We start from the raw sequence: 56,476 nt of genomic DNA, 5'->3' as shown, positions 1-56,476 counted from the left end.
TGGAGCCGAACACCGGCCAGTACCGGTCCACTGGCATCCACCGCGGCCGGATGACGGTGGACGCCCCGTTCCCCGTCGATCTGGACCTCACCGCGATCGCCCCCAAGCGCAGGCGGTCCCGCGAGCAGTAGGTACATGCCGAAGGTCCGGCCTCTCCCCCGAGGAGACGCCGGACCTTCCCGGTGTGCGGGCCGTCCGTCAGCGCACGAACACGCCCGCCTGGCTCGCCAGGTCCAGGAAGTACTGGGGGGCGAGGCCGAGCACCAGCGTCACCGCGACGCCGACGCCGATGGTCGTCATCGTCAGCGGCGAGGGGACGGCGACCGTGGGGCCCTCCGGCTTCGGCTCGCTGAAGAACATCAGCACGATGACCCGGACGTAGAAGAACGCCGCGATGGCGGACGAGATCACACCCACCACGACCAGCGCCCCCGCGCCACCCTCCGCGGCCGCCTTGAAGACGGCGAACTTGCCGGAGAAACCGGAGGTCAGCGGAATACCGGCGAAGGCCAGCAAGAACACCGCGAAGACCGCCGCCACCAGCGGTGAACGCCGCCCGAGCCCCGCCCACTTGGACAGGTGCGTCGCCTCGCCGCCCGCGTCGCGCACCAGGGTGACGACGGCGAACGCGCCGATGGTCACGAAGGAGTAGGCGAGCAGGTAGAAGAGGACGGAGGAGATGCCCTCGGGTGTCGTGGCGATCACACCGGCGAGAATGAAGCCGGCGTGCGCGATCGAGGAGTACGCCAGCAGCCGCTTGATGTCGGTCTGGGTGATGGCGACGATCGCACCGCCCAGCATGGTGACGATCGCGACCGCCCACATGACCGGCCGCCAGTCCCAGGCGAGGCCCGGCAGCACCACGTACAGCAGCCGCAGCAGCGCGCCGAACGCGGCGACCTTGGTGGCCGCGGCCATGAAGCCGGTGAGCGGGGTCGGCGCACCCTGGTAGACGTCCGGAGTCCACATGTGGAACGGCACCGCGCCGACCTTGAACAGCAGGCCCATGAGGATCAGCGCGCCGCCGATCAGCAGCAGTGCGTCGTTGCCCATGGTGTCGGCGAGCGCCGGGTCGATGGTGCGGACGCTGCCCTCGACGACCTCGGCGATCCGGGCGTACGAGACGGAGCCCGCGTAGCCGTACATCAGGGCGATGCCGAAGAGCAGGAACGCGGAGGAGAACGCGCCCAGGAGGAAGTACTTCACCGCGGCCTCCTGCGAAAGGAGCCGCTTGCGGCGGGCCAGCGCGCACAGGAGGTAGAGCGGGAGGGAGAAGACCTCGAGCGCGATGAACAGCGTCAACAGGTCGTTGGCCGCCGGGAAGACCAGCATGCCGGCGATCGCGAAGAGAAGGAGCGGGAACACCTCCGTGGTGGTGAACCCGGCCTTGACCGCGGCCTTCTCGTGCTCGCTGCCGGGCACGGCGGCGGCCTCCGCGGCGAAGGAGTCGACGCGGTTGCCGTGTGCGGTCGGGTCCAGCCGGCGCTCGGCGAAGGTGAAGACCGCGACCAGCGAGGCCAGCAGGATGGTGCCCTGCAAGAACAGCGCCGGGCCGTCGACCGCGATGGCGCCCATCGCCGCGATCTGCTTCTCGGTCGTGGCGTACCCGTTGACGGCGAGCCCGACGATCGCCGCGAAGGCGGCCGCGAGCGCGACGACGGCGAGGAACACCTGCGTGTGGTAGCGGGCCCTGCGCGGGACCGTCGCCTCCACGAGGATGCCGATGACGGCCGCACCGACGACGATCAGCACGGGCGCCAGTTGTGCGTACTCGATGTGGGGCGCGGGGATCCGGACCAGCGGCTCGACATCCGCAGCGGTCGTCCACAGGCTGTGGACAGCTGTAGCGCTCACTTGGCCGCCTCCACATCGGGCCGGGGGTCCTGCTTCTGAACGTCGGACATCGTGTGCTCCACGGCCGGGTCGATGATCTCCGTCAGCGGCTTCGGGAAGACGCCGAGGAAGAGCAGCAGTGCGATCAGCGGGGTGACGACCGCCAGTTCACGTGCCCTGAGGTCCGGCATCTTGCGCACCTCGGGATTCACCGGCCCGGTCATCGTCCGCTGGTAGAGGACGAGGACGTAGAGCGCGGCGAGCACGATGCCGACGGTGGCGACGATCCCGACGACGGGATAGGCGGCGAACGTGCCCACCAGGACCAGGAATTCGCTGACGAAGGGCGCGAGCCCGGGCAGCGAGAGCGTGGCCAGACCGCCGATCAGGAAGGTGCCGGCGAGCACCGGGGCGACCTTCTGCACCCCGCCGTAGTCGGCGATGAGCCGTGAACCGCGCCGCGAGATCAGGAAGCCGGCCACCAGCATCAGCGCCGCCGTGGACAGTCCGTGGTTGACCATGTAGAGCGTCGCGCCGGACTGGCCCTGGCTGGTCATCGCGAAGATGCCCATGATGATGAAGCCGAAGTGGGAGACCGACGCGTAGGCGATCAGGCGCTTGATGTCGCGCTGGCCGACGGCGAGCAGCGCGCCGTAGACGATGCTGACCAGCGCCAGCACCAGGATCGCCGGGGTGGCCCACTTCGACGCCTCCGGGAAGAGCTGGAGGCAGAAGCGCAGCATCGCGAACGTACCCACCTTGTCGACCACCGCCGTGATCAGCACCGCGACCGGGGCGGTCGCCTCGCCCATGGCGTTGGGCAGCCAGGTGTGCAGCGGCCACAGCGGCGCCTTGATCGCGAAGGCGAAGAAGAAGCCGAGGAACAGCAGCCGCTCGGTGTTGGTGGCCATCTCCAGTTCGCCGCTCGCCCGCGCCTGGGCGATCTCGGAGAGCGAGAAGCTGCCCGCGACCACGTACAGACCGATGACGGCGGCCAGCATGATCAGTCCGCCGGCCAGGTTGTAGAGCAGGAACTTCACGGCCGCGTAGGACCGCTGGGCCGCCGCGTTCTCGTCGGTGCCCGCGTGGGCGCGGTCGCCGAAGCCGCCGATGAGGAAGTACATCGGGATCAGCATGGCTTCGAACAGGATGTAGAAGAGGAAGACGTCGGTGGCCTCGAAGGAGAGGATCACCATCGCCTCGACCATCAGGATCAGGGCGAAGAAGCCCTGGGTCGGCCGCCAGCGCGACGACTTCGTCTCGAGGGGGTCGGCGTCGTGCCAGCCGGCGAGGATGACGAACGGGATCAGCAGCGCGGTCAGCGCCACCATCACGACCCCGATGCCGTCCACACCGAGTTCGTAGCGGACGCCGAAGTCGGCGATCCAGGCGTGGGACTCGGTGAGCTGGTACCGGTCACCGCCCGGCTCGAACCGTACGAGCACGATCGCGGCGAGCACCAGCGTGCCCAGCGAGACCAGCAGCGCCAGCCACTTGGACGCGTTCCGCTTGCCGGCCGGTACGGCGGCGGTGGCGATGGCCCCGAGGGCCGGGAGCACCGCCGTGGCCGTCAGAATCGGAAAGGACATTGTCAGACCGCCCTCATCAGCAGGGTGGCGGCGATCAGGATCGCCGTACCGCCGAACATCGAGACCGCATAGCTGCGGGCGTAGCCGTTCTGCAGCTTGCGCAGTCGGCCGGAGAGCCCGCCGAACGTGGCGGCCGTCCCGTTCACCACGCCGTCGACCAGGCTGTGGTCCACGTAGACCAGGGACCTTGTGAGGTGCTCGCCGCCTCGGACCAGGACCACGTGGTTGAAGTCGTCCTGGAGGAGGTCGCGGCGGGCGGCCCGGGTGAGCAGCGAGCCGCGCGGTGCGGTGACCGGCACCGGCCGGCGCCCGTACATCCAATAGGCGATCACGGCGCCGGTCAGCAGGACCACCATCGTGGCGGTGGTGATGGCCGGGACGCTGATCACCGGGTGCGGGTGCTCGAACCGGGTGACCGGGGCGAGCCAGTTGACGAACCGGTCGCCGATCGAGAAGAACGCTCCCGCGAAGACGGATCCGAAGGCGAGCACGATCATCGGGATGGTCATCGACTTCGGCGACTCGTGCGGGTGCGGCATCTCGCCGGGCGTCACATCGACACCCGGTTCGACGCTCGCGGCCTTGTCCGGGTCGGGCGCGGGCTGCCAGCGCTTCTCGCCGAAGAAAGTCATGATCATCACGCGCGTCATGTAGAACGCGGTGATCCCGGCGCCGAGCAGGGCCACGCCGCCGAAGATCCAGCCGCGGACGCCGTCGTCGTAGGCGAACGCCGCCTCGATGATCTTGTCCTTGGACCAGAAGCCGGACAGGCCCGGGAAGCCGATGATGGCCAGATAGCCGAGGCCGAAGGTGACGAAGGTGACCGGCATGTACGTGCGCAGGCCCCCGTACTTCCTCATGTCCACCTCGTCGTTCATGCCGTGCATGACCGAACCGGCGCCGAGGAAGAGCCCGGCCTTGAAGAAGCCGTGCGTTACCAGGTGCATGATCGCGAAGGCGTATCCGATCGGACCGAGGCCGGCCGCGAGGATCATGTAGCCGATCTGCGACATCGTCGAACCGGCCAGTGCCTTCTTGATGTCGTCCTTCGCGCAACCGACGATCGCACCGAAGAGGAGCGTGACGGCGCCGACGATGACGACCGCGAGCTGCGCGTCCGGAGCGGCGTTGAAGATCGCGCCGGAACGGACGATGAGGTAGACACCCGCGGTGACCATGGTGGCGGCGTGGATGAGGGCGGAGACCGGGGTCGGGCCCTCCATCGCGTCACCGAGCCAGGACTGCAGCGGCACCTGGGCGGACTTGCCGCAGGCGGCGAGCAGCAGCATCAGGCCGATGGCCGTCAGCATGCCCTCCGAGGTCTCACCCGTGGCCTCCAGCACCGGCCCGAAGGCGAAGGTGCCGAAGGTGGTGAACATCAGCATGATCGCGATCGACAGGCCCACGTCGCCGACCCGGTTGACGAGGAACGCCTTCTTCGCCGCCGTCGCCGCGCTGGGCTTGTGCTGCCAGAAACCGATGAGCAGGTAGGACGCGAGACCGACGCCCTCCCAGCCCATGTACAGCAGCAGGTAGTTGTCGGCGAGGACCAGCAGGAGCATCGCCGCGAGGAAGAGGTTCAGGTAGCCGAAGAAGCGGCGGCGCCGCTCGTCGTGCTCCATGTAGCCGATCGAATAGATGTGGATCAGGGTGCCCACACCGGTGATCAGCAGGACGAAGGTCATCGACAGCTGGTCGAGCTGGAAGGCGATGTCCGCCTGGAAGCCCTCGACGGGGACCCAGCTGAACAGGCTCTGGTACAGGGCGCGTTCCTCCCCGCCCTTGCCGAGCATGTCCACGAACAGCACGGCACCGATGACGAACGAGGCCGCGGCGAGCAGCGTGCCCAGCCAGTGGCCCGTCTTGTCGAGGCGGCGTCCGCCGCAGAGCAGGACCGCCGCCCCGAGCAGTGGCGCCGCGACGAGCAGCGCAATCAGGTTCTCCACGATTCTTCCGACCCCTTACAGCTTCATCAGGCTGGCGTCGTCGACCGAGGCCGAGTGGCGGGAGCGGAACACCGACACGATGATCGCGAGACCCACCACGACCTCGGCGGCGGCGACGACCATCGTGAAGAACGCGATGATCTGGCCGTCGAGGTTGCCGTGCATACGGGAGAAGGCGACGAACGCGAGGTTGCAGGCGTTGAGCATCAGCTCGACGCACATGAACACCACGATCGCGTTCCGCCGGATCAGGACTCCTGCCGCACCGATGGTGAACAGCAGGGCGGCCAGATACAGGTAGTTGACCGGATTCACCGATTGGCCTCCTGTCCGTCCCGGTCGCGCTCGTCCCGGTCGCGCTCGCCCCGGTCGTGCTCGTCCCGGTCGTGCTCGTCCCGGTCGTCCGGGCTCCGGTCACGCCCCAGGCGCTCCTCCGAGCGCTGCTCCAGCGCCTTGAGGTCGTTCAGCGCCTCTGTGGAGACGTCCCGGATCTGACCGCGCTCGCGCAGCGTCCGGCTGACCGTCAGCTCGGACGTGGTGCCGTCCGGGAGCAGACCGGCGATGTCCACCGCGTTGTGCCGGGCGTAGACACCCGGGGCGGGCAGCGGCGGGAGGTGCTTGCCTTCACGTACGCGCTGCTCGGACAGCTCGCGCTGGGTCATGGCGCGCTCGGTGCGCTCCCGGTGGGTGAGCACCATCGCGCCGACGGCCGCGGTGATCAGCAGTGCGCCGGTGATCTCGAAGGCGAAGACGTACCTGGTGAAGATGAGCGCGGCGAGGCCCTCGACGTTCCCGCCGTGCGCCGAGTTGGCGGCGGCCAGGCCGTTGAAGTTCCGCAGTGACGCGTTGCCGATGCCGGCGATCAGCAGAATGCCGAAGCCGAGCCCGCAGGCCACCGCCAGCCAGCGCTGGCCCTTCAGCGTCTCCTTGAGGGAGTCGGCGGCGGTGACACCGACGAGCATGACGACGAAGAGGAACAGCATCATGATCGCGCCGGTGTAGACGATGATCTGGACGACACCGAGGAAGTACGCGCCGTTGGCCAGGTAGAACACCGCCAGGATGATCATGGTCCCGGCCAGGCAGAGGGCGCTGTGCACCGCCCGCTTCATCAGGATGGTGCACAGCGCCCCGACCACGGCGACGGTGCCGAGCACCCAGAACTGGACTGCCTCGCCGGTGGAGGTGACGGAGGCGGCGAACGTGTTCATGCCCCGATCACCTTCTTCGACGCGGGCTCGTCCTCGCCGAAGGTCGACTCGCCCTCCTGGACCTTCCCGTCCTTGGAGGCCGCGGTCTGGCGGACCGTGCCCGGGGCTGCCTCCGTGACCAGGCCCCGGTAGTAGTCCTGCTCGTCCATGCCGGGGTGGATCGCGTGCGGCGAGTCGACCATGCCCTCTTCCAGACCGGCGAGCAGCTGCTCCTTGGTGTAGATGAGGTTCTCCCGGCTGCTGTCGGCCAGTTCGAACTCGTTGGTCATCGTGAGCGCGCGCGTCGGGCACGCCTCGATGCACAGGCCGCACAGGATGCAGCGGGCGTAGTTGATCTGGTAGACGCGGCCGTACCGCTCACCCGGGGAGTACCGCTCCTCCTCGGTGTTGTCCGCGCCCTCCACATAGATCGCGTCCGCCGGGCAGGCCCAGGCGCACAGCTCGCAACCGACGCACTTCTCGAGCCCGTCCGGATGGCGGTTGAGCTGGTGCCGGCCGTGGAAGCGCGGCGCCGTGACCTTTTCCTGCTCCGGGTACTGCTCGGTCAGCCGCTTCTTGAACATGGCCTTGAAGGTCACGCCGAAGCCGGCAACCGGATTCAGGAACTTGCTCTCGGATTCCTGGCTCTGGGATTCCTCAGACACCGTCAGCCTCCTTTCCGTCCCGAGGATCATCACTGTCAGTATCGGGTCCACCACTGACAATCAGTGCGCGCTCCTGCCGGGACCGCCTGCGCGGGACCGGTGGCAACTCCTGTCCGGGCAGCGGCGGTACGGGGAAGCCGCCCGCCATCGGGTCGAAGGCGGGAGGCGCCGGCCTGGCGGCCTCATCGGCCTTCTCCTTCTTGCCGCGGAAGACGTCGGCGACGAACGAGAGGAGCAGCACCGCGATCACCGCGCCGCCGACGTACAGCACGATCTGCTGGAAGTCGTAGTTCTCGTTGCGCAGCGCCCGCACGGTCGCCACGAGCATCAGCCAGACCACGGAGACCGGGATGAGGACCTTCCAGCCGAGCTTCATCAGCTGGTCGTAGCGGACGCGGGGCAGGGTGCCGCGCAGCCAGATGAAGAAGAAGATCAGCACCTGGAGCTTGAGGAAGAACCACAGCAGCGGCCACCAGCCGTGGTTGGCGCCCTCCCAGAACGCGGAGACCGGGTAGGGGGCACGCCAGCCGCCGAGGAACAAGGTCACCGCGATCATCGAGACGGTGATCATGTGGATGTACTCGGCCAGCATGAACATCGCGAACTTGATGGAGCTGTACTCGGTGTTGAAGCCGCCGACCAGGTCGCCCTCGGACTCGGGCATGTCGAAGGGCGCCCGGCTCGACTCACCGATCATCGTCACCATGTAGATCAGGAACGACACCGGTAGCAGCACGACGAACCAGCGGTCCTGCTGCGCCCCGACGATCGCCGAGGTCGACATGGAGCCGGAGTAGAGGAAGACCGAGGCGAACGCGACGCCCATGGCGATCTCGTACGAGATGACCTGGGCGGAGGCGCGGACGCCGCCGAGGAGCGGGTACGTCGAGCCGGAGGACCAGCCGCCGAGGACGAAGCCGTACACGCCGAGCGAGCCGATCGCCAGGACGTACAGCATCGCCACCGGCAGGTCGGTGAGCTGCATCGTCGTCCGCGTGCCGAAGATCGAGACCTCGTTGCCCGCCGGGCCGAAGGGGATCACGGCGACCGCCAAGAAGGCGGGGATGGCGGCGAGGACCGGCGCGATGACGAACACGGCCTTGTCGGCCCGCTTGACGACGATGTCCTCCTTCAGCATCAGCTTGACGCCGTCGGCGAGCGACTGCAGCAGGCCCCACGGGCCGTGCCGGTTGGGTCCGATGCGCAACTGCATCCAGGCGACGACCTTGCGCTCCCACACGATGGAGAAGAGCACGGTCACCATCAGGAAGGCGAAGCAGAACACGGCCTTGATGACGACGAGCCACCACGGGTCGCGTCCGAACATCGACAGGTCCTCGAGCGCGAGAACGCTGCGCTGGGCTTCTGCGACATGTGCCAGCGTGGTCATGCGCGCACCTCCGATGCGGGGGCGGCCGGAACGGTGCCCGGCAGGCCGGCGGGGGTCGGGGACCCGGCCGGTGGCAGGGCGGCGCGCGAGCGCGCGGCCACCGGCCGGCCGGGGTCACGGGGGGTCATGACTGCACCTCCGGGGCGGCCGCTGCGGCGGGCGCGATACGGACGAGCTCGCCGGGGCGGGCGCCCGTGTCGGCGGTGACGCCGCCGCCCACCGAGTTCAGCGGCAGCCACACGACCCGGTCGGGCATCTCGCTGACCTGGAGCGGCAGCCGTACGGAGCCGGCCGGTCCGGTGACCTCCAGTTCGTCGCCGTCCTTGACGCCCGTCTCCGCCGCGGTGGCAGCCGAGAGCCGGGCGACCGCCGCGTGCCGGGTGCCGGCCAGCGCCTCGTCGCCCTGCTGGAGCACACCGTTGTCGAGCAGGAGCCGGTGACCGGCGAGGACCGCCTCGCCCTCACCGGCCCGGGGCAGCGGGTGCGCGCCCTCCAGCGGTTCGGTGGCCCGCGGGCCGTCCCAGCGGCCGAGCCGGTCCAGTTCGGTGCGTACGGACTTGAGGTCCGGGAGACCGAAGTGCACGTCGAGGGTGTCGGCGAGCATGTGCAGCACCCGTGCGTCCGTGGGAGCGAGGCGGCGGGTCATGTGGTCGGGCTTCAGCGCGGCCTCGAACATCCGGGCCCGTCCCTCCCAGTTGAGGAACGTCCCCGGCTTCTCCGCGACGGCCGCGACCGGGAAGACGACGTCCGCCCGGTCGGTGACCTCACTCGGCCGCAGTTCCAGGGAGACCAGGAAGCCGACCGCGTCGAGCGCCTCACGCGCCCGCGCCGGGTCGGGCAGGTCCGCGACCTCGACACCGGCGACGAGCAGCGCGCCCAGTTCCCCGGTGGCCGCCGCCTCGACGATCTGCCCGGTGTCGCGGCCGTAGCGGTGCGGGAGTTCGCGTACGCGCCACACCGCCGCGGTCTCCTCACGGGCCCGCGGGTCGGTGGCCGGCCGGCCGCCGGGCAGCAGCGACGGCAGCGCGCCGGCCTCCACGGCGCCGCGCTCACCGGCGCGGCGCGGGATCCACACCAGCCGGGCGCCGGTGGCGGTCGCCGCTCGTACGGCCGCGGTGAGGCCGCCGGGTACGGCGGCGAGCCGCTCCCCGACCACGATCACCGCCCCGTCGGCGCGCAGCGCCTGGGCCGCCCGCGCGCCGTCCCCGTCGAGGCCGGTGCCGGAGGCGAGGCCCTCTTGAGACAACGCAGTCAGCCACTCGGCCTCGGTGCCGGGCGCGGCGGGGAGCAGCGTGCCGCCGCACTTGGCGAGGCCGCGGGTGGCGTGCGTGGCGAGGGAGAAGGTGCGCTGGCCGTGCTTGCGGTGGGCCTTGCGCAGCCGCAGGAAGACGCCGGGGGCCTCCTCCTCGGACTCGAACCCGGCGAGCAGCACCGCCGGGGCCTTCTCCAGCGCCGCGTAGGTGACTCCGGTGCCGGACAGGTCCCTGCCCTGCCCCGCGACGCGCGCCGCGAGGAAGTCGGCCTCCTCCGCGGAGTGGATCCGGGCGCGGAAGTCGATGTCGTTGGTGTCGAGTGCGACGCGGGCGAACTTGGCGTACGCGTAGGCGTCCTCCACGGTCAGCCGGCCGCCGGTCAGGACACCGGTGCGGCCCTTGACGAGACCGCGAGCGGCTGCCTCCAGCGCCTCCGGCCAGCTCGCCGGCTCCAGCACACCCTGCTCGTTGCGGACCAGGGGCGTGGTGAGCCGGTCGCGCTGCTGGGAGTAGCGGAAGGCGAAGCGCCCCTTGTCGCACAGCCACTCCTCGTTGACCTCCGGGTCCTCCGCGGCCAGACGCCGCATGACCTTGCCGCGGCGGTGATCGGTCCGGGTCGCGCAGCCGCCCGCGCAGTGCTCGCAGACGGACGGTGAGGAGATGAGGTCGAACGGGCGGGAGCGGAACCGGTAGGCGGCGGAGGTCAGCGCCCCGACCGGGCAGATCTGGATGGTGTTGCCGGAGAAGTACGACTCGAACGGGTCGCCCTCGCCGGTGCCGACCTGCTGCAGCGCACCGCGCTCCAGCAGCTCGATCATCGGGTCGCCCGCGATCTGGTTGGAGAAGCGGGTGCAGCGCGCGCACAGCACGCACCGCTCGCGGTCGAGCAGCACCTGGGTGGAGACCGGGACCGGCTTCTCGAAGGTCCGCTTCTTGCCCTCGAAGCGGGAGTCGGCCTGGCCGTGGGAGACCGCCTGGTTCTGCAGCGGGCACTCACCGCCCTTGTCGCAGACCGGGCAGTCCAGCGGATGGTTGATCAGCAGCAGCTCCATCACGCCCTTCTGCGCCTTCTCGGCGACGGGCGAGGTGAGCTGCGACTTGACGACCATGCCGTCGGTGCAGGTGATGGTGCAGGAGGCCATCGGCTTGCGCTGCCCCTCCACCTCCACGATGCACTGGCGGCAGGCGCCGACCGGGTCGAGGAGCGGGTGGTCGCAGAAGCGCGGGATCTCGATCCCGAGCATCTCGGCGGCCCGGATGACCAGCGTCCCCTTGGGGACGGAGATCTCCACACCGTCGATCGTCAGCGAGACGAGATCCTCCGGCGGCACGGCGCCGCCGCCCGCGGCGGTGGAACCGGTCGTGGTGACGGTCATGCCCGCACCTCCCCGTGGTGCCGGGCGGTCTGCGCGGCTTCGTCCGCGCAGCGGCCTGCGGCGGGGCCGCGGCCGGGATTCGGCGCGTGCGCCACAGTCATGCGGACACCTCCGTGGTGTGTCGGTCGGCCCAGGCCGTCGACCGTGCGGGGTCGAAGGGGCAGCCCTTGCCGGTGATGTGCTGCTCGTACTCGTCGCGGAAGTACTTGAGCGAGGAGAAGATCGGCGACGCGGCGCCGTCGCCGAGGGCGCAGAAGGACTTGCCGTTGATGTTGTCGGCGATGTCGTTCAGCTTGTCCAGATCGGCAAGGGTGCCGGCCCCGTTTTCGATGGAGCGGAGCAACTGCACCAGCCAGTAGGTGCCTTCGCGGCACGGTGTGCACTTGCCGCAGGACTCGTGCGCGTAGAACTCGGTCCAGCGGGTGACGGCCCGCACCACGCACGTCGTCTCGTCGAAGCACTGGAGCGCCTTGGTGCCGAGCATCGAACCGGCCGCGCCGACGCCTTCGTAGTCCAGCGGGACGTCGAGGTGCTCTTCGGTGAACATCGGGGTCGAGGAGCCGCCGGGCGTCCAGAACTTCAGCCGGTGACCCGGGCGCATGCCGCCGCTCATGTCGAGCAGCTGGCGCAGGGTGATGCCGAGCGGCGCCTCGTACTGGCCGGGGCTCGCGACGTGGCCGCTGAGCGAGTACAGCGTGAAGCCCGGGGACTTCTCGCTGCCCATGGACCTGAACCAGTCCTTGCCCTTGTGGAGGATCGCGGGAACCGAGGCGATGGACTCGACGTTGTTCACCACGGTGGGGCAGGCGTAGAGGCCGGCGACCGCGGGGAAGGGGGGCCGCAGCCGGGGCTGGCCGCGGCGGCCCTCCAGGGAGTCCAGCAGCGCGGTCTCCTCACCGCAGATGTACGCGCCGGCGCCCGCGTGCACGATGAGTTCGAGGTCGAGTCCGCTGCCGAGGATGTCCTTGCCGAGGTAGCCCGCCGCGTACGCCTCGCGCACGGCCTCGTGCAGCCGCCGCAGTACGGGGACGACCTCACCGCGCAGGTAGATGAAGGCGTGACTGGAGCGGATCGCGTAGCAGGCGATCACGATTCCCTCGATGAGGGAGTGCGGATTGGCGAACAGAAGGGGGATGTCCTTGCAGGTGCCCGGCTCCGACTCGTCCGCGTTGACGACGAGGTAGTGCGGCTTGCCGTCGCCCTGCGGAATGAACTGCCACTTCATACCGGTGGGGAAGCCCGCGCCGCCGCGGCCGCGCAGACCGGCGTCCTTGACGTAGGCGATCAGGTCGTCCGGTGACATGGCGAGCGCCTTGCGCAGGCCCTCGTAGCCGTCGTGCCTGCGGTAGGTCTCGAGCGTCCATGACCGCGGTTCGTCCCAGAAGGCCGACAGGACCGGGGAGAGGAGCTTCTCCGGGCTGCCCTCCGACGTGATCTCCGGCCGCGAATCGCCGCCGTATTCGGTGGACACGGTCATCACTCCCCCTCCGCGGCCACAGGTCCGGCCGGGTTGTCCGGGTCGGACGCCGAAGTCCTCTGCGGTGCGTCGTGCGAGCTCAGGTGCTGGGAACCGGGCTGCGGTGGCTCGTGCGGCGCCTCGCCGCGCGGATGGACCACCCGCGCCGGTGCCGTCTCGCCCTTGGCGAGCCGCAGACCGATCAGCGACGCCGGGCCCGCGCCGCCGGTCGCCTCGACCGCGCCGGGGCGCTCGTCGGGGAAGCCGGCCAGGATGCGGGCGGTCTCCTTGTACGTGCACAGGGGCGCGCCGCGGGTGGGGCTGACCTGCTCGCCGGCGCGCAGGTCGTCGACGAGCCTCTTCGCCGACTCGGGGGTCTGGTTGTCGAAGAACTCCCAGTTGACCATCACCACGGGCGCGAAGTCGCAGGCGGCGTTGCACTCGATGTGCTCGAGGGTGACCTTGCCGTCCTCGGTCGTCTCGTTGTTCCCGACGCCGAGGTGCTCCTTGAGTTCCTCGAAGATCGCGTCGCCGCCCATCACCGCGCAGAGCGTGTTGGTGCAGACGCCGACCTGGTAGTCGCCGGACGGCTTGCGCCGGTACATGGAGTAGAAGGTGGCGACCGCGGTGACCTCCGCCGTGGTGAGGTCGAGCGTCTCGGCGCAGAACCGCATGCCCGTGCGGGTCACATGGCCCTCTTCCGACTGCACGAGGTGCAGCAGGGGCAGCAGGGCGGACCGGCTGCCGGGATAGCGGGCGATGATCTCCTTCGCGTCCGCCTCCAGCCTCGCGCGCACATCGGCCGGGTAGTCGGGCGCGGGCGGTTGCGGCATGCCCAGCGATACGTCCGTCATCGGTCGACGCCTCCCATCACGGGGTCGATGGACGCGACGGCGACGATGACGTCGGCGACCTGGCCGCCCTCGCACATGGCCGCCATGGCCTGCAGATTGGTGAACGACGGGTCGCGGAAGTGGACCCGGAAGGGCCGGGTGCCGCCGTCGGAGACGACGTGGACGCCGAGTTCGCCCTTGGGCGACTCGACCGCGGCGTACACCTGCCCGGCCGGGACCCGGAATCCCTCCGTGACCAGCTTGAAGTGGTGGATCAGGGCCTCCATGGAGGTGCCCATGATCTTCTTGATGTGGTCGAGGGAGTTGCCGAGGCCGTCGGGGCCGAGGGCCAGCTGCGCGGGCCAGGCGATCTTCTTGTCGTCGACCATCACCGGGCCCGGCTCCAGCCGGTCCAGGCACTGCTCGACGATCCGCAGCGACTGCCGCATCTCCTCGAGCCGGATGAGGAATCGGCCGTAGGAGTCGCAGGTGTCGGCGGTCGGGACGTCGAAGTCGTAGGTCTCGTAGCCGCAGTACGGGTCGGTCTTGCGCAGGTCGTGGGCGAGGCCCGTGGAGCGCAGGATCGGTCCGGTCGCGCCGAGCGCCATGCAGCCGGCCAGGTCCAGGTACCCGACGTCCTGAAGACGGGACTTGAAGATCGGGTTGCCGGTGGCGAGCTTGTCGTACTCCGGCAGGTTCTTCTTCAGGGCCTTCACGAGCTCGCGAAGCTGGTCGATCGCGCCGGGCGGCAGGTCCTGGGCGAGTCCGCCGGGCCTGATGTACGCGTGGTTCATGCGCAGCCCGGTGATCAGCTCGTAGACATCGAGAATGAGTTCACGATCACGGAATCCGTAGATCATGATCGTGGTGGCGCCCAGTTCCATACCGCCGGTGGCGATGGCGACCAGGTGCGAGGAGAGCCGGTTGAGCTCCATCAGCAGGACCCGTACGACCGACGCCCGGTCCGGGATCCGGTCATCGATGCCGAGCAGCCGCTCCACGCCCAGGCAGTACGCCGTCTCGTTGAAGAACGGCGTCAGGTAGTCCATGCGCGTGACGAAGGTGGTGCCCTGCGTCCAGGTCCGGTACTCGAGGTTCTTCTCGATGCCGGTGTGGAGGTAGCCGATGCCGCAGCGGGCCTCGGTGACGGTCTCGCCGTCGATCTCCAGGATCAGCCGGAGCACACCGTGCGTGGAGGGGTGCTGCGGCCCCATGTTGACGACGATCCGCTCGTCGTCGGTCCTGGCCGCGGACTGGACGACCTCGTCCCAGTCACCACCGGTGACCGTGTAGACCGGACCCTCGGTGGTTTCGCGTGCGCTTGCAGTGGTCATCGCAGCCTCCCGAAGGGAGTCGTTGAGGGGCGGTGGTCGGGTGACGGGTGAACAGTCACGAGTACGACCTCCGCTGGTCCGGAGCCGGGATCTGGGCGCCCTTGTACTCGACGGCGATGCCGCCGAGGGGATAGTCCTTGCGCTGCGGGAAGCCCTGCCAGTCGTCCGGCATCATGATCCGGGTGAGAGCGGGGTGGCCGTCGAAGACGAGCCCGAAGAAGTCGTAGGTCTCGCGCTCGTGCCAGTCGTTGGTGGGATAGACCGGCACCAGGGACGGGATGTGCGGGTCGCTGTCCGGGGCGGAGACCTCCAGCCGGAGGATCCGGCCGTGGGTGAGCGAGCGCAGGTGGTAGACGGCGTGCAGCTCGCGGCCCTTGTCCTCGAGGTAGTGCACCCCGCTCACGCCGGTGCAGAGCTCGAAGCGCAGTGCCGGGTCGTCCCGCAGGGTCCTCGCCACCCGCGGCAGGTGCTCGCGCGCGATGTGGAAGGTGAGTTCGCCGCGGTCGACGACGGTCTTCTCGATGGCGTTCTCGGGCACCAGGCCCTGCTCCTCGAGCGCGCCCTCGAGTTCGTCGGCGACCTCGTCGAAGTAGCCGCCGTACGGGCGGGAGGCCGGACCCGGCAGCCGTACGGAGCGTACGAGCCCTCCGTAACCGGACGTGTCGCCTCCGTCGTTGGCGCCGAACATGCCGCGCTGGACGCGGATCTCCTCGCCGTGCTCACCGCGTTGTCCCGGAAGGTTCTGCTCGGAGAGCTCCTTCTCCGGGTTCGGCTGGTCACTCATCGTGTCCCCCTCGTACTTCTCCGTCCGCACCGGGGGCCCCGCCCGCCGAAGGCAGGGGGAGTGGAGGCGCGGCTTTCGTGTCCGCCCGCGGCCCGGCGGCCGCCCCGCCGCGGCAGCGGCTGGTGTAACGGCCGTCGCTCACCGCAGCAGCCCCTTCATCTCGATCGTCGGGAGGGCCTTGAGGGCGGCCTCCTCCGCCTCGCGGGCGGCTTCCTCCGCGTTCACGCCGAGCTTGGAGCTCTGGATCTTCTGGTGGAGCTTGAGAATCGCGTCCAGCAGCATCTCGGGGCGGGGCGGGCAGCCCGGCAGATAGATGTCGACAGGGACCACATGATCAACGCCCTGCACAATCGCGTAATTATTGAACATTCCGCCAGAAGACGCGCAAACCCCCATGGAAATGACCCACTTGGGATTGGGCATCTGGTCGTACACCTGGCGCAGGACGGGCGCCATCTTCTGGCTCACCCGGCCGGCCACGATCATCAGGTCGGCCTGGCGCGGCGAACCGCGGAAGACCTCCATGCCGAAGCGGGCGAGGTCGTAACGGCCGGCGCCGGTCGTCATCATCTCGATGGCGCAGCAGGCCAGGCCGAAGGTCGCGGGGAAGACGGATGACTTGCGCACCCAGCCCGCGGCCTGTTCGACGGTGGTGAGCAGGAAACCGCTCGGCAGCTTCTCTTCGAGTCCCATGGTGTGCCCCTCAGCTCCTCAGTCCCATTCCAGGCCGCCGCGCCGCCATACATACGCGTAGGCGACGAAGACGGTGAGCACGAAGAGCAGCATCTCCACGAGCCCGAAGATCCCCAGGGCGTCGAAGCTGACGGCCCAGGGATAGAGGAAGACGATCTCGATGTCGAAAATGATGAAGAGCATCGCCGTCAGGTAGTACTTGATCGGGAAGCGACCACCTCCGGCAGGTGTGGGGGTGGGTTCGATGCCGCACTCGTACGCATCGAGCTTTGCCCGGTTGTACCGCTTGGGGCCGATAAGCGTGGCCATGACCACGGAGAAGATCGCAAACCCTGCCCCGAGGGCGCCGAGCACAAGGATGGGCACGTAGGCATTCACCCTCCTCGCTCCTTCCAGTCGTCCTTGACCGTTGGACCGCACCGGGCAACCGCCTCACCATCCCGCAGGTGACACCCACTTCCGAAGATCGCGACCGAGGGTCGCGCCGGAAGATCGTGCACATGTGAGGCAGTTCACAAGCCCGACTGCCTCGCATCCTATGCCCGTCGGTCTGTGATCTGCGACACGGGGTCGGTCACGGAGTTTGTGATCTCCACCACCCGACGAAGGATCATGAAGTCGGATGAGCGGCGATCTTCGCACATGAAGCGCCCGACCGATCACGAGCCGTGACATCGGAACTCGTCACCGCTGGTCGGGGCGGGGGTGACCTATCAAGCGGAGATGACCGCACGCAAATTGGAGATGGACCGCATCGGGTGATATTGGACGACGGGTCACCCGACAGGGGCATCGGACGGATCACGGTGGACGCGCCCGCCTCTTCACGAGTTCACGAGCAGCCTCGGCGTTGACCATTCTGTGACCTGCGCCACTCACTCAAGAGTTCAACAAAGGCGGGCTTGGCCATGGATGTAAAGCGGTGGTAAGCCACCGGCAATTCGGACCTTTTACGGAAAGCCCATGATCACAGCCCTGATCATGCTTGCCCGTTTTGCCCGTTACGGCGCCAATAAGGGTCCATGCAAAGCGGATTCAGAGGTTCCGGTCGTAACTGTGGCGCAACACACGTTTCTTGAAGGGAACCGGGAAGCCCTGATAGCGGTTGTACTCATGTCCCACACCGCTCACATACCCAGCCACCGGAAGCCCCGCCGCAGCGCCTCGAAAATGGCGATACGGGCCGGAGTTGCCGGTGGCTTCCTCAGCACCATCGCGATGGCCGGTGCCGCCGGGCCGGCGAACGCCGTGCCGGTGACCGAGACCATCGAGATGCCCCTTCTCACCGCGGACGCGGTCACCGCCGTGACCCAGGCCGCCGAAGCCACCGAGCAGGTCGCCCTGGACCTCGAACTCCAGGCGCAGCTGCAGGCCCAGGAGGACGCCGCCGCCGCCAAGGCCGCGAAGGCCGCGGAGACGGCCAAGGCCGAGGCGGACCGCAAGGCCGAGGCCGAGAAGAAGAAGGCGGAGGAGGAAGCGCGGAAGCGCGCGGAGGCCGCCGCCGAGGAGCGCGCGTCCCGCGACTCCGAGCGCACCTCCCTCTCCACCTACAGCTCCGCCGGCAGCTCCGCCGGCAGCACCGCCACGGGCACCGCCACGGGCAGCGCCGCGACAGTGGTCGCCTTCCTCAAGGCGCAGCTCGGCGACGCCTACATCATGGGCGCCACCGGCCCCAACGCCTGGGACTGCTCCAGCCTGGTCCAGGCCGCCTACCGCACGGTCGGCATCGACCTCCCGCGGGTCTCGCAGGACCAGTCCCTCGCCGGCACCCAGGTCGGCACGTCCAACCTGCAGATCGGCGACATCCTCTACTGGGGCGGCGCCGGCTCGGCGTACCACACGGGCGTCTACATCGGCGACGGCAAGTACCTGGACGCCGCGAACCCGAGCAAGGGCGTCGTCATCCAGGACCTGTCGGGCTACCCGGCGAGCGGCGCGGTCCGCGTCCTCTGACGTCCCCTCAGCACGTGGGGCGCCCGAAGTGCGCCCGCACACCGCGCGAAGTGTGAAGCGACAGGCGTGAAGCGTACGGAAGGCCGTCGCTCCCTCGGGGGAGCGGCGGCCTTCGCGCATCCGGCGGGCAGCCGGCCCGGATGCCCGGGGCATGGCCTCGCGGTGGAAGACGTACCTCGCCCCCGGACAGCCCGCCAGGACCGGCCCGACCCGCCGGACGAGAAGACGGCCCGCCGTGCCGACCCCCGTACCGGTCAGCGGTCCGCGCGTGGCGTCGACGACCGGCGTGAGGGGTCGGTACGCGGCGAGCCGGCGCGGCCCGGCCGACAGGTGCGGCCACTCGGCCCAGCCCGGGCGCAGGGGCGGTCGGCGACCGGCCGGCCTTCGCGCCCTGGCTCCCCGAAGATCCGCCGTGCCGCATCCGGGCCGCCCGTGCCGTCGATGGTTAGCATCCTCCAGGGGCGGCCCACCAACGGCACAGGAGGCGTCATGCAGCACGGACCCGGATCCCGGCTGTCGACGAACCGTTCACGGCTCGGCCACAAGGCGCGGTACGCGCTGCGGCATCCCGGGCGGGTGCTGCCCTATCTGCGCCGCGCGGGCCGGGACACGTGGCTGCGGCTGCGCCATCGCGGCGGGCACGTCGCGTACTACCGGGCGGTGATGGCGTCGGACACCGCGAGGAGCCCCGAGGCGGCGGTGGGCGGAGGGCCGTCCCGCGAGCGCTGGCTCGCCATCGGGCAGATGCAGTTCGACTACCTGAAGGAGCACGGGCTGCGGCCGCAGGACCGGCTGCTCGAGATCGGCTGCGGCAACCTGCGGGCCGGGTGGCGGTTCATCGACCATCTGGAGCCGGGCCACTACTACGGGATCGACATCTCGCCGGACATCCTCATCGAGGCCAAGAAGACCCTCGTCCGGTACGGCCTCCAGCACAAGATGCCGTATCTCACCCCCGTCGAGGACCTGAAGCTCGACTTCCTCCCCGACGCGTCGTTCACGGTCGTGCACGCGCACAGCGTCTTCTCGCACTCGCCGCTGGAGGTCATCGACGAATGCCTCGCCCACATCGGACGGGTGCTGGCACCCGGTGGCTTCTTCGACTTCACCTACGACCGCACCGAGGCGCATGAGCACCAGGTCCTGGGCGAGGACTTCTACTACCGCACGGAGACGCTGACCCGGCTGGCCGCGGGGCACGGTCTCGCCGCCCGCTTCATGGACGACTGGGAGCAACTGCCGCACGGGCAGTCGAAACTCCGCGTGACCCACACCGTCTGATCCGACCGGCGCCGAGCCGTGCCGGGGCGGGCCCGTCGACGGCGACCGGGCCGTCATTTGCGTGTCCTGACCGCGCGGTCAAGGGGTCACGCTTACGCGGTCACGCCGGTCCTCCGGTCACGTCCCGCGCTCCCGCAGCCAGTCCTGGAACGTCTGTGTGTCCCGCGGACCGGGCCGGTGGGGAGCTGGCCTCCGGACGCCATCGCGCGGGCCGCACGGCCGGGGATGCGGACGGGGGCCACGAAGCGGCGTTCACCACGCAGCGGGAGGACGCGGCGGATCATGTCGAGGAGCAGTTCCTCGCGCGGGCCGGCCAGTTCGGGAGCCAGGCCCAGGGGTGGGCCCTCCGTGGGGGCGCCTTCGTCGTTCTGCCACCACGGAAGACGCTCACCGCTCCTCATGGGTACCGTTCTTGAGAGAGCCCGAACGGATGGAGCCCCGCGCATGCTGGAAGAAGCCGAGGAGATCGGCCGCCGTGTTCGCCGCGCGCGCCTGCGCCTGGGCATGCCACAGGGGACCTCGCCGCCGCCCTGGGAAAGTCTCAGGGGTGGGTGTCCAAGATGGAACGCGGACGAATCGAGATCGACCGCGTCGGCCTGCTCAACGCCATCGCGGCCGAGCTGCACGTTCATCCCAACGACCTGATCGGGCGCCCATACACCAGCAGCCCGGCTGACAATCAGTGGCAGGTCGCCGCCGCGTCCATCTTGCGTGAACTACGCCGCTACGACCTCACGCCGGTGTTCGAGGGCACCCCCCGGCCGTCGAGCGAACTATCGCGTGACATGACCAGGCTGCACCGTCTACGAGACGCCGCCGCCAACGTGGCCGTCCTGCGTGTGCTGCCGGACCTGCTACGCGAGGCGCGGGCGCTCGCCGAGGTTTCCAGCGGCCACGAACGCGAAGAGGCGTACGCCATCTACGCCGTCGCCTGCAAGTTCGCCCACACGGCCGCCCACGCCCTCGGACACGCGGAACTGATCACCATGGCCGCCGAGCGTGCGGCCTGGTCCGCCCGCCTGTCCGGTGACCCCGTCATGCCCGCACTCGCCGACTGGATGCGCGTATGGGACATGTGGGCGACCGCCGATTGGGACGACGCCCTGTCACTGTCCGACAAGGCCCTCGGCAGCATCCAGGACGACTACGACCTCGGCGATCCCCTCGCCGTTCGGATGTGGGGATCTCTGCACCTCCGCGCCGCCGTGTCGGCCGCACGTGCGGGCCGGCCGTCGGAGTCCGAGGACCGCATCGCGCATGCCCGCGCCGCGGCAGAACGCATGACGAACCACCAGGGCCCACCGGTCTACGACCGCCATTCAGTGACGTTCTCACCGGGCAACGTGCAGATTCACGCGATCAGCGTGGCGCTGGAATCCGGCGACCAGACACGAGCGCTCGCGATAAACCGCCGCACGGACGCTGATCAGCACGGAACTCCGCGAGACCCTGGTCGACAACATGCGCGCCAAGTTCCCGCGGCTGACCGAGGAGAAGGCCGACCGTGGCGTCGGGCAGATGCTCGCCTTCCTCGCCGCGTGCGACTACAGCGACAAGCCGCTCAGCCCGTCGCCCCTCGTGGACGACTTCTGGCACGCCATCCTGCTCCACACCAAGGCGTATCGGGAGTTCTGCGAGGAGAAGTTCGGCCGGTTCCTGGACCACCAGCCCGGATACCTCGACCCGGAGGAGCACGGGGGCGGCAAGGCCCTCCGTGCCCGGACGGTCGACGCGATCACACTCGCCGGGTACGAGATCGACATGGAGTTCTGGCCCGAGCTGGACCTCGCCGAGTGCTCGCAGTGCCACGCGAACTGCTCGGACAGCCCGTTCCATCCCTGACGATGCCCCCGTCGGCCTCTGGTCTGTGCCACGCTGTGGCCAGACCGGGGGCCGGCCCCCTTTTGTCCGACCGATGCAGGGAGACCGGCGGTGGACCGCATCGAATGGCACGACCTACCAGCCGCAACCCAGGCCGCCGTCGAGCACCAGACGGGCCCGGTCGAGGAGGCCGCGACCGCACCGTACGGCGTCATGTCTCGACTCGCCTGCACCGTCGACACACGAGCGGGCCGAATGTTCGTCAAGGGCACCCGCCGCGACGACCCGCAGGCTTGGGTGTACCGCCACGAGGCACAAGTCACCCGGAACGCACTTCGTGCGCCCCACGTCCTTTGGAACGTCGACGCCGGCGGGTGGCTGCTGTACGGGTACGAGTACGTCGAGGGACGCTACCCGGACATGACACCGGAGTCCGACGATCTCGCCCGCCTTGTCCAGACGCTCAGCGTCGTGTCCGAGGCGCCATGGCCTGAGGCGCTGCGTAAGAAGCCGCTTCACACACGGTGGGCCGACTTCCTTCCCGATGATGTTCCCGCCGGGCTGCAAGGTCGAGGGCTCGCTCACACAGACATGTCGCCGCACAACATGCTGGTAACCCCTGTCGGCAAGCTGCTGCTGCTTGATTGGGCTCTAGCCTGCCCCGCCCCCGCATGGGCGGACACCGCGTTGACCATCCCGCGGCTCATCTCCGCCGGACACACCGCAGAGCAGGCCGAGGCAATCGCCCGGCAGGTGCCCGCGTACAGCGCCGCCGCCCCTGCCACAGTGACCACGTTCGCGCGCACCGTCTTCCGCGCGTGGGAAGACTGGGAGCGGACTCGACCACTGCCGCACCGTGCCGCCCTCACCGCCGCCGCACGAGAGTGGGCTGCCCATCGCGAGAGGGTGCCGTTTCCATAGATCGCCTTTCACCGGTGCACCGGACGGTTCTGTGCTAATCGGAAACTGTGCTGCGCACGGGACACCACGTGCGGACGATTTACGTATGACCAAACGAGAACACAACGTCACCAAGCCAGGCGGACATGGACAGAGCTCCCCATGGAGAAGATGTCCCGCCACCTACGGCTCGCCCGCCGATCCGGCTTCGTAGTGCTGGGAAGTCACGGCTTCAGCCACCTGGGTTCATGAGCATGCCAGGGCTCGGACGCGGCCTCGTACTGCGCGGTCGCAGCCTGGGTTACCCACATCTCGAATCGGCTAACCGGTCATGCCTACGGCGTGAACGGGCTCGCACCGTAGGCCACAACTGCCCCACGCCATCCGGCTTGGATGATCACGAACGCGGAGCGACCTTGGACAGGCCGTTGATGATGCGGTCCATCGCGTCACCGCCCGTCGGGTCGGTCAGGTTGGCCAGCATCTTCAGCGTGAACTTCATCAGCACGGGGTGCGTCAGGCCGCGTTGGGTCGCGATCTTCATGACCTTCGGGTTGCCGATGAGCTTCACGAAGGCGCGGCCCAGGGTGTAGTAGCCGCCGTAGGTGTCCTTGAGGACCTTCGGGTAGCGGTGCAGGGCCGTTTCACGCTGGGCCGGAGTCTGCCGGGCCTGGGCCTGGACGATGACGTCGGCCGCGATCTGGCCGGACTCCATCGCGTAGGCGATGCCCTCACCGTTGAACGGGTTGACCAGTCCGCCCGCGTCACCGACCAGCAGCAGACCGCGGGTGTAGTGCGGCTGGCGGTTGAAGGCCATCGGCAGGGCCGCCCCGCGAATTGGGCCGGTCATGTTCTCCTCGGTGTAGCCCCAGTCCTCCGGCATGGACGCACACCACGCCTTGAGGACCTCGCGCCAGTCCAGCTCCTTGAAGGACGCGGAGGTGTTGAGGACGCCGAGGCCGACGTTGGACGTGCCGTCGCCCATGCCGAAGATCCAGCCGTAGCCGGGCAGCAGCCGGTCCTCGCCCGGTCCGCGGCGGTCCCACAGCTCCAGCCAGGACTCGAGGTAGTCGTCCTCGTGGCGCGGTGAGGTGAAGTACGTGCGGACCGCGACGCCCATCGGGCGGTCCTCACGGCGGTGCAGGCCCATGGCGAGCGAGATCCGGGAGGAGTTGCCGTCGGCGGCGACGACGAGCGGGGCGCGGAAGGTGACCGGGGTCTTCTCCTCGCCGAGTTTGGCGTGCACACCGGTGATCCGGCCGGTGCGGTCGTCGATGAGCGGCGCACCGACGTTGCACCGTTCGTACAGCCGCGCGCCCGCCTTCTGCGCCTGCCGGGCCAGTTGCTCGTCGAAGTCGTCGCGCTTGCGGACCAGACCGTAGTCCGGGTACGAGGCGAGATCCGGCCAGTCGAGCTGGAGCCGCACACCGCCGCCGATGATCCGCAGGCCCTTGTTCCGGAGCCAGCCGGCCTCTTCCGAGATGTCGATGCCCATGGCGACCAGTTGTTTGGTCGCGCGCGGCGTGAGGCCGTCGCCGCAGACCTTCTCACGCGGGAAGGCGGTCTTCTCCAGCAGCAGCACGTCCAGTCCGGCCTTCGCCAGGTGGTACGCGGTCGTGGAGCCGGCCGGGCCCGCGCCGACGACGATCACATCGGCAGAGTGCTCGGTGAGGGCTTCGGTCACGGCGGCTTCTCCCGAAGATTCGATGGGGCTGTCGATATCGCGTACCGAACGGCACAGGACAGGTGCAGTCTTGTGCAGTCTAAGGTGGCGTACCGATCAACCGACCGAAGGGCTCCGTCCATGACCAGCAGGCCGCTCCCCGTCATACGGCTCCGGGTGCCCACGGACGAGGACGCCGTCGCCTGGCACCGTGTCTTCGACGACCCGGAGGTCATGGAGTTCCACGGCGGGAAGGCGGCCGGACTGTCCGTCTACGAGGAGCTCACCGCGCGGCAGCGCAGACACGACGCCGAGCGCGGATTCTGCCTCTGGACGATGCTCGACGAGAACGGCGAGGTCATCGGCTTCACCGGCGCCCAGCCGTGGCCGCACGAGGACTTCGGCCCCGTCGGCGAGATCGAGATCGGCTGGCGGCTGGCACGTGCCGCCTGGGGCAAGGGGTACGCGACCGTGGCCGCCCGCACCACGCTGGAGCGGGTACGGGCGGCGGGGGTGGAGCGGGTCGTGGCGATGGTCGACTCCCGCAACGAGCGTTCCATCGCCGTGACCCGGCGGCTCGGCATGGAACTCGTGGAGACGTTCACGGCTCCGGTGTCCCGGAAGCAGGGCTTCTGCTTCCGGCTGGAGCTGGCGGCCGCCCGGCCCTGAGTCCGGGACCGGCCGGCCTCCGGACTCAGCCGGCCTTGAACGTGTTGACCGCGGTGGAGAACACCGTGTCCGTGACCGGGTCCCAGGCGTCGGCGCGACCGGCGGCGAGGATCGCGTACTCGGTGCCGTCGGCGGCGACGAACGCCTGGTCGATCACGTGACGCCGCAAGGAGCTCTCGTCGGGCTCGGGGATGTGCGTGAACTCCCAGATCGCACCCGGCCGTCCTTGGTAGGTGTTCTCCTCCAGCCGGACCCGTTCGTACGCGCTCTCGGTGTTCGCCAGGTACTTGCGTTCCAGGCCGGTGAAGTTCTCGTGGCTGCTCATCGGGGTGTCCCTGACGATCCCGACCTGGATGTACGCGCCGCCGGTGGGGGCCTCGTAGAAGACCTGGCTGCCGGCCTGACGACGGGCCCAGCCCTCCATCACGCCGATGGTGAACCCGGCCGGGTCCCGCTTCAGGACGAATCCGGGCGGGAGCACGGAGTCGGCGCCGGGAGGGGATACGGACGCGCGGGGGGACGGCTCGGTGGACGGCGTGACGGAGGGCGCGGCGGACGACGCCGTGGGCGGCGGGGTGGGCGAGGGGGATGCGGACGCCTTGGCATCGGCACCGGGCGTCCCGACGGTCTCGACCGACGGGCCGGCCCGGTCGTCGCCCCGGTCCTGAAGCATCAGCACACCGGCTGTCGCGCCACCGCCGACGACGAACGCGGCGGTGAGCGTGGCCGTCCACACCATGACGCGCCGCTTGCGGCCCCCGTCGGCGGCGGGCTCGTCGTACGCCCCGGGGAGCAGCGGTGGCTGCGGCGCGTACGGCCCCGGTGTGTACGCCGCGGCGCCGCCGCCCACGGCGGTGGGCGTCGGTACGGGAGCGGCCGGGCCCTGCTCGGGCAGCGCACCGGCCACGGGGGCGGGCTCATCGACCGGGGCGGCCGGCGCGGTCCCGGCCGGGAAGGGCGCGGGCGAAGGCGGGGGCGCGGCCGGGAAAGGCGCGGGCGAAGACGGAGGCACGGCCGGGAAAGGCGCGGACAGGGGCGGGGCCACCGGCATCACGGCCGCCGGGCCGGACGGAATCGCGAAGGCGGGCGGAGCCACAGCCGGTGGCGATGGCACGGACGGCACGGACGGCACAGACGGCACTTCGGGCAGCCGCTCCTTCCCGCATTCCATGCAGAAGCGCGCCTCATCCGGGGACGGGGTGCCGCAGTGCTGGCAGTACGACGCCATGGGGAGACTCCGAAACAGCAGGCGGGTACGGGGAGATGAGGCTCAGGAGGGGAGTGGAGAAGGGAGCGGGCGGACAAGTACGGTCTTTGCAGTCGTAGACCACTGACTCATCTTCACCACCGGCCGGTTCCCGTCAGCTCGGCGCCGGGGCAACGGAAATGGCCGGCCTGCTCAGAACACGGAGAGGCCGGTCAGCGTCGTGAAGCGGTCCAGTGCCGCCATGCCCGCCACCGAGTTGCCGCGCGCGTCCAGTCCGGGACTCCAGACGCACAGGGTGCACCGCCCCGGTACGACCGCCACGATCCCGCCGCCCACCCCGCTCTTGCCGGGCAGCCCGACCCGGTACGCGAACTCGCCCGCCGCGTCGTACGTCCCGCAGGTCAGCATCACGGCGTTGATCTGCTTGGCCTCGCTGCGGGTCAGCAGCCGCGAGCCGTCGGCGCGCAGCCCGTGGCGGGCCAGGAAGCGTGCCGCCAGGGTCAGATCGGCGCAGCTCATCTCGATCGAGCACTGCCAGAAGTAGTGGTCGAGCAGCGTCGGTACCGGGTTCGCGATGTTGCCGTACGCGGCCATGAAGTGGGCGAGCGCGGCATTGCGGTCGCCGTGCGCGGACTCCGACTCGGCGACCTCGGGGTCGAAGGCCAGGTCCGGGTTGCCGCTCTCCTGGCGCAGGAACTCCAGCAGTTCGCTGCTCGCGTCACCGGTGAGCGTCTGCAGCCGGTCGGTGACGACGAGGGCGCCCGCGTTGATGAACGGATTGCGCGGGACACCGTTCTCGTACTCCAGCTGCACCAGCGAGTTGAACGGGTTGCCGGAGGGCTCACGGCCGACCCGCTCCCACAGGGTGTCGTCACCCTCGGCCAGGGCGAGCGCGAGGGCGAACACCTTGGTGATCGACTGCGCGGAGAAGGGTCGCTCCCAGTCCCCCACCCCGTACACCTTGCCGCTCACGTCGGCGACGGCCATGCCGAAGCACCGCGGGTCGACACCCGCGAGTGCGGGAATGTACTCGGCGGGGGTGCCGCTGCCGACCAGCGGGGCGACGTCCTCGGCGATCTGCTCCAGGACCGCCTGGTAGTCCACGGCGATTCCGTGAAGCTCCATGCCCGCTGCCTACTGGGGCTTGGCGCCGCGGTGCAGCGCCACGATGCCACCGGACAGGTTGCGCCAAGCGACCTTGGACCAGCCGGCCTGCTGGAGGCGGCGCGCCAGGGCGGGCTGGTCGGGCCAGCTCCGGATCGACTCGGCGAGATAGACGTACGCGTCCGGGTTCGAGGAGACCGCGCGGGCCACGGGCGGCAGGGCCCGCATCAGGTACTCCTCGTAGACGGTCCGCAGCGGCGCCCACGTCGGGTGCGAGAACTCGCAGATCACCACGCGTCCACCCGGCTTGGTGACCCGGTGCAGCTCACGCAGGGCCGCGTCCGTGTCCTGGACGTTGCGCAGCCCGAAGGAGATCGTCACGGCGTCGAAGACGTCGTCGGCGAACGGCAGTTTCGTCGCGTCGCCCGCGGTGAGCGGCAGCCACGGATTACGCCGCTTGCCCTCGCGCAGCATGCCGAGGGAGAAGTCGCAGGGCACGACATACGCGCCGGTGGCGGTGAAGGGCAGAGACGAGGTCCCGGTGCCCGCGGCCAGGTCGAGGACCTTCTCCGCGGGACGGGCGTCGACAGCCTTCGCCACCTCCCTGCGCCAGCGGCGGTCCTGTCCGAGCGAGAGCACGTCGTTGGTGAGGTCGTAGTTCGCCGCCACGTCGTCGAACATCGAGGCGACTTCGTGCGGCTGCTTTTCCAGGGAGGCTCGGGTCACGGACCCATTGTGCAACCCGCCCCGTCCCCGCACGGACCAGGGTGCGGCCGCGCGCTCCGGAATCCGTACTCGCCCGCCGCCGCCGATTCCGGACGGCTGCGGTGGCAGAGGCCCGAACGGGCGGGGTGGCTGAGACCGGACGGGCGCGACTGAGCCGGGACGGGGCCGCTGAGGCCGGGAGGGCACGGCTATCTGCGCCGGTGGACCAGGCGGCCGCCGATGACGGTGGCCACGCAGGTCGAGGCCCCGGACCGGACCAGTGCGGCCCGGTCCGGCACGTCGAACACGGCGAACCGGGCGGGGCCGCCCGGAACCGGGCCGGGCAGCAGGACGAGGGGCACCGGCGAGAACGACGGCGGTCCCGGCAGTCTCGGAGGACGCCCGCCCACGACGAGCCCGGCGCGGCGCACGGCGTCCAGGGCGGGCCGGCTGCGCAGTTCGCCCGCGATCGCGACCGTCCCGTGCGCCAGCATCCGCTGGACCCCGCGCCGCGCGCTCGCGCCCCGGCGTGACTCGTCGGCACGGAAGACGGCCTGCGCGCGCTCGCCGGTGATCGGCTCGGTGCCCAGCTCGTCGGCCTCGCGCGGGTCCGGATGGTAGGTGGCCTCCAGCAGCTCGGGCCCGTACGGGTTGAGCAGCCCCGGGGTGAGGATGCCGGGCCACCGCCGTACCCGCGCCTGCGGACGGACGGCGGCCAGGTCCTCGTACGGGCCGACGGCGGCGATGTGCGCGCCGTCGACGAGAACGGCGAGTTCCGGCGACGCCTCGGCGACGTGGATCGTCAGCACGGCCGCGTCAGTTCGCGGGGAGCAGCTTCAGCTCCGGGTGGGCCGTGCCCCCCTCGATGGCGGTGGAGGAGATGTGCGAGACGACGCGCTCGTCGACCGGGTCGTCCGCCGGGTCCTCGTGCACCACGATGTGCTCGTACGTCGTGGTCCGCTGCGCGGGCACGCGGCCCGCCTTGCGGATCAGGTCGATGATCTCCATGCGGTTGGAGCGGTGCTTGGCACCGGCCGATGAGACGACGTTCTCCTCGAGCATGATCGAGCCGAGGTCGTCCGCGCCGTAGTGCAGCGACAGCTGGCCGACCTCCTTGCCGGTGGTGAGCCAGGAGCCCTGGATGTGGGCGATGTTGTCCATGAAGAGCCGCGCGATGGCGATCATGCGCAGGTACTCGAAGAGCGTGGCCTGCGTCCGGCCCTTGAGGTGGTTGTTCTCCGGCTGGTACGTGTACGGGATGAAGGCGCGGAAGCCGCCCGTGCGGTCCTGCACGTCGCGGATCATCCGCAGGTGCTCGATGCGCTCGGCGTTCGTCTCGCCCGTGCCCATCAGCATGGTGGAAGTGGACTCGACACCCAGGCCGTGCGCGATCTCCATGATCTCCAGCCACCGCTCGCCCGACTCCTTGAGCGGGGCGATCGCCTTGCGCGGCCGCGCGGGCAGCAGTTCGGCGCCCGCACCGGCGAAGGAGTCGAGACCGGCGGCGTGGATGCGGGAGATCGCCTCCTCCACGGACACCCCGGAGATCCGGGCCATGTGCTCCACCTCGGAGGCGCCGAGCGAGTGGATCACCAGCTCCGGGAACTCCTTCTTGATGGCCGCGAAGTGCTCCTCGTAGTACTCCACCCCGTAGTCGGGGTGGTGGCCGCCCTGGAACATGATCTGGGTGCCGCCGAGCTCGACGGTCTCCGCGCAGCGGCGCAGGATGTCGTCGAGGTCGCGGGTCCAGCCCTTGGCGGTGTCCTTCGGCGCTGCGTAGAAGGCGCAGAACTTGCACGCCGTGACACACACGTTGGTGTAGTTGATGTTGCGCTCGATGATGTACGTCGCGATGTGCTCGCTGCCCGCGTACCGCCGCCGGCGCACGGCGTCCGCCGCCGCGCCGAGGGCGTGCAGCGGAGCGGAGCGGTAGAGCTCGAGCGCTTCCTCTGCCGTGATCCGGCCGCCTTCGGCGGCACGGTCCAGGACGGGCTGAAGATCGGCCTTCTCGGTCACCGGGCGTCACCCTTCGGCGGTTTTCTGCTGGTTCCACGGACCGATCCAGGCTACGCCACCGCTCGGGCCGGGCCGTCGGCCGGTCTTCTTCGTGACCGTCGCGGTCAGGTGGCCCGCGGCCTCCTCGCGCGACCGGTCTCGCGGCGTCCCGTCACCGGTGATCGTCAGCTCCACAAGCGCGTCGCCTCCGGTGCACCGGCCCTGCGAGGGCCGTTCGGTGCCCGTGCGACCAGGCACCCTCAGCCGTCGGTCCTGGCGAGCGTTCCCCCGTGGCGTCCCGGTGCGGCGCCTTCCGGCTCGTAACGGAGGGTGCCGTCCTTCTGGAGCGTGAACCGCCACACGACGTTGCTCGTCTGGCACTGGCCGGGCGGGTTCGGTCGGTAGGGGTCGACACGCTCCTCGATGCGCACGGACGTGTCGGTGGCCGAGAGGAGTTCGCCGAGGGCGTGGCACTTGAATTCGGCGACATTCGTCAGGACGAGGTGGTCGGAGGCACGGGCGACCTCCTCGTTCTGCTTCCCGGCCGTGAACTCGACGGTGAGGACGTGCTCCGAATACGCGCTCGGCGCCTCCACGTCACCGGTCCAGGTGCCGATGAAGGCCGGCGGTACCGTGTCGGCCCGGTCGGCGGAGCCGGTCGGTGTCGCGGTGGCGTCGGTGCCGGACGCGGGCGGCTGCGCCTCGGAGCCGCCCTTCTCCTCGCCGCCCGACGGCGACCGCGCCACGTCGGAGCTGCCCCTGCCGCCGTCGCCCTTGTCCGGCCACCAGTCGAGGAGGAACCCGCCGGCCACCGTCACCGCGGCGACCGCGACGGCCACCGCCATCGCGGCGGTGCAGCTGATCTGGCGGCCGCGCCTGAGCGCGCCGGCCGGGGGCGATACGCCGTTCACCGGCGGACCGGCCGGAGCGAACGGACCGTGAGCGGCATACGAACCCGACGCCGGACCGTGAGCGGCATACGAACCCGACGCCGGACTGGCCGAGGCGCCGGGCCGCGGGTCGGGCGCCGCCGAGGGCCCCCACCCGGCGCCCGCGCCCGGCACGGCGCGCACGTGACCCGTGCCGTCCTGCGTGAACGCCCCCTCCGCCCCCGGGCCCCGCGGGTCCCCGGCGTACCCGGACTGTCCCGGGACGGACGCTCCCGCCCCTGCGGGCGGCCGGCCCGGCGGCTCATGGAGGGGAGTGCCCGGCGCGCCGGAGCTCTCGGACGGCGGCGGACCGAAGACGCCGACGGCGGAGCTGCCGAACGCCACAGGACCCGACGGTCCGGGAGCCGGTACGTCCACCGCGGGCGAGGACTCCAGGTGCAGCAGCTCGACGGCAGCCCGGCTGATCCGCTCGACCATGGGTGTCGGCAGCCATCCGTCACCGGTCTCCGCACCGGTCTGCAGCAGCGCCGATATCTCGGTGGGAGCAGGTCGCGCGGCCGGGTCCTTGGCCAGGCAGCCGGCCACCAGATCCCGCAGATCGCCGTCGAGCAGGCCCAGTTCCGGCTCGTCGTGCACGACCTTGTAGAGCAGCGCGGCGGAGGAGTCACCCGGGAACGGCGCCTCGCCGGTCGCGGCGTACGCCAGGGTCGCCCCGAGGGAGAAGACGTCCGCGGAACCGGTGACGCGCCTGCCGAGAATCTGCTCCGGCGCCATGTAGCCGGGAGAGCCGACCGACGCTCCGGTCGAGGTCAGGGAGGCGGTGCCGTCGGTGGCCCGTACGATGCCGAAGTCGATCAGCCGGGGCCCTTCGAGGGTCAGCAGCACGTTGGACGGCTTCACGTCCCGGTGCACGAGCCCCTCGGTGTGCACGGCCGTCAGCGCCTGTGCGAGCCCCCGGCCCAGCAGTCGTACCGAGCGGCCGGGCAGCGGGCCGTGCCCGGCGACCGCGTCGGCCAGTGAGGGCCCCGCGACATAACCGGTCGCGACCCATGGCTGCGAGGCGTCCGGATCGGCGTCCAGGACGGGTGCGGTCCACTCACCGCCGACCCGCCGCGCCGCCTCCACCTCGCGCCGGAACCGGGCCCGGAACTCGCCGTCGAGCGCGAAGTGCGGATGGACGACCTTGACCGCGACGGTCCGCCCACCCGCGCTGCGACCCAGATAGACCCGGCCCATGCCGCCGGCGCCGAGTCTGCCCAGCAGCCGGTACGCGCCGATGCTGCGCGGCTCGTCCGGTTCCAGTGCCTGCAAGTGGATCCCCCCGTTTCGGCCGTCCCACCGTCCGGCCCAAGACTAGGACGCCGAGGAGGCGTGGGGACCGAGAAGTTCGACTGTCACGTCCGCCGGGAAGCCGGTCGTCGGGCCGGTCCTGCGGGCGAACTCCTTCACACCCTCCAGCTGGTCCGGGCCGAAACGGAAGTCCAGCGTCGTGAAGTACCGTTCCAGCAGTTCCGCGTCGAACGCCTCCCAGCGCGCGGCCTGCTCCGCGACCTTGCCGACCTCCTCGAGGGACAGGTCCCGTGAGGCGAGGAACGCCTCGTGCACCGTGCGGACCATGGCCGGCTCGCGGGCCAGGTACTCCTTGCGTGCCGCCCACACGGCGAAGACGAACGGCAGCCCGGTCCACTCCTTCCACATCTGCCCGAGGTCGTGCACCCGCAGACCGAGCCGAGGGGCGTCGTGGAGGGACGCCCGGAGCGCGGCGTCGCCGATCAGGACGGCGGCGTCGGCCTCCTGCATCATCACACCGAGGTCGGGCGGACACGTGTAGTAGTCGGGGGCGACCTTGTACTGCTCGGCGAGCAGCAGCTGGGCCAGCCGTACGGAGGTGCGGGATGTGGAGCCGAGTGCGACGCGCGCCCCGTCGAGCTGCTCCAGCGGCAGCTGCGACACGATTACGCAGGACATGACCGGGCCGTCGCAGCCGACGGCAAGGTCGGGAAAGGCGACGAGTTCATCGGCGTTTCGCAGGAATTCCACCAGTGTGACGGGCGCGATGTCGAGTTCTCCGCGCACCAGCCGCTCGCTGAGCTTCTCCGGTGTGTCCTTCGTCAGTTCGAGATCGAGGAGAGTTCCGGTCCTGGCGAGCCCCCAGTAAAGGGGGAGGCAGTTCAGGAACTGGATGTGACCGACACGCGGCCGGCTGCGACGGAGGTCTGTTGCTGTGCTTTCTCCAGGACTGTCCACATCGTGAGGCTAGACCCGCGCCCGTCCCCCTCCGGCGCCGGGTGACCGCGACGCTCCGGCACGCCCCGTCCGAGCTGGGCTTCGTCAGCCCGGACGGGTGTGATCAAACGTTCGGGTGACGTGATCTTTCCCTCTACCGCTGCGCACACGCTGCGTGCTAGGCTCGACGCAAGTTGCAGTTTGGTTTCCCTTGCAGTACAGAGCCTGCGGAGCATGTAACCCGCAGGCTTTTGTAGTTTTCAGACTTCTTGCAGGTTCTGGAGCAGGGCAACCCTTTGGCCCATAGGAGGGCTCATGGCTACCGGAACCGTCAAGTGGTTCAACGCTGAAAAGGGCTTCGGCTTCATCGCCCAGGACGGCGGCGGCCCGGATGTCTTCGTCCACTACTCCGCGATCAACGCGTCCGGGTTCCGCTCCCTCGAGGAGAACCAGGTCGTGAACTTCGACGTCACCCAGGGCCCGAAGGGCCCGCAGGCGGAGAACGTCACCCCGGCCTAGTCAGCCAGGGTCGGCGATCGCGCACGACTGAGCAGTACCCAAGGAGCCCCGCCCCGTACGGCCGTACGGGGCGGGGCTTCTGCCTTTCGGGCACCCGCTCCCGCCGACGCCGGCACCCCCACCTCTCGGCACGCCCCCGCGACGCCGGGCACCCGCCCGTGCCCCCCGGCCGCGCTAGCCGCGCCGGCCGTCGTAGAGGGACTCGATCTCCGCCTCGAAGTCACGGGCGATCGCCGCACGCTTCAGTTTCAGCGAAGGCGTCAGATGGCCGCTCTCCTCGGTGAAGTCCGCCGCCAGCACCCGGAAGCGGCGGATGGACTCGGCCCGCGAGACCAGCCGGTTCGCCTCGTCCACCGCGCGCTGCAGCGCGTCGAGCAGTTCCTCGTCCCGCACCAGGTCGGCCAGGGGCAGATCCGCCTTCTTCTTCATCCGCCTCCAGTGGTCGAGCCCGTCCGCGTCGAGGGTGAGCAGAGCCGTGACGTACGAGCGGTTGTCGCCGACGACCATGCACTGGGCGACCAGCGGGTGGGCGCGCAGCCAGTCCTCCAGGGGCGCGGGGGTGACGTTCTTGCCGCCGGAGGTGATGATGAGGTCCTTCTTGCGGCCGGTGATCGTCAGGTAGCCGTCGTCGTCGAGCGCCCCCAGGTCACCGGTCGGCAGCCAGCCCTCCGCGTCCGTCAGCGGGACGGCCGAACCGCTCCCGGCGTCCCAGTAGCCGCCGCAGACCTGGCCGCCGCGCAGCATCACCTCGCCGTCGTCGGCGATCCGGACCGCGGTGCCCGGCATCGGCCAGCCGACGGTTCCCAGCCGGGGCCGCAGCGGCGGGGTGACCGTGGAGGCCGCGGTGGTCTCGGTGAGGCCGTAGCCCTCGAAGACCTGGATGCCCGCGCCCGCGTAGAAGGAGGCGAGCCGGCGGCCGAGTGGTGAGCCGCCGCAGATCGCGTACCGCACCTTGCCGCCGAGCGCCGCGCGGATCCGGCGGTAGACCAGCGGGTCGTACAGGGCACGGGCCGCCCTCAGACCGAGCGAAGGTCCCGGCCCGGTGCCGTGCTCCGCGGCCTCGACCGCCTGCCCGTACCGCTGCGCGATCTTCGCGGCGCGGTCGAAGGACGCGGCCCTGCCCATCTTCTCCGCGGTGGCCCGGCCGGTGTTGAAGACCTTCTCCAGTACGTACGGGATGGCCAGCAGGAACGTCGGCCGGAAGCCCGCCAGGTCCGCGAGCAGGTCCTCCGCCTGGATGGAGGGGGCGTGCCCGAGCCGGACCCGGGCCCGCAGGCAGCCGATCGCGACCATGCGCCCGAAGACGTGCGACAGCGGCAGGAAGAGGAGGGTGGAGGCGGGCTCCTTGCTGACCGACTTGAAGACGGGGTGCAGAAGTTCGATCGCGTTGTCGACCTCGGCGAAGAAGTTGGCGTGGGTGAGCACGCAGCCCTTGGGGCGGCCGGTGGTGCCCGAGGTGTAGATCAGCGTCGCGATCGAGTCGGGGGAGAGGGAGGCCCTGCGGGCGGTGACGACCGCGTCGGGGACACGGGCCTCCTCGCCGGCCTTGCGGAGCCGCGCGATGCCCCCGGTGTCGAATGCCCACAGATGGTCGAGGCCGGGCAGTTGCCTGCGTTCACGGCTGATCAGCCTGGCCTGTTCGGCGCTCTCGACGGCGCAGGCCACGGCGCCCGAGTTCTCGAGGATCCAGCGCGCCTGGAAGGCGGAGGACGTCGGATAGACGGGGACGGTGACCAGTCCGGCGGCCCATGCGGCGAAGTCGAGGAGCGTCCACTCGTACGTCGTACGGGACATGATCGCGATCCGGTCGCCCGCTTCGAGCCCCTCGGCGATCAGGCCCTTCGCGACGGCGAGGACCTCCGCCGCGAACTGCGCCGCGGTGACGTCCTGCCAGGCCCCGTCGGCGTCCTTGCGGCTGAGGACCGCGTCGCCGGGGGCCTCACGGGCGTTGCGGAAGGGGATGTCGGCGAGGGACCCGGTGGTGACGGGCGGCACCAGCGCCGGCACGGACACCTCCCGGACGACGCCGTTCACCTGCTTCTTGTGCGGCTCCACCGGCGCGGGCGCCCCGGCGGGGAGAACCAGATCGACTGACACGTGCGGCTCCTCGTGATGGGTCCGGTGCGGCGGGCCTGTGGTGCGGGGGCGCGCTCAGGCGTGTTCGAGGATCGCGATCCTCCGAGGCGCCGCCCGGCAACATCTCGACCAGCTCCTGACTCCTAAGTAACCTTACTGAGTAGTAAATCTACGACCGAGCAGGAGTCAGGACAATGGCCGATCGCTATCTGCACTTCACCGGCACGGCCCCCGGCCGTTTCCTCACCCGCCGGCTCGGTCTGCCCCGGCCCGCCCCGCTGCACCGCTGGAGCCCCGAACGCCCTGCCCTCGAGGGCCCCTTGCTCGTCCTGACCGCCGCCGGCTCCGGGCTCGACGGCCCGCTGCCCGGCATCGGCCTGAAAACGGTGACCGCGGCGGACCGCCCGGCCGGGGTCCTCCTCGACGCCACCGGCGTCGCCGGAGCCGCCGATCTGGCGTCGGTGCACGCCGCGCTGCACCCCGTCGTGCGCACCGTCGCCGACAGCGGCCGCGTCGTCGTGCTCGGCGCCCGGCCCTGTGCCGACGACCACCACCAGGCAGCCGCCCAGGAGGCGCTCGCGGGCCTCGTCCGCTCCCTCGGCAAGGAGATCGGCCGCGGTCGCACCGTCAACCTTGTCCGGCTGGCGGCCCCTTCTCCCACTGCGGCCGAGTCCACGCTGCGTTTCCTGTTCTCCCCCAAGTCCGCGTATGTCAGCGGCCAGGTCGTCGAGCTGACCGACACCGTCCCCCGGCAGCCGGCCGACCCCGCCCGTCCGCTCACCGGGCGCACCGCGCTCGTCACCGGCGCGGCCCGTGGCATCGGCGCGTCCGTCGCCGAGGTCCTCGCCCGCGACGGCGCCCACGTCATCTGCGTGGACGTGCCCCGGGCCCAGGCGGACCTGGTCCGCACCGCGGACCGGCTGGGGGCGACCGCGCTCCCGCTCGACATCACCGCGGACGACGCCGCCTACCGCATCGCCTCCACGCTCCCCGACAGCCATCTGGACGTCCTCGTCCACAACGCGGGCATCACCCGTGACCGCAGGCTCGCCAACATGCCGGCGGACCGGTGGAGCCAGGTCGTCGACGTCAACCTCTCCTCGGTCCTCGACACCACGGACGCCCTGCTGAAGACGGGCGCCGTCCGCCGCGGCGGACGGATCGTCGCCACCGCCTCGATCGCCGGCATCGCGGGCAACACCGGCCAGACCAACTACGCGGCGAGCAAGGCGGGAATCATCGGCCTGGTCCGCTCCCTCGCCCCGCGCGCCGCCGCCGCGCACGGCGTGACCGTCAACGCCGTCGCGCCCGGCTTCATCGAGACGATGATGACCGCCGCCGTCCCCCTGCTCATCCGCGAGGCCGGGCGCCGGATGAACTCCCACGGCCAGGGCGGCCTCCCCGTCGATGTCGCCGAGGCGACCGCCTACCTCGCCCACCCGTCCTCGGGGCCCGTCAACGGCCAGGTCCTGCGCGTCTGCGGCCAGAGCCTGCTGGGTGCGTGACCATGGACACCGTCACGCTGACGACCATGCCCCCGCTCGCTCCTCTGCTCGCGAAAGGCGCGGCGCTCTCCGTGCTGAAGCGCCGGGTAGACGCGGGGGCGGCGCTCCCCCGTACCCGGCTGGTGCTGCCCGAGGCGCGTATCGACGCCGCGCGCCTCGCCGCGTACGCCGACATCTGCGGCTTCCCCGTGGGTGAGGCGCTGCCGCTCCCGTATCCCCACGTCCTCGGATTCCCGCTCGCCGTACGGCTGATGGCCGACCGCGCCTTCCCGCTCCCGCTTCTCGGCCTGGTCCACACCCGCATCGAGATCAAGCGGCACGGCCACCGGCTGGTACGGCAGCACCGCCCCGAACTCGCCGTGCACGCGGGGGAACTGACGCCCCACCGGCGCGGCACCGAGGTGGTGCTGGTCACCGAGGCCCGGCTCGACGGCGCGCTGGTCTGGCAGTCGCGCAGCTCCTACCTGGCCCGGCACCGCACCGCGTACGACGACCCCCGCGACAGCGGCCCCGCGGACGCCGCGCCGCCGCCCGCCGTCACCGGGTGGCGGGCGCCCGGCGACCTCGGCCGCCGCTACGGCGCGGCCTCCGGCGACCGCAACCCCATCCATCTGCATCCGCTCACGGCACGGCTGTTCGGCTTCCCGCGCGCCATCGCCCACGGCATGTGGACCTTCGCGCGCTGTGTGGCCGAGGCCGAGCGGAGCGGCGGGCCGGCGGCCGAGGCACGGGCCGAGTTCAAGGCTCCCGTCCTGCTCCCGGCCGACGTCACCTACGCGGCGCGCACCACCGGCCGGGGCACCGACTTCGAACTGCGCGGGGGACAACGGGTGCACCTGGCCGGCGGGACCGTCAGCGATGGGACCAGCGCTCGCCCCGCATGAGGCCGCCGAGGCCGGTCCACGCGAAGTTCATCAGCAGGCCGGCGGCCTCCTTCGCCGAGATCCCGGCGTCGTTCGCCCACCCCGCGAGCGACTCGGCGGCCCCCACCAGCGCCTGCGCGAGCCCTTCCACGTCCCGGTGCGCCAGCTCGTCGCCCCGGTGCGAGCCCGCCGCGCCCGGCGCCGGAGGCACGCCCTGGCGGGCGGCGGCGCCGATCAGTACGGTCACGAAGTCGGCGATCTCCTGCCGCATCTTCGAGACCTCCGCCGCGAACGGCTCACCGTGCGTGCGGGCCTGGCGGTGCAGCACGGACCAGCCGTCCGGGTTCTCCCGGGTGTGCCGGAAGAACGCCTCCAGCCCGGCCCACATCTGCTCGTCCGCCGGCAGGCGCGGCTCGATCGCCGCCTGCACGGCCTCGGTGAGCCGCTGCGCCTCCCGCCGGATGCAAGCGGTGAACAGCTCCTCCTTGGAGTTCAGATACAGGTACACCAGGGGCTTGGAGACACCCGCGAGCTCCGCGATCTCGTCCATCGACGCGGCACGGTAGCCGCGCTGCGCGAACGTCTGCACGGCGGCGTCCATCATCTGCTGCTCGCGCACGGCGCGCGGCATGCGCTTGGACCTCGCGCTCTTCACAGCACTCATGTCAGTGTTCCTCCCGCCCCGTGCCCCTACTCAGCAGTAAGACTACGACTCCGGCAGTTGACAGCGTCATGGCGGCGTTCATGGCCCGCATTAAGGTCCACCGCGAGCGAGGAGGTCAACCGCGGGTGGCGTGTCTCGGCCGTATCCGGGTGGGCCCGGACGTCCGTGTGCTCTGCCCGCGGCGAGGCGGACACCGGTGCGACCCGGGTTCGACCGCCGGCAGGCCGTCGCCGACCGGGCGCTCCGCGCCGGGGCGTGTTCCGCCGCGTCGAAGGGCCGCGGGCCCCGCCCGCTGAAACGGGAGAGGCCCACGGCCCTGCTTCTGACGGTTCGCGACCGGGGGTTACGCGGGAACCGGCACGGCCGCCTTCCGCCCGGTCTCCCCCGCGTCGTCGCCGGCATCCACCGCGCCGGTGTCGATGTCGTCGATCGGCGAGAACGTCGCGGAGTTGTACGCGTCCCGGTCGAGGATCCGCTCGCGGGCCGCGACGATGACCGGAACGAGCGCTTGGCCGGTGACGTTCGTGGCGGTGCGCATCATGTCGAGGATCGGGTCGATCGCCATCAGCAGGCCGACGCCCTCCAGCGGGAGGCCCAGCGTCGACAGGGTCAGCGTCAGCATGACGGTGGCGCCGGTCAGACCGGCCGTCGCGGCGGAGCCGACGACGGAGACGAAGGCGATCAGCAGGTAGTCCTGGATGCCGAGCTGCACGTCGAAGATCTGCGCGATGAAGATGGCGGCGAGCGCCGGGTAGATGGCGGCGCAGCCGTCCATCTTGGTGGTCGCGCCGAACGGGACCGCGAAACTCGTGTAGTCCTTCGGCACACCGAGACGCTCGGTGACCTTCTGGGTGACCGGCATGGTGCCGACCGAGGAGCGGGACACGAAGGCAAGCTGGATGGCGGGCCAGGCGCCCTTGTAGAACTGGAGCGGGTTGACCTTGGCCACGGTCGCCAGCAGCAGCGGGTAGACGCCGAACATGACCAGGGCGCAGCCGATGTAGACGTCGGCGGTGAAGGTGGCGTACTTGCCGATCAGGTCCCAGCCGTAGTCGGCGATCGCGAAGCCGATGAGGCCGACGGTGCCGACGGGGGCGAGGCGGATGACCCACCACAGGGCCTTCTGCAGCAGTTCGAGGACCGACTCGCTCAGCACGAGGACCGGCTTGGCGCGGTCACCGAGCCCCAGCGCGGCGATACCGGCGACGACGGCCATGAAGACGATCTGGAGCACTTCGAGTTCGGTGAACGGCGTGATGACGTCCGTCGGGACGATGCCGGTGAGGAAGTCGATCCAGGATCCGGCGTTCTCCGGCTTCTGCCCGTCCTTGGGGGTGAGGCCGGTGCCCGCCCCGGGATTGGTGAGCAGGCCGATGACCAGGCCGATGGCCACGGCGATCAGCGACGTGATCATGAACCAGAGCAGGGTGCGGGTGGCCAGCCGGGCGGCGTTGTTGACCTTCCGCAGGTTGGTGATGGACACCAGGATCGCGAAGAAGACGAGCGGCGCGACGGCCAGCTTCAGCAGCTGGACGAAGATCGAGCCGATCTGGTCGAGGGTGTCCTTCAGCCAGGCGACGTCCTGGCTGCGGGCGAGCCAGCCGAGCAGCACACCGAGCGCCAGACCGGCGACGATCTGGGCCCAGAAGGGGACCTTGGGTATACGGAAACCGGAGCCGGACCGATTTCCGGCAGGGGTGGACGCGGTGTTCGCGGACACGGACGCACTCCAGTGATGGCGTGGGGGAAGTACAGGGGGACGGGGTGCGGCGCCCGGGCGCGCGAAGGCGCGGTGCCGCAGTGTGGTGCCGGGTGGCGCGAAGCGGCTACCGGCAACAGACCGCGGACATACAGCGGCACAGGTCGACATGCAGGCGCGCCACGAGCGGAATGCTCGCGGCGTCGTGGTGGCGCACTGCTGTCTTCATGCCGAACACGTTAACACTTTGACTTTGAGAACCTCAAAGCTGTCCTTGGGGAGCGCCCGTCGGGCCCCCTGTCCCGCGCCTCGGCGGCGAGAGCTTCCCGCGCCTCAGCGGGCGAGGGTTCCCGCGACTCAGCGGGCGAGGCCGTCCTCCTGGTTGCGGTTGGCCTCAAGGCGTGCCTTGGCGCCGTCGACCCTGGTGACGATCTGCTCGGACATCGCGTCGCGCTGCTTGCGCAGCAGGACGAAGCTGAGCGGCGCGGAGAGCACCAGCGAGAGCAGGACGACCCAGACGAAGTTCGAGTCGCCGAGGCCCTTGGGCAGGGCCCCGATCTGGACCAGGCCGGCCACGACGACGAAGCATCCGACGAAGATCGCCAGACGCAGTGCGGTGTACCGGATCGCGGCGCTCGTCCTTGCAGCGGACACGGCGGGCCTTCTTCCTTGCGTACGACGTGGGTGCCGGTTCCAGTGAAGCACGCCGCCCGCGGTGGACCTGCCGGGAGGGCCTAGACAAGCGGCAGCAGCATGATGACGTCGTCCCGGTCGTCGCCGTCGGCGACCCTGATCGCGCCGGGCACCCGGCCGACCTCTTTGTACCCGCAGGCGGCGTAGAAGCGGTCGGCGCCGGTGCCGCCGCGGCAGGTGAGCCGTATCGCCTCGATGCCGTCGAAGCCGCGGGCGGCGTCCGCCGCGGCGGCCATCAGGTCACGTCCGCAGCCCTTGCCCTGGTGCCGGGGATGGACCATCACCGTGTAGAGCCAGACCCAGTGCGTCATCAGCCGGTGGCTGTTGTGGGCGAGGAAGGCGGTGGCCGCGATCCGGCCGTCCTCGTCGCGGCCGACGAGGAGACGCATCCGTCCCTCCGCGATGGCCGTCAGGTGTTTGCGCCACTCGGGCCGGATCTCCTCGGCCGTGACGGGTGGCACGAAGCCGACGGCTCCGCCCGCGTTGCTGACGTCCGTCCAGAGCGCGACGACGCCGTCGCGCAGGTCGTCCCCGCCGGGCGGGTCGAGCTCGAAGGTGAGGGCCATGGAAGCAGCGTAGACAAGGAAGCCCCGGCCGCGGCCGGGGCTTCCAGAGGACGAGACGGCACTCACAGGCGCATGGGCTGCGGCGACTCACGGCGGTCCGCGTCCGGTCCCGGGTACTCGCGGATGATCTCGTAGCGGGTGTTGCGCTCCACGGGGCGGAAGCCCGCGTCGCGGATCAGGTCGAGCAGGTCGTCGCGGGTCAGCTTGTTCGGCGTGCCGTAGTTGTCCGCGTCGTGCGTGATCTTGTACTCGACGACCGAGCCGTCCATGTCGTCGGCGCCGTGCTGGAGAGCCAGCTGGGCGGTCTGCACGCCGTGCATCACCCAGAAGACCTTGACGTGCGGGACGTTGTCGAAGAGGAGGCGCGAGACCGCGAAGGTCTTCAGCGCCTCCGCGCCGGTCGCCATGGTGGTGCGGGCCTGGAGCCTGTTGCGGACCTTGCCGTCCTGCATGTCCACGAAGTCGTGCTGGTAGCGCAGCGGGATGAAGACCTGGAAGCCGCCGGTCTCGTCCTGCAGTTCACGCAGCCGCAGCACGTGGTCGACCCGGTGGCGGGGCTCCTCGATGTGCCCGTACAGCATCGTGGACGGGGTCTTGAGGCCCTTTTCGTGCGCCAGGCGGTGGATCCGCGACCAGTCCTCCCAGTGGGTGCGGTGGTCGACGATGTGCTGCCGGACCTCCCAGTCGAAGATCTCGGCGCCGCCGCCGGTCAGCGACTCCAGACCGGCCTCGATCAGCTCGTCGAGGATCTCGGAGGCGGACATCCCGGAGATCGTCTCGAAGTGGTGGATCTCCGTGGCGGTGAATGCCTTCAGCGATACGCCGGGCAGCGCCTTCTTCAGCTCGGAGAGCGAGCGCGGGTAGTAGCGCCACGGGAGGTTGGGGTGGAGCCCGTTGACGATGTGCAGCTCGGTGAGGTTCTCGCCCTCCATCGCCTTGGCGAGGCGGACGGCCTCCTCGATGCGCATGGTGTACGCGTCCTTCTCGCCCGGCTTGCGCTGGAACGAGCAGTACGCGCACGACGCGGTGCACACGTTCGTCATGTTGAGGTGGCGGTTGACGTTGAAGTGGACGACGTCGCCGTTCTTGCGGGTGCGCACCTCGTGCGCCAGCCCGCCGAGCCACGCCAGGTCGTCCGACTCGTAGAGGGCGATACCGTCCTCACGCGTCAGCCGCTCACCGGCCCGGACCTTCTCCTCGAGCTCGCGCTTGAGTCCTGCGTCCACTTGGGGCCGCCTCCCATACATGTACCGATCGGGCTCCACCAACGGTATCCCTAGCTCTCCTCGGGAAGGTCGCCGACCCGGTTCTCCCACTTGGTGGAGAGCACGATCGTGGTACGCGTACGGGAGACGCCGCGCGTCCCGGAGAGCCGGCGGATCGTCTTCTCCAGACCGTCCACGTTGTCGGACCGGACCTTGAGCATGAACGAGTCGTCGCCCGCGATGAACCAGCAGTCCTCGATCTCTGCGAGGTCCTTCAGCCGGCGGGCCACGTCGTCGTGGTCGGCGGCGTCGGAGAGCGAGATACCGATCAGGGCGGTGACGCCGAGGCCGAGCGAGGCGGCGTCGACGGTCGCCCGGTACCCGGTGATGACGCCTGCCGCCTCCAGGCGGTTGATGCGGTCGGTGACGGAGGGGCCGGAGAGCCCCACGAGCCGGCCGAGTTCGGCGTACGAAGCCCTGCCGTTCTCGCGCAGGGCCTGGATGAGCTGCCTGTCCACGGCGTCCATTAGACTCAAGCCTTCCATTATTCGGCGATACCGCAAGTTTACGTGTAGAATCTAAGGCATGCAGGGTCGACACCCTGCGAATTATTCAAACGATCACAGCTGATCCCATCGGATCACGATCCATACAGGAGTTGACACTCACCGTGTACACGATCGAGATGGCCTACGCCCACATGCGACAGCTGCAGGAGCTGGCCAACCGCTCGCGTGCCCATCAGCCCGCCGCCGCGCACCGGGTCGACCGGACCCGCACACCGCGTACCGGCAAGAAGCGCTAACCACCCGCGGAGCCACCACCCAGCTCCCCCTCCCAACGGCGGTACAGCCGATGCGGCACTCCTGCCGCGTCGAGCACCCGCCCGGCGACGAAGTCCACCAGATCCTGGATGTGCGTCGCCCCCGCGTAGAACGCCGGAGAGGCGGGCAGCACCACTGCACCCGCCTCGTCCAGCGTGACCAGATGCTTCAGCGTCTGCCCGTTCAGGGGGGTCTCCCGCACGGCGACCACCAGAGCGCGCCGCTCCTTGAGCGTCACACTCGCCGCGCGCTGCAGCAGGTCCTTCGAGAGCCCGAGCGCCACACCCGCCACACAGGCCGTCGACGCCGGCACGATCAGCATGCCCTTGACCGGGTACGACCCGGACGACGGGCCGGCGGCGAGGTCTCCGGCAGACCAGTGCCGCACGTCCGAGACATCGGCGTCGAACCGGTCCGGTTTCCCGTCGGCTCCCCGGGCCAGCCACTGCCGCAGATCATCGCGCCAGTGGGCGTCACGGAAGGCGATACCGGTCTCGTCGAGCAGCGTCAGCCGCGAGGCCCGGCTGACCACCAGGTCCACGCTCTCGCCCGCGGCCAGCAATCCACGCAGCACGGCTGCCGCGTACGGCGTACCGGAAGCACCGGACACCCCCACGACCCACGGCCGACGACCCTTCATTTCTTGCTGCTCCACACCGTTGAGCCTATCCGGCGCCGCGGACGCGGAACTGAGCACGGTGGGCGGCACGTTTCCCGAGCAGGGCGTACCCACGGCAGAGGGGCAGCTATGACGTACACGGAACCCACCCGGTGGACCGGTTCGGGCCGGGCGAAGGCCGCGGCCCTGCTCATGCTGGCCTGGGTGGCGCTGCTGTGGGTGCTCGAAGCGATCGACGTGGCCTCGGGCCACGCGCTGGACGCCTACGGCATCACCGCCCGGCAGCCCGACGAGCTGGCCGACGTGGTCCCCGCCGCGTTCATGCACTTCGGCTTCGACCACGTGGCGGCCAACAGCGTTCCGCTGCTGATCTTCGGCTTCCTCGCCGCGCTCGGCGGCATCCGCCGCTTCCTCGTCGTGTCACTGGTGATCATCCTGGTGTCCGGCCTGGGGGTGTGGCTGTTCTCCCCGTCCGGTGCCAACACGGCGGGCGCCTCCGGCCTCGTCTTCGGCCTCTTCGGCTACCTGGTGGTGCGCGGGTTCGTGGAGCGCAGCCTGTGGCAGGTCGCCGTCGGCCTGGTGGTCGGCGCGGTCTGGGGCAGCTCGATCGGGCTCGGCATAGCGCCGAGCGACACCGGCGTGAGCTGGCAGGGCCACCTCTTCGGGCTTCTGGCGGGCGTCGCGGCGGCGTTCCTCTTCCACCGTCGCGGCACGAAAGACCCTGGTTAAGCGCTGGGGTCCACCGGCAGGTTCGTCGTGTCGACGGTCAGCTTGCCGATCCCGGTCTCCACAGACATCTTCTTCCCGTAGGGAAAGGTGTCCCGCCCGAGGTATCCGTCCGGGCCCGGATTCCAGAGGGTCACGCAGTGCGCCTTGTAGGGATCGAAGATCAGGTAGTTCGGGATGCCACGCCGCGCGTAAGCCCGGTTCTTGACCTCGTAGTCATTGCGGACGCTACTCGGTGAGACGACCTCGACAGCGATCTCGATGAGTTCCGGGGAGTACACACTGAGATTCTTCCGCCTTTCGGCGTCGGGGATCACGGCCAGGTCGGGACAGAACTCGTTGTCCTGGTCGAAGAGCACGGCCACGTCGCTGATGAACCCCCACTCTTCAGCGAGCTGGGACTTCAAGACGTCGCGCACGCCCCAGATCGTCTCGTTGTGGTGCGGCTTGACCGGACTCATCACGATATTGCCCTCGACAATCTCCGTCCGGTACCCGGGGAACATGTCCTCGAACCGGCTGAGCTGTGAGTGCAGGCGGTCGCTCTCCGAGACGGTCACGTCGGCCTCCCTGTCCATGCACTCGATGGTAGGCCGAAGGCTATTCAGACGGTCAGACCACGCACCGCGAGATCGAGGAGCGCGCACACGAAAAGGGCAATGCCGATGAACCCGTTGACGGTGAAGAACGCCCTGTTCAGGCGGGACAGGTCGTGCGGGCGGACGATCGTGTGCTCGTAGAGGAACGCCACCGCGACGATCACCAGGCCCGCCCAGAAGAAGACGCCCGCGTCCGTCGCCAGTGCGTACCAGACCAGCAGGCCGGTCGTCACGACGTGCGAGGCGCGGGCGCCGTGGAGCGCGGCCGGGATGCCGAAGCGGGCCGGGACCGACTTCACGCCGTGGGCGCGGTCGGCCTGGACGTCCTGGCAGGCGAAGATCAGGTCGAAGCCGCCGATCCAGACGCCGACCGCCAGACCCAGGATCACCGCGTCCCACGACCACGCGCCGGTGACCGCGATCCACGCGCCGACCGGGCCCATCGCCTGGGCCAGACCGAGAATGGCGTGCGGGAAGTTCGTGAACCGCTTGCCGTACGGATAGACCACCATCGGCACCACCGCGACCGGCGCGAGCGCCAGACACAGCGGGTTGAGCAGCGCCGCCGCACCGAGGAAGACGACCAGCGCGACGAGCGCGCCCGTCCACGCCGAACGGACGGACACCGCGCCGGTGACCAGCTCGCGCCCCGCCGTACGCGGGTTACTGGCGTCGATCTCGCGGTCGATGATCCGGTTGCAGGCCATCGCGAAGGTCCGCAGGCCCACCATCGCGACGGTGACGAGCAGCAGCTCCACCCAGTGGACGCTCCGGTCCGCCCGGAACATCGCGGTGAGCGCGGCGATGTAGGCGAAGGGCAGCGCGAAGACCGAGTGCTCGATCATCACCAGCCGCAGGAAAGCCTTGACCTTCCCGGCCGGCTGCGGCGCCTGCCCCTGACCCACGACCCCGTCGGCGGTGGTCATCATGCGAGGCTCCCGAGAAACGCGTCGAGGTCGGCCAACAGTTCGGCGACGGGCAGCGGACCCGTCCGGACGGTCAGCCGCGTGCCCTCGTCCTCGGGCGGGGTGACGTGGGCCGTGAAGGCGAACGCGTCCGCGCCGGCGGGACGGGCGTCCAGGCTCAGCACGGCGCCGCCGTCGACGGTGAAGGGCCCGGACGCCGCGGCGAGCTCGGCGCGCAGCCGCTCCGCGAAACCGGCCGGCTCCGCGTCGCGCACACCGGGCAGCTCGAAGCCGCCGCCCTCGCCGTCGTTCTCGAACAGGACCGTCCAGGTGTCACCGGCCCCGGCGAACTCCTCGGGCGCCACGCCCGCCTGCTCGGCGGCGAGCCGGACACTCGGGTCGGCCGGGTCGAGCTCGGGGCGCACCAGGGCCACGTAGTCGGTGTCGGTGCCGATGAAGAGGGCCGGGCCGCCCACGGGTGCGGGGCTCACAGGCCGTACTCCTTCCAGCGGCGGTCGACGAGCGCCGCCGTCGCGGGATCGGACTCCACCATGGCGGGCCAGCCGCCGTCCCGGGTGTAGCCCTCCTCCGGGAGCTTCCTCGTCGCGTCGATGCCCGCCTTGCCACCCCAGAACTGCTGGTAGGAGGCGTGGTCGAGATGGTCGACCGGGCCCTCGACGACCGTGAGGTCACGGGCGTAGTCGGTGTTGCCGAGCGCCCGCCACGAGACCTCGTGCAGGTCGTGGACGTCACAGTCCTTGTCCACGACCACGATCAGCTTCGTCAGGGACATCATGTGCGCGCCCCAGATGGCGTGCATCACCTTCTGTGCGTGCTTCGGGTACTTCTTGTCGATCGAGACGATCGCGCAGTTGTGGAAGCCGCCCGACTCCGGCAGGTGGTAGTCCACGATGTCCGGCACGATGATCTTGAGCAGCGGGAGGAAGAACCGCTCGGTGGCCCGGCCCAGCGGCCCGTCCTCCGTCGGCGGCCGTCCCACCACGATCGACTGGAGCAGCGGCCGCTCGCGCATCGTGACGCAGTCGATCGTCAGCGCCGGGAACGGCTCCTGCGGCGTGTAGAAGCCGGTGTGGTCGCCGAACGGGCCCTCGGGCAGCATCTCCCCCGGCTCCAGCCAGCCCTCCAGTACGACCTCGGCGTTCGCGGGGACCTGAAGCGGCACGGTCTTGCAGTCGACCATCTCGGTCCGCCGGCCCGCGACGAAGCCTGCGAACAGGTACTCGTCGATGTCGCCGGGAAGCGGCGCGGTGGAGGCGTACGTCACGGCCGGCGGGCAGCCGAAGGCGATGGCGACCGGCAGCCGCTCGCCGCGCCGCTCGGCGACGGCATAGTGGTTGCGGCTGTCCTTGTGGATCTGCCAGTGCATGCCGATGGTCCGGCGGTCGTGCCGCTGGAGCCGGTACAGGCCGAGGTTCCGCACGCCCGTCTCGGGGTGCTTGGTGTGGGTGAGTCCCAGGTTGAAGAAGGAGCCGCCGTCCTCGGGCCAGGTGAACAGCGCGGGCAGCATGTCCAGGTCGACGTCGTCGCCGCGCAGGACGACCTCCTGCACGGGCGCGTCCTTCACCTTCTTCGGTGGCACGTGCATCATCGAGCCGAGCTTGCCGAACGCCTCGCGGACCCCGATGAAGCCGTGCGGCAGCTCCGGCTTGAGCAGCCCGCCGATCTTCTCGCTGATCTCCGCGTACGACTTCAGGCCGAGCGCCTTGAGGAGGCGGCGGTCGGTGCCGAAGACGTTCATCGCGAGCGGCATCGAGGAGCCGCGCACGTTCTCGAAGAGCAGCGCCGGGCCGCCGGCCTTGTTCACCCGGTCGACGATCTCCCCGACCTCGAGATGCGGGTCGACTTCGGCCTTGATGCGCTTGAGGTCGCCCTCGCGCTCCAGCGCCCGGAGCAGGGAGCGAAGATCGTCGTAAGCCATGGGGTCAAGTATCGGGCACCCGCTACCCTGGCCCCGTCACCGGGGCCGGGGAAACGCCGCCCCGCCTATGTCTCCAGGGAGCTGTCCCACATGCTCAGGGCACTGATGTACATCCTGCCGCTGGCGCTGACGATCTACGCTTTCGTCGACTGCCTGAACACGCCTGAGGACGAGGCCAAGCATCTCCCCAAGCTGGCCTGGGTGTTCATCATCCTGCTCTTCTGGATCGTCGGCCCGATCGTCTGGTTCGCCGCAGGCAAGACGCGACACGCCCCGGCCGGCGGCCGCACCCCGTCCGCGTGGCACCGCAACCACCGCACCCAGTGGGTCGCACCCGACGACAACCCCGACTTCCTGAAGTCCCTCAAGGACGACGAGACCAAGAAGGACGAGACGGTCCTCAAGGACTGGGAGGCGGACCTGCGCCGCCGCGAGGAGGAGCTGAAGAAGCGCGAGCAGGACGGTGACAAGGGCCAGTGACGGAGCCGCGGCTCCCGGTTGCCTCCGCGTCGCCTTCCCCCGGAGAGCCGCCGGGCCGCCGTACACCCGGTCCGGCGTGACCGAACCGGACTGCCCGTACCGGGCTGCCGTACCGCGGTCTGTTGTCGAGGCGGCCCCACCGTCGGCCGGACGGCGTGGCGAACGGGCTCAGAGCTGACCAGGAGCAGGTGGACGGCGGGCTCAGAGCGCAGGAGCAGGTGGACGGCAGGCTCAGACCGCAGGAGCCGCAGGAGCGTCACGCCGTAGACCGCGCGTGACGCGCCCGCTTCGCCGGGGAAGAGTCCCGGCATGGATCAGGAACTGGCGCGACAGTGGCTCGCCACCGCGGTCGACGAAGCGCGGGCCGGTCTCGCGGAAGGCGGCATCCCCATCGGGGCCGCGCTGTACGGCGCGGACGGCACGCTGCTGGGCCGGGGCCGCAACCGGCGGGTCCAGGACGGCGATCCGTCGGCACACGCCGAGACGGCGGCCTTCCGTGCCGCCGGGCGGCAGCGTTCGTACCGCGGGACGACGATGGTGACCACGCTCTCGCCCTGCTGGTACTGCAGTGGCCTGGTGCGTCAGTTCGGCATCCCGCGGGTGGTGATCGGCGAGGCGGCGACCTTCCGCGGCGGCCGCGACTGGCTCGCCGGAAACGGCGTGGAGATCGTCCTGCTGGACGACTCCGGGTGCCGGGCGACGATGCGCGACTTCGTCGCCGCCAGGCCCGAGCTGTGGCACGAGGACATCGGGGCCTGAGCGCCGGCGCTACGCCGCCGCGTAGGCGTCCCGCAGCTGCTGCCGCCGCTTCGGCGTCCAGAGGGCCCAGTCGGTCATGGGCCTGCCCTCGAGGGCGTCCACGAGCAGCTCGAAGTGGTTGTGCCAGCCGGCCAGGCGGTCGAGGAGCACGTCGTCGTCGCAGCGCAGTTCGTTGGTGAAGCGCAGCACGGTCCCGCTGTCGCCGTGCGGCTCGAGGTGGAAGCGGATACGGCCGTGGCCGGAGACCGTGTACTCGGCGACCCGCTCCACGTCCCATGCCGTGACATGGCCCTCGGCGACGGTGTGACGGCCCTGCGCGTCAGCGTTCAGCCACCGGAGCGTGACGGCGCCGCCGACTCTCGGTTGGAGTACGTCGGCGGCGCAGAGCCAGGTCGGCAGTGCTTCGGGGGTGGCCACGGCGGCCCATACCCGGATCACCGGATGCGGCAGACGCAGTTCGTACCGCAGCAGGTGAGTGCCGGCGTCCCGGTTCTCGACGGTGCCGTGGGGGATCACGTCACTCATGCATCCAGCGTCACCCTTCGGCGGTGCGGGCGCTACTTCACTCGACGCCGGCGTACGAGTGCAGGCTGTTCACGAACATGTTCACGCCGTAGTAGTTGAACAGCCAGCAGGCGAAGGCGATCAGCGCCAGGTACGCGGCCTTGCGTCCCTTCCAGCCGGCGGTGGCGCGGGCGTGGAGATAGGCGGCGTAGGCGACCCAGGTGATGAAGGACCAGACCTCTTTGGCGTCCCAGCCCCAGTAGCGGCCCCACGCGTCGCCGGCCCAGATCGCGCCCGCGATGATCGTGAACGTCCACAGCGGGAAGACGGCGGCGTTGACGCGGTAGGCGAACTTGTCGAGAGAGGCGGAGGCGGGCAGCCGTTCCAGCACCGAGGTGGCGAAGCGGCCCGGCTTGCCGCCGTTCACCAGCTTGTTCTCGTAGGAGTCACGGAACAGGTACAGCACCGTGCCGACGGCGCCCAGGTAGAAGACCGCGCCGCAGAAGATCGCGGTGGAGACGTGGATCCACAGCCAGTACGAGTCCAGCGCCGGGACCAGCTGGTCGCTCTCCGTGTAGAGCCAGGTGACGGCGATGCCGAGGTCGAGCAGCACGGTGGTGACCAGCGGCAGACCGGCCCAGCGGACGTTCTTCTTGGCGAGGAGCAGCGCCAGGTACACACCGACGACGACGGTCGAGAACGTCGTGGAGAACTCGTACATGTTGCCCCACGGCGCGCGCTGCACCGACAGGGCGCGCGCGGTGACACCGGCCGCCTGGAGCAGGAAGGCGAGAGCGGTGAGCGAGACCGCGATCCTGCCGTACAGGTCCCCGCTCTCGGTGCCGCCGTGCGCGCCGGGGCCGTCGGGGACGTCACGGGCGCCGTTGGCGGCCCGGGTGACGACCTTGGGCTTCTCCAGGACGGCGGTACCGCCGCCCTTGACCTGGACCTTCGGCGCCTCGTCCGCCTTCTCCCCGGCGGGGGCGGTCAACGCGGCGGCGGTACGGGCCACCTTGCTGCGGCTGCCGAGCGTCCACTCGACGATGTGCGCGAAGAAGGCCAGCGTGTAGACGGCCATCGACGAGTAGATCAGGTAGTTGCTGATCTCGGCCAGGTTCGCGTTGGTTGCGGCGGCGAGAGTCACTTCTCAGACCCTTCGGCAGGAACTTCTACGGGTTCAGGCGCGGTCGGCGCCTGCGCATGGAGGGTGGCGGCGAGTTCGGCCAGCTCTTCGGGGAGCTTCGCCGACTCGCTGCGGCCGAGTCCGGCCATCTCGACGACGGTCACACCGTCCGCGCCGCGCACGGCCCGCACCCAGATCCGGCGGCGCTGGATGAACAGCGAGCCGGCGAGGCCGGCGATGGCCGCGATCGCGCCGGTCAGCGCCCAGCCGTTGCCGGGCTGCTGCGAGATCTGGAAGCTGGCCCACTCCTTCACTTCCTTCTCGAAGGTGATGGACCCTGCGCCGTCGGGGAGCTCCATGGTCTCGCCGGGCAGCAGGCGCTCGGTGAGCCTGTTCCCGTCGGCGTCCTTGAACTGCTCCATCTTGCTGGTGTCGAGCTGGTACACGTTCTGCGGCAGGCCGGCGTCGACACCGAGGCTGCCGCGGAAGGCGCCGAGGCTGAGCGCGGGATACTCGAGCCCCGGGAACTGGGAGAACATCTGGCCGCTGTTCTCGCCCCCGTAGGTGGGTACGAAGAACGCGGCGAAGCCGAGCTGGTCCTTCTTGCCGTTCTTGTCGCGGTAGCCGTCCATCACCTTGATGGCACCGGTCGAGGAGACGTTGGCGTCGATCGGCAGCAGCGGCACGGCCTCGCTGCTGACGACCTTGCCCCTGCCGTCGCGGATGGTGACGACGGGCGCGTAGCCGTGCTCCAGCAGGTAGACCTTGGTGCCCTCGACGTCCAGCGGCTTGTTGACCTCGATGACCGACTTCCGCTCGCGCCCGTCGCCCTGGGACCAGGTCACGGCGGCCTCGAAGGTGCGGGGCGTGCCGCGCTGCGGACCGCTCTTCTCGTACGTGCCGGTGAAGCTGTCGAGGGTGAAACTGAACGGCACGAGTTCGTCGGGGCTGAACAGCGAACCGGACTTGAAGTCGTCGTACTGGGTGAGGGTGTTGGAGAAACCGTCACCCTCGACGACGAGTTTGCCGCCCTCCGACTTGAAGAGGACCCCCACCGCGAACGCCACGAGGATCACGATCAGCGACACGTGGAAGACGAGGTTCCCCGCCTCGCGGAGGTAGCCCTTCTCCGCGGCGACCGCGTCTTCGGCGGTACGGGCCCGGAAGCGGCGCTTCTTCAGCAGCGCGAGCGCAGCCTCACGCACCTCTTCCGGCTCGGCCCGAGTGCGCCAGGTGGTGTGGGCGGGCAGGCGGGTGAGCCGCCTGGGAGCGCCCGGCGGCAGGCCGCGGAGCTGTCCGACGAACTGCCGGCTGCGCGGCACGATGCAGCCGATGAGCGAGATGAAGAGCAGGATGTAGATCGCGGAGAACCACACCGAGCTGTAGACGTCGAACAGCTGCAGCTTCTCGTAGACGGGTGTCAGGACCTCGTGCCGCTCCTTGAAGGCGTCCACCTTCATGGTGTCCACGCTGTTCTGCGGGATCAGCGAGCCCGGGATGGAGCCCAGCGACAGCAGAAACAGCAGGATCAGCGCGACGCGCATGGAGGTCAGCTGCCGCCAGAACCAGCGCAGCCAGCCGATCACTCCTATCGCGGGACCGCCGGCGGAATCCGGGGCCCCCTCCTCCACGGGGGCGGTGGACAGCCGCGCCTCGGCCTCGCCGACTTCGCGCTCTTCGGTCTTGCTCATGCTCAGATCCCCACCGTGAAGCCGTCGGACCATCCCTGCATCTCCTGCACCAGGGTGTCCCATGCACCTGTGAGCAGCAGCAGACCGGTCGCGATCATCATGCCGCCGCCGATCCGCATCACCCACGTGTAGTGACGCTTGACCCATCCGAACGCGCCGAGGGCCCTGCGGAAGGCGACCGCGGCGAGTACGAAGGGCAGGCCGAGGCCGAGGCAGTACGCGACCATCAGTACGGCCCCACGGCCGGCGGTCGCCTCCTGGAACGCAAGGACGTTCACCGACGCGATCGTCGGCCCGAGGCAGGGGGTCCAGCCGATGCCGAACAGCCCGCCGAGCAGCGGGGCACCGGCGAGGCCGGCCGCCGGGCGCTTGTGGAAGCGGAACTCCCGCTGGGTGAGCCAGGGCATGAGCCCCATGAAGAACACGCCCAAGAGGATCATCAGGCCGCCGAGGACCTTGGACAGGACCTCGCGCTGTTCCTGGAGAGTGCTGCCGAAGTAGCCGAACAGCGCGCCGCCGGAAACGAAGACGACCGTGAAGCCCAGGACGAAGAGGGACGCGCCGGTGACCATCCGCCCGCGTCGCGCCTCCGCCAGGTCGGTGCCGCCCATGCCGGTGACGTACGAGATGTAGCCGGGCACGAGGGGCAGTACGCAGGGCGAGAAGAAGGAGACGAGCCCGGCGAGTACGGCGAGGGGCAGGGCGAGCGGCAGTGCGCCTTCGCTGATCGTCTCGGTCACGCCGGACGCCGCGGCCAGAGCCAGAGCCTCCACGGGATCACTTCTCCGCGATCAGCGGGTCGATCATCTTGCGGAGTTCCTTGTCGTCCAGCGCTTTGAGGGAACGAGCCGCGATCCTGCCCTCACGGTCGAGGACGATCGTGGTGGGAATGGCCTGCGGGTTCAAAGTGCCCTTGGGGAAGCCGTTGACGATCAGTTTCCCGATCGGGTCGTACAGGCTCGGGTACTCGACGCCGTAGTCCTTCTCGAAGTTGATCGCCTTCTGCTTCTTGGCGTCACGGGTATTGATCCCGACGAACTCCACGCCCTGCGCCTTGGTCTCCTTGGCCACCTCGGAGAAATAGCGCGCCTCGGCACGGCACGGTCCGCACCACGATCCCCATACGTTCAGTACGACGACCTTGCCCTTGAGGTCGGCGACGTCGAGGTGCTCGCCGTGGAGGGTTTCGCCGGCGAGCTTGCCGGTCGACCGGCGCTCGCCCTTGGGGACGGTGTCGACACCACCGGTGCCGGTGACGAAGTTGGTGTCGCCGCCACCGCCGGACTTTCCACCGTCGCCGCAGGCCGACAGGGTGAGCGCCCCTGCGGCGACCAGTGCGGTCAGCAGGACGGCGCGGGGGGCACGGCTAGGACTCATGTGAAAAGTTTCGCATGGCTCCTGAGCCGATCTTCCGCACCCCCCTGCGTGCCCGATTGCGACCGTTGTCAAGCCGCCTTAAGGAATGTGCTCCAACCGCCCGCCGGCGCCTGTCCGACTTCGAGTGTCCGCAGCCTGGCGAGCACCTGCGGGTCCTGCGCGTCGAGCCAGTCGCAGAACTGACGGAAGGACACCAGCCGTACGCCCTTCTTCCCGGCCATGACCTTGAGCGATTCCTCGACGGCGTCCATGTATATGCCGCCGTTCCACTGCTCGAAGTGGTTGCCGATGAAGAAGGGCGCGCGATTGCTCTCGTAGGCCCGGTTGAATCCCGCGAGATAGGCGTCGGTTGCCTGCTTCTTCCAGCCCGGATAACGGGAGGGCATGCCCTGGGTCGAATTCTTCGACTGGTTGGCGAGCATGTTGTAGTCCATGGAGAGGACTTCGAAGGAGTGGCCTGGGAACGGGACGGCCTGCAGCGGCAGGTCCCAGATGCCGAGCTTCTTGTCCGGCCAGGTCTGGCGGCCGCCGGGCGAGCTGGCGTCGTAGCGCCAGCCGAGCTGCTTGGCCGTCGGCAGCAGTTTGTCCTGGCCGAGCAGGCAGGGAGTGCGTGCGCCGACGAGTTCCTTGCGGTAGTCGAAGGGCAGTGGGTCGATGTCGTGCCAGCCGCTGTTCGTGCGCCATTCGGTGACGAACTTCACAGCCTGTTCGATCTCGCTTCGCCAGTCAGCGGGAGTCCAGTTGGCGACCGATCCGCTGCCGCCGCAGAAATGGCCGTTGAAGTGGGTGCCTATCTCATGGCCGTCGAGCCATGCCTGGCGTATGTACTTCAGCGTGTCCTTGATGTGGTCGTCGGTGAGATAACCGATGTCGGAAGCGCCGACCGGGTTGTTGGGCGGCCGGTAGAACGACTTCTTCGATTCGGGCAGCAGGTAGTTCCCCGAGAGGAAGAAGGTCATGCCCGCCCCGTGATTCCTGGCGAGTTCGAGGAATCGGGGGAAGAGGCCGTTGCCGACTTCACCCGCCCCGTCCCAGGAGAAGATCACGAATTGCGGCGGCGTCTGCCCCGGTTCGAGGGGGACGGGTTTCTGCGGCTGGTGCGGCTGCCTGCCCGTGTCGGAGGTGGAACCGTCACCGATCGGCCGGCCGGGGGTCTTCGACGGAGAGGGCTTGGCGCTGCCCTTCCCCGGCCCGCCCCCCTTGGCCGGATCGTCGTGCCCGCGTCCGCCCGATCCGCCGGAGCTGCAGCCGGCCGCCCCGATCGCCGCCGCAGCCCCAAGCCCCGCTCCGAGCAAACCCCTTCGGCTGATGTCCCGCATATCGTCCCCATCCGCGCTCTCTTGGTGCGGAGAGCTGTCTGAAACCGGCCCGGCAAACCGGCACGGCAAACCGGCACAAGCTGAGATGCGCGTCGGAACATGAGGGTTCCGGGGACGTCTGATTATTTTTCTTTCATACCAGCGAATGATCTTGACTGATCGCGGACCGGGTGATCGACGATCAGCGGCGTCGGCTACGCGCCGAATGCCTTGCTCTTGCCCTTCACCGGCCGGGCCCCCGCGAGGAGATGCGCCGGAACAAGATCCCGGGCGGGTTCCGTATAACCCACGGACACAATCCGGTCGCCCTCGTACATGAACGTGGTCAGGGAGGCCAGAGTGCACTGACGGCGGCGCGGATCGTGCCACAGCCGGCGGCGCTCCACGAAACTGCGCACGGTCCAGATCGGCAACTGATGGCTGACGCACACGGCCTCGTGGCCGCGCGCCGCGTCCCGTGCCGCGTCCAGCGCCGCCAGCATCCGCCGGGCCTGCTCCACGTACGGCTCGCCCCAGGACGGGCGGAACGGGTTGGTCAGATGCTTCCAGTTGCCCGGCTTGCGCAGCGCGCCGTCGCCGACGCCGAAGGTCTTGCCCTCGAAGACGTTGGCAGCCTCGATCAGCCGCTCATCCGTGTCGAGCGTCAGACCGTGCGTCTTCGCGATCGGCATGGCCGTCTCCTGCGCCCGCTCCAGCGGAGACGCCACGACATGGGTGATGTCACGTGCCGAGACGTGCTCGGCGACCCGGTCGGCCATCCGCCGGCCGAGATCGGAGAGGTGGTAGCCGCTGCGGCGCCCGTAGAGGACACCGTCGGGGTTGTGCACCTCACCGTGGCGCACCAGATGCACGACGGTGATCTCACCGCCGCCGGCGACGCGCCGGACCTCGGCGCTCTTGGCGGCGGCGCGGTCCAGTGCGTCGTCCAGCGCGTGGTGCTCGGAGCCGCTGCTCTGCCCGGCGCTCATGCGGTCCTACCTTGTTCGTGGGTTGGACGGGCCGTCGTAAGGTCCAGAGACCCAGAGACTCCGGGCATGGCTTTCATGCGGTTGCCCTCGATGGTTC

54 protein-coding genes and 2 pseudogenes (1 of these 56 cut by a window edge) are annotated in these 56,476 nt (G+C 69.9%); 14 read left to right on the top strand and 42 right to left on the bottom strand.

All coding sequences use genetic code 11. The features are described from left to right. Positions 1-131, top strand: partial view of a Uma2 family endonuclease gene (locus tag AB0903_RS05660; protein WP_366699320.1) — the 3' portion only. Its footprint begins 478 nt before the window's first position; the window shows 131 of its 609 coding nt (coding positions 479-609); its start codon lies off the left edge, out of view; it ends in the stop codon at positions 129-131. A gap of 67 nt (positions 132-198) precedes the next feature. Here the strand turns inward: AB0903_RS05660 and nuoN are convergent, their stop codons facing one another. The 14 genes from nuoN to AB0903_RS05590 form a co-directional block, all read right to left on the bottom strand. Continuing rightward, positions 199-1,854 (bottom strand): NADH-quinone oxidoreductase subunit NuoN, encoded by a 1,656-nt coding sequence (gene nuoN, locus AB0903_RS05655; protein ID WP_366699318.1) that lies wholly within the window; start codon positions 1,852-1,854, stop codon positions 199-201. Further along, positions 1,851-3,422, bottom strand: coding sequence for an NADH-quinone oxidoreductase subunit M (locus AB0903_RS05650; RefSeq protein WP_366699316.1), 1,572 nt, complete (start codon positions 3,420-3,422; stop codon positions 1,851-1,853). The genes nuoN and AB0903_RS05650 overlap by 4 nt, the downstream gene beginning before the upstream one ends. 2 nt (positions 3,423-3,424) lie before the next feature. Next, positions 3,425-5,368, bottom strand: a complete 1,944-nt coding sequence (gene nuoL / locus AB0903_RS05645) for an NADH-quinone oxidoreductase subunit L (RefSeq protein WP_366699314.1) — start codon at positions 5,366-5,368, stop codon at positions 3,425-3,427. Between the two features lie 15 nt (positions 5,369-5,383). Then, the gene (gene nuoK, locus AB0903_RS05640) at positions 5,384-5,683 is read right to left on the bottom strand and encodes an NADH-quinone oxidoreductase subunit NuoK (protein WP_023539425.1); all 300 of its coding nucleotides are present in this window, start codon (positions 5,681-5,683) and stop codon (positions 5,384-5,386) included. Further along, the gene (locus AB0903_RS05635) at positions 5,680-6,579 is read right to left on the bottom strand and encodes an NADH-quinone oxidoreductase subunit J (RefSeq protein ID WP_366699312.1); all 900 of its coding nucleotides are present in this window, start codon (positions 6,577-6,579) and stop codon (positions 5,680-5,682) included. The genes nuoK and AB0903_RS05635 overlap by 4 nt, the downstream gene beginning before the upstream one ends. Next, positions 6,576-7,223, bottom strand: coding sequence for an NADH-quinone oxidoreductase subunit NuoI (gene nuoI / locus AB0903_RS05630; protein ID WP_366699310.1), 648 nt, complete (start codon positions 7,221-7,223; stop codon positions 6,576-6,578). The genes AB0903_RS05635 and nuoI overlap by 4 nt, the downstream gene beginning before the upstream one ends. Then, on the bottom strand, positions 7,216-8,613 hold the full coding sequence (nuoH, locus tag AB0903_RS05625; protein ID WP_366699308.1) for an NADH-quinone oxidoreductase subunit NuoH: 1,398 nt from the start codon (positions 8,611-8,613) through the stop codon (positions 7,216-7,218). Before nuoH ends, nuoI begins: the two co-directional genes overlap by 8 nt. A gap of 124 nt (positions 8,614-8,737) precedes the next feature. Then, the gene (locus tag AB0903_RS05620) at positions 8,738-11,242 is read right to left on the bottom strand and encodes an NADH-quinone oxidoreductase subunit G (RefSeq protein ID WP_366699306.1); all 2,505 of its coding nucleotides are present in this window, start codon (positions 11,240-11,242) and stop codon (positions 8,738-8,740) included. A gap of 97 nt (positions 11,243-11,339) precedes the next feature. Continuing rightward, entirely contained in the window at positions 11,340-12,719 is a 1,380-nt protein-coding gene (gene nuoF, locus AB0903_RS05615) for an NADH-quinone oxidoreductase subunit NuoF (RefSeq protein WP_366699304.1), read from the bottom strand. Continuing rightward, on the bottom strand, positions 12,719-13,552 hold the full coding sequence (gene nuoE / locus AB0903_RS05610) for an NADH-quinone oxidoreductase subunit NuoE (protein WP_366699302.1): 834 nt from the start codon (positions 13,550-13,552) through the stop codon (positions 12,719-12,721). Before nuoE ends, nuoF begins: the two co-directional genes overlap by 1 nt. Next, positions 13,549-14,865: an NADH-quinone oxidoreductase subunit D gene (locus AB0903_RS05605; RefSeq protein ID WP_366699300.1), complete on the bottom strand. Its 1,317-nt coding sequence runs from the start codon at positions 14,863-14,865 to the stop codon at positions 13,549-13,551. Before AB0903_RS05605 ends, nuoE begins: the two co-directional genes overlap by 4 nt. Positions 14,866-14,920: 55 nt before the next feature. Next, on the bottom strand, positions 14,921-15,649 hold the full coding sequence (locus tag AB0903_RS05600) for an NADH-quinone oxidoreductase subunit C (protein ID WP_366699298.1): 729 nt from the start codon (positions 15,647-15,649) through the stop codon (positions 14,921-14,923). Between the two features lie 138 nt (positions 15,650-15,787). Beyond that, positions 15,788-16,342, bottom strand: coding sequence for an NADH-quinone oxidoreductase subunit B family protein (locus AB0903_RS05595; RefSeq protein WP_030565381.1), 555 nt, complete (start codon positions 16,340-16,342; stop codon positions 15,788-15,790). An 18-nt stretch (positions 16,343-16,360) separates the two neighbouring features. Further along, complete coding sequence (locus AB0903_RS05590; RefSeq protein ID WP_366699296.1) at positions 16,361-16,720, bottom strand: NADH-quinone oxidoreductase subunit A; 360 nt, start codon at positions 16,718-16,720, stop codon at positions 16,361-16,363. A 735-nt stretch (positions 16,721-17,455) separates the two neighbouring features. On the opposite strand from AB0903_RS05590, the gene AB0903_RS05585 reads away from it, so the two are divergent. The 5 genes and pseudogenes from AB0903_RS05585 to AB0903_RS05565 all read left to right on the top strand — a co-directional run bounded on the left by AB0903_RS05585 (position 17,456) and on the right by AB0903_RS05565 (position 22,318). Then, positions 17,456-18,295 carry a C40 family peptidase gene (locus AB0903_RS05585; RefSeq protein ID WP_366699294.1) on the top strand — a complete coding sequence of 280 codons (840 nt, stop codon included), beginning with the start codon at positions 17,456-17,458 and terminating at the stop codon, positions 18,293-18,295. Between the two features lie 489 nt (positions 18,296-18,784). Then, positions 18,785-19,576 (top strand): class I SAM-dependent methyltransferase, encoded by a 792-nt coding sequence (locus AB0903_RS05580; protein ID WP_366699292.1) that lies wholly within the window; start codon positions 18,785-18,787, stop codon positions 19,574-19,576. 444 nt (positions 19,577-20,020) lie between these two features. After that, positions 20,021-20,994 (top strand): annotated as a pseudogene (locus tag AB0903_RS05575) (helix-turn-helix transcriptional regulator); the annotation flags it as partial. A 43-nt stretch (positions 20,995-21,037) separates the two neighbouring features. Further along, positions 21,038-21,418: a hypothetical protein gene (locus tag AB0903_RS05570; RefSeq protein ID WP_366699290.1), complete on the top strand. Its 381-nt coding sequence runs from the start codon at positions 21,038-21,040 to the stop codon at positions 21,416-21,418. Between the two features lie 90 nt (positions 21,419-21,508). Then, complete coding sequence (locus tag AB0903_RS05565; RefSeq protein WP_366699288.1) at positions 21,509-22,318, top strand: hypothetical protein; 810 nt, start codon at positions 21,509-21,511, stop codon at positions 22,316-22,318. A gap of 376 nt (positions 22,319-22,694) precedes the next feature. Here AB0903_RS05565 and AB0903_RS05560 read toward each other — a convergent pair whose 3' ends face one another. Further along, complete coding sequence (locus AB0903_RS05560; protein WP_366699286.1) at positions 22,695-23,981, bottom strand: geranylgeranyl reductase family protein; 1,287 nt, start codon at positions 23,979-23,981, stop codon at positions 22,695-22,697. Positions 23,982-24,101: 120 nt separating this feature from the next. On the opposite strand from AB0903_RS05560, the gene AB0903_RS05555 reads away from it, so the two are divergent. Further along, positions 24,102-24,629 (top strand): GNAT family N-acetyltransferase, encoded by a 528-nt coding sequence (locus AB0903_RS05555; protein ID WP_366699284.1) that lies wholly within the window; start codon positions 24,102-24,104, stop codon positions 24,627-24,629. A 25-nt stretch (positions 24,630-24,654) separates the two neighbouring features. Here the strand turns inward: AB0903_RS05555 and AB0903_RS05550 are convergent, their stop codons facing one another. The 8 genes and pseudogenes from AB0903_RS05550 to AB0903_RS05515 form a co-directional block, all read right to left on the bottom strand. After that, positions 24,655-25,536, bottom strand: a complete 882-nt coding sequence (locus AB0903_RS05550; protein WP_366699588.1) for a hypothetical protein — start codon at positions 25,534-25,536, stop codon at positions 24,655-24,657. Between the two features lie 252 nt (positions 25,537-25,788). Next, positions 25,789-25,857: pseudogene (locus AB0903_RS05545) on the bottom strand (zinc-ribbon domain-containing protein); the annotation flags it as partial. 171 nt (positions 25,858-26,028) lie between these two features. Further along, positions 26,029-26,940: a glutaminase gene (locus AB0903_RS05540; RefSeq protein WP_366699582.1), complete on the bottom strand. Its 912-nt coding sequence runs from the start codon at positions 26,938-26,940 to the stop codon at positions 26,029-26,031. Between the two features lie 30 nt (positions 26,941-26,970). Beyond that, positions 26,971-27,666, bottom strand: coding sequence for a demethylmenaquinone methyltransferase (locus AB0903_RS05535; protein WP_366699282.1), 696 nt, complete (start codon positions 27,664-27,666; stop codon positions 26,971-26,973). A gap of 188 nt (positions 27,667-27,854) precedes the next feature. Next, positions 27,855-28,454 (bottom strand): hypothetical protein, encoded by a 600-nt coding sequence (locus tag AB0903_RS05530; RefSeq protein WP_366699280.1) that lies wholly within the window; start codon positions 28,452-28,454, stop codon positions 27,855-27,857. Positions 28,455-28,461: 7 nt separating this feature from the next. Continuing rightward, positions 28,462-29,661 (bottom strand): cyclic dehypoxanthinyl futalosine synthase, encoded by a 1,200-nt coding sequence (mqnC, locus tag AB0903_RS05525; protein ID WP_366699278.1) that lies wholly within the window; start codon positions 29,659-29,661, stop codon positions 28,462-28,464. Positions 29,662-29,900: 239 nt separating this feature from the next. Further along, positions 29,901-31,841 (bottom strand): protein kinase, encoded by a 1,941-nt coding sequence (locus tag AB0903_RS05520; protein ID WP_366699276.1) that lies wholly within the window; start codon positions 31,839-31,841, stop codon positions 29,901-29,903. Between the two features lie 42 nt (positions 31,842-31,883). After that, on the bottom strand, positions 31,884-32,777 hold the full coding sequence (locus AB0903_RS05515; protein ID WP_366699274.1) for a menaquinone biosynthesis protein: 894 nt from the start codon (positions 32,775-32,777) through the stop codon (positions 31,884-31,886). A 294-nt stretch (positions 32,778-33,071) separates the two neighbouring features. Here AB0903_RS05515 and AB0903_RS05510 point away from each other — a divergent pair, with 294 nt between their 5' ends. Then, positions 33,072-33,275 (top strand): cold-shock protein, encoded by a 204-nt coding sequence (locus AB0903_RS05510; protein WP_003967102.1) that lies wholly within the window; start codon positions 33,072-33,074, stop codon positions 33,273-33,275. 174 nt (positions 33,276-33,449) lie between these two features. Here AB0903_RS05510 and AB0903_RS05505 read toward each other — a convergent pair whose 3' ends face one another. Beyond that, a complete protein-coding gene (locus AB0903_RS05505; protein ID WP_366699272.1) occupies positions 33,450-35,372 on the bottom strand; it encodes an AMP-dependent synthetase/ligase in 1,923 nt (640 codons plus the stop codon). 173 nt (positions 35,373-35,545) lie between these two features. Here AB0903_RS05505 and AB0903_RS05500 point away from each other — a divergent pair, with 173 nt between their 5' ends. After that, on the top strand, positions 35,546-36,856 hold the full coding sequence (locus AB0903_RS05500; RefSeq protein WP_366699271.1) for a 3-oxoacyl-ACP reductase: 1,311 nt from the start codon (positions 35,546-35,548) through the stop codon (positions 36,854-36,856). A 2-nt stretch (positions 36,857-36,858) separates the two neighbouring features. After that, positions 36,859-37,740, top strand: coding sequence for a MaoC/PaaZ C-terminal domain-containing protein (locus tag AB0903_RS05495; protein WP_366699580.1), 882 nt, complete (start codon positions 36,859-36,861; stop codon positions 37,738-37,740). On the opposite strand, the gene AB0903_RS05490 is transcribed toward AB0903_RS05495, so the two are convergent. The 6 genes from AB0903_RS05490 to AB0903_RS05465 form a co-directional block, all read right to left on the bottom strand. Next, on the bottom strand, positions 37,709-38,383 hold the full coding sequence (locus AB0903_RS05490; RefSeq protein ID WP_366699269.1) for a TetR/AcrR family transcriptional regulator: 675 nt from the start codon (positions 38,381-38,383) through the stop codon (positions 37,709-37,711). The genes AB0903_RS05495 and AB0903_RS05490 overlap by 32 nt on opposite strands. Before the next feature lie 343 nt (positions 38,384-38,726). After that, positions 38,727-40,103 (bottom strand): dicarboxylate/amino acid:cation symporter, encoded by a 1,377-nt coding sequence (locus tag AB0903_RS05485; RefSeq protein WP_366699267.1) that lies wholly within the window; start codon positions 40,101-40,103, stop codon positions 38,727-38,729. A 336-nt stretch (positions 40,104-40,439) separates the two neighbouring features. Further along, positions 40,440-40,736, bottom strand: a complete 297-nt coding sequence (locus AB0903_RS05480) for a DUF4229 domain-containing protein (protein WP_366699265.1) — start codon at positions 40,734-40,736, stop codon at positions 40,440-40,442. 80 nt (positions 40,737-40,816) lie between these two features. Further along, positions 40,817-41,341: a GNAT family N-acetyltransferase gene (locus AB0903_RS05475; protein ID WP_366699263.1), complete on the bottom strand. Its 525-nt coding sequence runs from the start codon at positions 41,339-41,341 to the stop codon at positions 40,817-40,819. A gap of 62 nt (positions 41,342-41,403) precedes the next feature. Then, positions 41,404-42,567, bottom strand: a complete 1,164-nt coding sequence (gene mqnE / locus AB0903_RS05470; RefSeq protein ID WP_366699261.1) for an aminofutalosine synthase MqnE — start codon at positions 42,565-42,567, stop codon at positions 41,404-41,406. Between the two features lie 50 nt (positions 42,568-42,617). Further along, on the bottom strand, positions 42,618-43,073 hold the full coding sequence (locus AB0903_RS05465; RefSeq protein WP_356897637.1) for an Lrp/AsnC family transcriptional regulator: 456 nt from the start codon (positions 43,071-43,073) through the stop codon (positions 42,618-42,620). A gap of 131 nt (positions 43,074-43,204) precedes the next feature. Between AB0903_RS05465 and AB0903_RS05460 the strand changes: the two genes are divergently transcribed. Beyond that, the gene (locus tag AB0903_RS05460; protein WP_366699259.1) at positions 43,205-43,351 is read left to right on the top strand and encodes a hypothetical protein; all 147 of its coding nucleotides are present in this window, start codon (positions 43,205-43,207) and stop codon (positions 43,349-43,351) included. On the opposite strand, the gene AB0903_RS05455 is transcribed toward AB0903_RS05460, so the two are convergent. After that, the gene (locus AB0903_RS05455) at positions 43,348-44,010 is read right to left on the bottom strand and encodes a UbiX family flavin prenyltransferase (protein WP_366699578.1); all 663 of its coding nucleotides are present in this window, start codon (positions 44,008-44,010) and stop codon (positions 43,348-43,350) included. The two genes, AB0903_RS05460 and AB0903_RS05455, sit on opposite strands and share 4 nt — an antisense overlap. Before the next feature lie 108 nt (positions 44,011-44,118). Here AB0903_RS05455 and AB0903_RS05450 point away from each other — a divergent pair, with 108 nt between their 5' ends. Continuing rightward, positions 44,119-44,718 (top strand): rhomboid family intramembrane serine protease, encoded by a 600-nt coding sequence (locus AB0903_RS05450; RefSeq protein WP_366699257.1) that lies wholly within the window; start codon positions 44,119-44,121, stop codon positions 44,716-44,718. Here the strand turns inward: AB0903_RS05450 and AB0903_RS05445 are convergent. Genes AB0903_RS05445 through AB0903_RS05430 form a run of 4 tightly spaced genes read right to left on the bottom strand, consistent with a single transcriptional unit; the run spans position 44,715 to position 48,158 of the window. Continuing rightward, positions 44,715-45,293: a Uma2 family endonuclease gene (locus AB0903_RS05445; RefSeq protein ID WP_366699255.1), complete on the bottom strand. Its 579-nt coding sequence runs from the start codon at positions 45,291-45,293 to the stop codon at positions 44,715-44,717. The genes AB0903_RS05450 and AB0903_RS05445 overlap by 4 nt on opposite strands. Positions 45,294-45,319: 26 nt before the next feature. Next, positions 45,320-46,240, bottom strand: coding sequence for a menaquinone biosynthesis prenyltransferase MqnP (gene mqnP, locus AB0903_RS05440; RefSeq protein WP_366699576.1), 921 nt, complete (start codon positions 46,238-46,240; stop codon positions 45,320-45,322). Next, on the bottom strand, positions 46,240-46,710 hold the full coding sequence (locus tag AB0903_RS05435; RefSeq protein ID WP_366699253.1) for a hypothetical protein: 471 nt from the start codon (positions 46,708-46,710) through the stop codon (positions 46,240-46,242). The genes mqnP and AB0903_RS05435 overlap by 1 nt, the downstream gene beginning before the upstream one ends. Then, positions 46,707-48,158, bottom strand: a complete 1,452-nt coding sequence (locus tag AB0903_RS05430; RefSeq protein ID WP_366699252.1) for a menaquinone biosynthesis decarboxylase — start codon at positions 48,156-48,158, stop codon at positions 46,707-46,709. The genes AB0903_RS05435 and AB0903_RS05430 overlap by 4 nt, the downstream gene beginning before the upstream one ends. Before the next feature lie 90 nt (positions 48,159-48,248). Between AB0903_RS05430 and AB0903_RS05425 the strand changes: the two genes are divergently transcribed. Together AB0903_RS05425 and AB0903_RS05420 are read left to right on the top strand one after the other, a co-directional pair. Continuing rightward, the gene (locus AB0903_RS05425) at positions 48,249-48,638 is read left to right on the top strand and encodes a PLD nuclease N-terminal domain-containing protein (protein WP_366699250.1); all 390 of its coding nucleotides are present in this window, start codon (positions 48,249-48,251) and stop codon (positions 48,636-48,638) included. 309 nt (positions 48,639-48,947) lie between these two features. Further along, positions 48,948-49,397: a nucleoside deaminase gene (locus AB0903_RS05420; RefSeq protein WP_366699248.1), complete on the top strand. Its 450-nt coding sequence runs from the start codon at positions 48,948-48,950 to the stop codon at positions 49,395-49,397. Positions 49,398-49,406: 9 nt separating this feature from the next. Here AB0903_RS05420 and AB0903_RS05415 read toward each other — a convergent pair whose 3' ends face one another. The 7 genes from AB0903_RS05415 to AB0903_RS05385 form a co-directional block, all read right to left on the bottom strand. Further along, positions 49,407-49,922 (bottom strand): SRPBCC domain-containing protein, encoded by a 516-nt coding sequence (locus tag AB0903_RS05415; RefSeq protein ID WP_366699246.1) that lies wholly within the window; start codon positions 49,920-49,922, stop codon positions 49,407-49,409. A 37-nt stretch (positions 49,923-49,959) separates the two neighbouring features. Continuing rightward, a complete protein-coding gene (ccsB, locus tag AB0903_RS05410; protein WP_366699244.1) occupies positions 49,960-51,045 on the bottom strand; it encodes a c-type cytochrome biogenesis protein CcsB in 1,086 nt (361 codons plus the stop codon). After that, on the bottom strand, positions 51,042-52,715 hold the full coding sequence (locus tag AB0903_RS05405) for a cytochrome c biogenesis protein ResB (RefSeq protein ID WP_366699242.1): 1,674 nt from the start codon (positions 52,713-52,715) through the stop codon (positions 51,042-51,044). Before AB0903_RS05405 ends, ccsB begins: the two co-directional genes overlap by 4 nt. 2 nt (positions 52,716-52,717) lie before the next feature. Then, the gene (locus AB0903_RS05400) at positions 52,718-53,479 is read right to left on the bottom strand and encodes a cytochrome c biogenesis protein CcdA (RefSeq protein WP_366699574.1); all 762 of its coding nucleotides are present in this window, start codon (positions 53,477-53,479) and stop codon (positions 52,718-52,720) included. A gap of 13 nt (positions 53,480-53,492) precedes the next feature. After that, the gene (locus AB0903_RS05395) at positions 53,493-54,092 is read right to left on the bottom strand and encodes a TlpA disulfide reductase family protein (RefSeq protein ID WP_366699240.1); all 600 of its coding nucleotides are present in this window, start codon (positions 54,090-54,092) and stop codon (positions 53,493-53,495) included. Between the two features lie 68 nt (positions 54,093-54,160). Next, positions 54,161-55,411, bottom strand: coding sequence for a hypothetical protein (locus AB0903_RS05390; RefSeq protein ID WP_366699238.1), 1,251 nt, complete (start codon positions 55,409-55,411; stop codon positions 54,161-54,163). Positions 55,412-55,605: 194 nt separating this feature from the next. Continuing rightward, positions 55,606-56,379 (bottom strand): histidine phosphatase family protein, encoded by a 774-nt coding sequence (locus AB0903_RS05385; protein WP_366699236.1) that lies wholly within the window; start codon positions 56,377-56,379, stop codon positions 55,606-55,608. Positions 56,380-56,476 lie beyond the last annotated feature (97 nt).

The organism is Streptomyces sp. NPDC048389, assembly GCF_040706335.1.
GTDB lineage: Bacteria > Actinomycetota > Actinomycetes > Streptomycetales > Streptomycetaceae > Streptomyces.
This window is presented reverse-complemented; position numbering and strand designations above follow the sequence as displayed.

Excerpts from the sequence above, each read along its gene's own strand:
- AB0903_RS05420 (WP_366699248.1), top strand. The coding sequence starts at position 48,948 with ATGGATCAGGAACTGGCGCGACAGTGGCTCGCCACCGCGGTCGACGAA.
- nuoF (WP_366699304.1), bottom strand. The coding sequence starts at position 12,719 with ATGACCGTGTCCACCGAATACGGCGGCGATTCGCGGCCGGAGATCACG.
- AB0903_RS05405 (WP_366699242.1), bottom strand. The coding sequence starts at position 52,715 with ATGAGCAAGACCGAAGAGCGCGAAGTCGGCGAGGCCGAGGCGCGGCTG.
- AB0903_RS05475 (WP_366699263.1), bottom strand. The coding sequence starts at position 41,341 with ATGGCCCTCACCTTCGAGCTCGACCCGCCCGGCGGGGACGACCTGCGC.
- nuoH (WP_366699308.1), bottom strand. The coding sequence starts at position 8,613 with ATGACCACGCTGGCACATGTCGCAGAAGCCCAGCGCAGCGTTCTCGCG.
- AB0903_RS05620 (WP_366699306.1), bottom strand. The coding sequence starts at position 11,242 with ATGACCGTCACCACGACCGGTTCCACCGCCGCGGGCGGCGGCGCCGTG.
- AB0903_RS05390 (WP_366699238.1), bottom strand. The coding sequence starts at position 55,411 with ATGCGGGACATCAGCCGAAGGGGTTTGCTCGGAGCGGGGCTTGGGGCT.
- AB0903_RS05500 (WP_366699271.1), top strand. The coding sequence starts at position 35,546 with ATGGCCGATCGCTATCTGCACTTCACCGGCACGGCCCCCGGCCGTTTC.
- AB0903_RS05445 (WP_366699255.1), bottom strand. The coding sequence starts at position 45,293 with ATGGACAGGGAGGCCGACGTGACCGTCTCGGAGAGCGACCGCCTGCAC.
- AB0903_RS05450 (WP_366699257.1), top strand. The coding sequence starts at position 44,119 with ATGACGTACACGGAACCCACCCGGTGGACCGGTTCGGGCCGGGCGAAG.
- AB0903_RS05495 (WP_366699580.1), top strand. The coding sequence starts at position 36,859 with ATGGACACCGTCACGCTGACGACCATGCCCCCGCTCGCTCCTCTGCTC.
- AB0903_RS05585 (WP_366699294.1), top strand. The coding sequence starts at position 17,456 with ATGTCCCACACCGCTCACATACCCAGCCACCGGAAGCCCCGCCGCAGC.
- AB0903_RS05490 (WP_366699269.1), bottom strand. The coding sequence starts at position 38,383 with ATGAGTGCTGTGAAGAGCGCGAGGTCCAAGCGCATGCCGCGCGCCGTG.
- AB0903_RS05580 (WP_366699292.1), top strand. The coding sequence starts at position 18,785 with ATGCAGCACGGACCCGGATCCCGGCTGTCGACGAACCGTTCACGGCTC.
- AB0903_RS05415 (WP_366699246.1), bottom strand. The coding sequence starts at position 49,922 with ATGAGTGACGTGATCCCCCACGGCACCGTCGAGAACCGGGACGCCGGC.
- AB0903_RS05595 (WP_030565381.1), bottom strand. The coding sequence starts at position 16,342 with ATGGGACTCGAAGAGAAGCTGCCGAGCGGTTTCCTGCTCACCACCGTC.
- AB0903_RS05465 (WP_356897637.1), bottom strand. The coding sequence starts at position 43,073 with ATGGACGCCGTGGACAGGCAGCTCATCCAGGCCCTGCGCGAGAACGGC.
- nuoE (WP_366699302.1), bottom strand. The coding sequence starts at position 13,552 with ATGACGGACGTATCGCTGGGCATGCCGCAACCGCCCGCGCCCGACTAC.
- AB0903_RS05570 (WP_366699290.1), top strand. The coding sequence starts at position 21,038 with ATGCGCGCCAAGTTCCCGCGGCTGACCGAGGAGAAGGCCGACCGTGGC.
- AB0903_RS05385 (WP_366699236.1), bottom strand. The coding sequence starts at position 56,379 with ATGAGCGCCGGGCAGAGCAGCGGCTCCGAGCACCACGCGCTGGACGAC.
- AB0903_RS05395 (WP_366699240.1), bottom strand. The coding sequence starts at position 54,092 with ATGAGTCCTAGCCGTGCCCCCCGCGCCGTCCTGCTGACCGCACTGGTC.
- AB0903_RS05605 (WP_366699300.1), bottom strand. The coding sequence starts at position 14,865 with ATGACCACTGCAAGCGCACGCGAAACCACCGAGGGTCCGGTCTACACG.
- AB0903_RS05510 (WP_003967102.1), top strand. The coding sequence starts at position 33,072 with ATGGCTACCGGAACCGTCAAGTGGTTCAACGCTGAAAAGGGCTTCGGC.
- mqnP (WP_366699576.1), bottom strand. The coding sequence starts at position 46,240 with ATGACCACCGCCGACGGGGTCGTGGGTCAGGGGCAGGCGCCGCAGCCG.
- AB0903_RS05430 (WP_366699252.1), bottom strand. The coding sequence starts at position 48,158 with ATGGCTTACGACGATCTTCGCTCCCTGCTCCGGGCGCTGGAGCGCGAG.
- AB0903_RS05455 (WP_366699578.1), bottom strand. The coding sequence starts at position 44,010 with ATGAAGGGTCGTCGGCCGTGGGTCGTGGGGGTGTCCGGTGCTTCCGGT.
- AB0903_RS05555 (WP_366699284.1), top strand. The coding sequence starts at position 24,102 with ATGACCAGCAGGCCGCTCCCCGTCATACGGCTCCGGGTGCCCACGGAC.
- AB0903_RS05635 (WP_366699312.1), bottom strand. The coding sequence starts at position 6,579 with ATGAACACGTTCGCCGCCTCCGTCACCTCCACCGGCGAGGCAGTCCAG.
- AB0903_RS05425 (WP_366699250.1), top strand. The coding sequence starts at position 48,249 with ATGCTCAGGGCACTGATGTACATCCTGCCGCTGGCGCTGACGATCTAC.
- AB0903_RS05600 (WP_366699298.1), bottom strand. The coding sequence starts at position 15,649 with ATGAGTGACCAGCCGAACCCGGAGAAGGAGCTCTCCGAGCAGAACCTT.
- AB0903_RS05650 (WP_366699316.1), bottom strand. The coding sequence starts at position 3,422 with ATGTCCTTTCCGATTCTGACGGCCACGGCGGTGCTCCCGGCCCTCGGG.